This is a genomic window from Klebsiella sp. HMSC09D12 (assembly GCF_001808475.1).
Taxonomy (GTDB): Bacteria; Pseudomonadota; Gammaproteobacteria; order Enterobacterales; family Enterobacteriaceae; genus Klebsiella; species Klebsiella oxytoca.
In genome coordinates, this window is sequence record NZ_KV793483.1 from 10,071 (window position 1) to 66,306 (window position 56,236).

54 protein-coding genes and 3 pseudogenes (1 of these 57 running past the window's edge) are annotated in these 56,236 nt (G+C 55.3%); 32 read left to right on the top strand and 25 right to left on the bottom strand.

Annotated elements, in window-relative coordinates:
- The 6 genes and pseudogenes from HMPREF3178_RS31750 to HMPREF3178_RS15075 all read right to left on the bottom strand — a co-directional run.
- A pseudogene (locus HMPREF3178_RS31750) lies at positions 1–358 on the bottom strand (hypothetical protein); the annotation flags it as partial.
- Positions 351–563, bottom strand: coding sequence for a hypothetical protein (locus HMPREF3178_RS15055; protein WP_017146272.1), 213 nt, complete (start codon positions 561–563; stop codon positions 351–353). The gene HMPREF3178_RS15055 and the pseudogene HMPREF3178_RS31750, both read right to left, overlap by 8 nt.
- Positions 560–853: a hypothetical protein gene (locus HMPREF3178_RS15060; RefSeq protein ID WP_070585290.1), complete on the bottom strand. Its 294-nt coding sequence runs from the start codon at positions 851–853 to the stop codon at positions 560–562. Before HMPREF3178_RS15060 ends, HMPREF3178_RS15055 begins: the two co-directional genes overlap by 4 nt.
- A 12-nt stretch (positions 854–865) precedes the next feature.
- On the bottom strand, positions 866–1,942 hold the full coding sequence (locus HMPREF3178_RS15065; RefSeq protein ID WP_070585291.1) for a hypothetical protein: 1,077 nt from the start codon (positions 1,940–1,942) through the stop codon (positions 866–868).
- 264 nt (positions 1,943–2,206) lie between these two features.
- Complete coding sequence (locus HMPREF3178_RS15070; RefSeq protein ID WP_070585293.1) at positions 2,207–2,632, bottom strand: toxin YdaT family protein; 426 nt, start codon at positions 2,630–2,632, stop codon at positions 2,207–2,209.
- Positions 2,616–2,843: a Cro/CI family transcriptional regulator gene (locus tag HMPREF3178_RS15075; RefSeq protein WP_023158876.1), complete on the bottom strand. Its 228-nt coding sequence runs from the start codon at positions 2,841–2,843 to the stop codon at positions 2,616–2,618. Before HMPREF3178_RS15075 ends, HMPREF3178_RS15070 begins: the two co-directional genes overlap by 17 nt.
- Before the next feature lie 79 nt (positions 2,844–2,922).
- On the opposite strand from HMPREF3178_RS15075, the gene HMPREF3178_RS15080 reads away from it, so the two are divergent.
- The 9 genes from HMPREF3178_RS15080 to HMPREF3178_RS15110 all read left to right on the top strand — a co-directional run bounded on the left by HMPREF3178_RS15080 (position 2,923) and on the right by HMPREF3178_RS15110 (position 7,287).
- Entirely contained in the window at positions 2,923–3,327 is a 405-nt protein-coding gene (locus tag HMPREF3178_RS15080; protein WP_025108070.1) for a helix-turn-helix domain-containing protein, read from the top strand.
- 383 nt (positions 3,328–3,710) lie between these two features.
- Positions 3,711–3,821 carry a hypothetical protein gene (locus HMPREF3178_RS32105; RefSeq protein WP_323807551.1) on the top strand — a complete coding sequence of 37 codons (111 nt, stop codon included), beginning with the start codon at positions 3,711–3,713 and terminating at the stop codon, positions 3,819–3,821.
- Entirely contained in the window at positions 3,814–4,107 is a 294-nt protein-coding gene (locus tag HMPREF3178_RS15085; RefSeq protein ID WP_053064730.1) for a host cell division inhibitory peptide Kil, read from the top strand. The genes HMPREF3178_RS32105 and HMPREF3178_RS15085 overlap by 8 nt, the downstream gene beginning before the upstream one ends.
- Positions 4,108–4,171: 64 nt before the next feature.
- On the top strand, positions 4,172–4,405 hold the full coding sequence (locus tag HMPREF3178_RS30985) for a hypothetical protein (protein ID WP_139146032.1): 234 nt from the start codon (positions 4,172–4,174) through the stop codon (positions 4,403–4,405).
- Between the two features lie 2 nt (positions 4,406–4,407).
- Entirely contained in the window at positions 4,408–4,632 is a 225-nt protein-coding gene (locus HMPREF3178_RS31755; RefSeq protein WP_070585295.1) for a hypothetical protein, read from the top strand.
- Positions 4,629–4,973 (top strand): hypothetical protein, encoded by a 345-nt coding sequence (locus HMPREF3178_RS15095; RefSeq protein WP_070585297.1) that lies wholly within the window; start codon positions 4,629–4,631, stop codon positions 4,971–4,973. Before HMPREF3178_RS31755 ends, HMPREF3178_RS15095 begins: the two co-directional genes overlap by 4 nt.
- Positions 4,974–5,060: 87 nt before the next feature.
- A complete protein-coding gene (gene xisR, locus HMPREF3178_RS15100; RefSeq protein WP_004111685.1) occupies positions 5,061–5,276 on the top strand; it encodes an excisionase family protein in 216 nt (71 codons plus the stop codon).
- Positions 5,276–6,562 carry a site-specific integrase gene (locus HMPREF3178_RS15105; protein ID WP_070585299.1) on the top strand — a complete coding sequence of 429 codons (1,287 nt, stop codon included), beginning with the start codon at positions 5,276–5,278 and terminating at the stop codon, positions 6,560–6,562. The genes xisR and HMPREF3178_RS15105 overlap by 1 nt, the downstream gene beginning before the upstream one ends.
- A 98-nt stretch (positions 6,563–6,660) precedes the next feature.
- The gene (locus HMPREF3178_RS15110; RefSeq protein WP_004100548.1) at positions 6,661–7,287 is read left to right on the top strand and encodes a glutathione S-transferase family protein; all 627 of its coding nucleotides are present in this window, start codon (positions 6,661–6,663) and stop codon (positions 7,285–7,287) included.
- A 2-nt stretch (positions 7,288–7,289) separates the two neighbouring features.
- Here the strand turns inward: HMPREF3178_RS15110 and HMPREF3178_RS15115 are convergent, their stop codons facing one another.
- Positions 7,290–8,402, bottom strand: a complete 1,113-nt coding sequence (locus HMPREF3178_RS15115; RefSeq protein ID WP_017146285.1) for a PQQ-dependent sugar dehydrogenase — start codon at positions 8,400–8,402, stop codon at positions 7,290–7,292.
- Between the two features lie 103 nt (positions 8,403–8,505).
- Entirely contained in the window at positions 8,506–8,889 is a 384-nt protein-coding gene (gene bssR, locus HMPREF3178_RS15120) for a biofilm formation regulator BssR (protein ID WP_017146286.1), read from the bottom strand.
- A gap of 380 nt (positions 8,890–9,269) precedes the next feature.
- Here bssR and HMPREF3178_RS15125 point away from each other — a divergent pair, with 380 nt between their 5' ends.
- The gene (locus HMPREF3178_RS15125; protein ID WP_162098348.1) at positions 9,270–10,511 is read left to right on the top strand and encodes an oligosaccharide MFS transporter; all 1,242 of its coding nucleotides are present in this window, start codon (positions 9,270–9,272) and stop codon (positions 10,509–10,511) included.
- A gap of 34 nt (positions 10,512–10,545) precedes the next feature.
- Here HMPREF3178_RS15125 and HMPREF3178_RS15130 read toward each other — a convergent pair whose 3' ends face one another.
- Positions 10,546–11,025: a hypothetical protein gene (locus tag HMPREF3178_RS15130; protein ID WP_026055890.1), complete on the bottom strand. Its 480-nt coding sequence runs from the start codon at positions 11,023–11,025 to the stop codon at positions 10,546–10,548.
- A gap of 299 nt (positions 11,026–11,324) precedes the next feature.
- Here HMPREF3178_RS15130 and rimO point away from each other — a divergent pair, with 299 nt between their 5' ends.
- Positions 11,325–12,650: a 30S ribosomal protein S12 methylthiotransferase RimO gene (gene rimO, locus HMPREF3178_RS15135; protein ID WP_070585301.1), complete on the top strand. Its 1,326-nt coding sequence runs from the start codon at positions 11,325–11,327 to the stop codon at positions 12,648–12,650.
- A gap of 126 nt (positions 12,651–12,776) precedes the next feature.
- Here rimO and gsiD read toward each other — a convergent pair whose 3' ends face one another.
- From gsiD to iaaA, 5 genes are read right to left on the bottom strand one after another with little or no spacing between them, the layout of a single operon-like run.
- Entirely contained in the window at positions 12,777–13,688 is a 912-nt protein-coding gene (gene gsiD, locus HMPREF3178_RS15140) for a glutathione ABC transporter permease GsiD (RefSeq protein ID WP_017146287.1), read from the bottom strand.
- A gap of 1 nt (position 13,689) precedes the next feature.
- Positions 13,690–14,610, bottom strand: coding sequence for a glutathione ABC transporter permease GsiC (gene gsiC, locus HMPREF3178_RS15145; protein WP_004100533.1), 921 nt, complete (start codon positions 14,608–14,610; stop codon positions 13,690–13,692).
- 52 nt (positions 14,611–14,662) lie between these two features.
- Entirely contained in the window at positions 14,663–16,201 is a 1,539-nt protein-coding gene (gene gsiB / locus HMPREF3178_RS15150; RefSeq protein ID WP_017146288.1) for a glutathione ABC transporter substrate-binding protein GsiB, read from the bottom strand.
- 37 nt (positions 16,202–16,238) lie between these two features.
- Positions 16,239–18,092 carry a glutathione ABC transporter ATP-binding protein GsiA gene (gene gsiA / locus HMPREF3178_RS15155; protein WP_017146289.1) on the bottom strand — a complete coding sequence of 618 codons (1,854 nt, stop codon included), beginning with the start codon at positions 18,090–18,092 and terminating at the stop codon, positions 16,239–16,241.
- A 12-nt stretch (positions 18,093–18,104) separates the two neighbouring features.
- A complete protein-coding gene (iaaA, locus tag HMPREF3178_RS15160; RefSeq protein ID WP_023320623.1) occupies positions 18,105–19,046 on the bottom strand; it encodes a beta-aspartyl-peptidase in 942 nt (313 codons plus the stop codon).
- 448 nt (positions 19,047–19,494) lie between these two features.
- Between iaaA and moeA the strand changes: the two genes are divergently transcribed.
- The 6 genes from moeA to HMPREF3178_RS15190 all read left to right on the top strand — a co-directional run bounded on the left by moeA (position 19,495) and on the right by HMPREF3178_RS15190 (position 27,402).
- Positions 19,495–20,730, top strand: a complete 1,236-nt coding sequence (gene moeA / locus HMPREF3178_RS15165) for a molybdopterin molybdotransferase MoeA (protein ID WP_017146292.1) — start codon at positions 19,495–19,497, stop codon at positions 20,728–20,730.
- Complete coding sequence (moeB, locus tag HMPREF3178_RS15170; protein WP_004100525.1) at positions 20,730–21,485, top strand: molybdopterin-synthase adenylyltransferase MoeB; 756 nt, start codon at positions 20,730–20,732, stop codon at positions 21,483–21,485. Before moeA ends, moeB begins: the two co-directional genes overlap by 1 nt.
- A 153-nt stretch (positions 21,486–21,638) precedes the next feature.
- Entirely contained in the window at positions 21,639–22,538 is a 900-nt protein-coding gene (locus HMPREF3178_RS15175; protein ID WP_004111617.1) for a glycyl-radical enzyme activating protein, read from the top strand.
- A gap of 4 nt (positions 22,539–22,542) precedes the next feature.
- Positions 22,543–24,975 carry a formate C-acetyltransferase/glycerol dehydratase family glycyl radical enzyme gene (locus tag HMPREF3178_RS15180; protein ID WP_004100520.1) on the top strand — a complete coding sequence of 811 codons (2,433 nt, stop codon included), beginning with the start codon at positions 22,543–22,545 and terminating at the stop codon, positions 24,973–24,975.
- Positions 24,976–25,184: 209 nt separating this feature from the next.
- Positions 25,185–26,000: a Cof-type HAD-IIB family hydrolase gene (locus HMPREF3178_RS15185; RefSeq protein WP_016808101.1), complete on the top strand. Its 816-nt coding sequence runs from the start codon at positions 25,185–25,187 to the stop codon at positions 25,998–26,000.
- Positions 26,001–26,136: 136 nt separating this feature from the next.
- On the top strand, positions 26,137–27,402 hold the full coding sequence (locus HMPREF3178_RS15190; protein ID WP_017146293.1) for a DUF1479 domain-containing protein: 1,266 nt from the start codon (positions 26,137–26,139) through the stop codon (positions 27,400–27,402).
- Here the strand turns inward: HMPREF3178_RS15190 and HMPREF3178_RS15195 are convergent.
- Positions 27,399–28,472, bottom strand: coding sequence for a LacI family DNA-binding transcriptional regulator (locus HMPREF3178_RS15195; RefSeq protein ID WP_004100514.1), 1,074 nt, complete (start codon positions 28,470–28,472; stop codon positions 27,399–27,401). The genes HMPREF3178_RS15190 and HMPREF3178_RS15195 overlap by 4 nt on opposite strands.
- A 298-nt stretch (positions 28,473–28,770) precedes the next feature.
- Between HMPREF3178_RS15195 and HMPREF3178_RS15200 the strand changes: the two are divergent.
- Positions 28,771–30,072 (top strand): annotated as a pseudogene (locus HMPREF3178_RS15200) (MFS transporter).
- A gap of 15 nt (positions 30,073–30,087) precedes the next feature.
- Complete coding sequence (locus HMPREF3178_RS15205) at positions 30,088–32,451, top strand: glycoside hydrolase family 31 protein (RefSeq protein WP_017146294.1); 2,364 nt, start codon at positions 30,088–30,090, stop codon at positions 32,449–32,451.
- 166 nt (positions 32,452–32,617) lie between these two features.
- Here HMPREF3178_RS15205 and HMPREF3178_RS15210 read toward each other — a convergent pair whose 3' ends face one another.
- Positions 32,618–34,210 carry an ABC-F family ATPase gene (locus HMPREF3178_RS15210; protein ID WP_016808105.1) on the bottom strand — a complete coding sequence of 531 codons (1,593 nt, stop codon included), beginning with the start codon at positions 34,208–34,210 and terminating at the stop codon, positions 32,618–32,620.
- 178 nt (positions 34,211–34,388) lie between these two features.
- Between HMPREF3178_RS15210 and HMPREF3178_RS15215 the strand changes: the two genes are divergently transcribed.
- Both HMPREF3178_RS15215 and ldtB read left to right on the top strand, forming a co-directional pair.
- Positions 34,389–35,171 carry a tyrosine-protein phosphatase gene (locus tag HMPREF3178_RS15215; RefSeq protein WP_004100507.1) on the top strand — a complete coding sequence of 261 codons (783 nt, stop codon included), beginning with the start codon at positions 34,389–34,391 and terminating at the stop codon, positions 35,169–35,171.
- Positions 35,172–35,361: 190 nt separating this feature from the next.
- Positions 35,362–36,276 (top strand): L,D-transpeptidase, encoded by a 915-nt coding sequence (gene ldtB, locus HMPREF3178_RS15220; RefSeq protein ID WP_004100506.1) that lies wholly within the window; start codon positions 35,362–35,364, stop codon positions 36,274–36,276.
- A gap of 45 nt (positions 36,277–36,321) precedes the next feature.
- Here ldtB and HMPREF3178_RS15225 read toward each other — a convergent pair whose 3' ends face one another.
- From HMPREF3178_RS15225 to mntR, 5 genes and pseudogenes are all read right to left on the bottom strand, one after another.
- A complete protein-coding gene (locus tag HMPREF3178_RS15225) occupies positions 36,322–37,038 on the bottom strand; it encodes a GntR family transcriptional regulator (RefSeq protein ID WP_004100505.1) in 717 nt (238 codons plus the stop codon).
- Between the two features lie 70 nt (positions 37,039–37,108).
- Positions 37,109–38,485: a glycoside hydrolase family 1 protein gene (locus tag HMPREF3178_RS15230; RefSeq protein ID WP_017146295.1), complete on the bottom strand. Its 1,377-nt coding sequence runs from the start codon at positions 38,483–38,485 to the stop codon at positions 37,109–37,111.
- Between the two features lie 152 nt (positions 38,486–38,637).
- Positions 38,638–39,677 (bottom strand): annotated as a pseudogene (locus HMPREF3178_RS15235) (aldo/keto reductase).
- A 110-nt stretch (positions 39,678–39,787) separates the two neighbouring features.
- Positions 39,788–40,894 (bottom strand): anion transporter, encoded by a 1,107-nt coding sequence (locus tag HMPREF3178_RS15240; protein ID WP_004111594.1) that lies wholly within the window; start codon positions 40,892–40,894, stop codon positions 39,788–39,790.
- The gene (gene mntR / locus HMPREF3178_RS15245; protein ID WP_017146296.1) at positions 40,891–41,364 is read right to left on the bottom strand and encodes a manganese-binding transcriptional regulator MntR; all 474 of its coding nucleotides are present in this window, start codon (positions 41,362–41,364) and stop codon (positions 40,891–40,893) included. Before mntR ends, HMPREF3178_RS15240 begins: the two co-directional genes overlap by 4 nt.
- A gap of 182 nt (positions 41,365–41,546) precedes the next feature.
- Here mntR and mntS point away from each other — a divergent pair, with 182 nt between their 5' ends.
- Together mntS and HMPREF3178_RS15255 are read left to right on the top strand one after the other, a co-directional pair.
- Positions 41,547–41,672 carry a manganase accumulation protein MntS gene (gene mntS, locus HMPREF3178_RS15250; RefSeq protein ID WP_004100500.1) on the top strand — a complete coding sequence of 42 codons (126 nt, stop codon included), beginning with the start codon at positions 41,547–41,549 and terminating at the stop codon, positions 41,670–41,672.
- Between the two features lie 267 nt (positions 41,673–41,939).
- Positions 41,940–43,517 carry a phosphoethanolamine transferase gene (locus HMPREF3178_RS15255; RefSeq protein ID WP_004100499.1) on the top strand — a complete coding sequence of 526 codons (1,578 nt, stop codon included), beginning with the start codon at positions 41,940–41,942 and terminating at the stop codon, positions 43,515–43,517.
- Between the two features lie 69 nt (positions 43,518–43,586).
- Here HMPREF3178_RS15255 and ompX read toward each other — a convergent pair whose 3' ends face one another.
- Positions 43,587–44,099, bottom strand: coding sequence for an outer membrane protein OmpX (gene ompX / locus HMPREF3178_RS15260; RefSeq protein WP_004100497.1), 513 nt, complete (start codon positions 44,097–44,099; stop codon positions 43,587–43,589).
- 351 nt (positions 44,100–44,450) lie between these two features.
- Here ompX and rhtA point away from each other — a divergent pair, with 351 nt between their 5' ends.
- The 6 genes from rhtA to ybiO all read left to right on the top strand — a co-directional run bounded on the left by rhtA (position 44,451) and on the right by ybiO (position 51,014).
- The gene (gene rhtA / locus HMPREF3178_RS15265; protein ID WP_004100495.1) at positions 44,451–45,338 is read left to right on the top strand and encodes a threonine/homoserine exporter RhtA; all 888 of its coding nucleotides are present in this window, start codon (positions 44,451–44,453) and stop codon (positions 45,336–45,338) included.
- Positions 45,339–45,554: 216 nt separating this feature from the next.
- A complete protein-coding gene (gene dps / locus HMPREF3178_RS15270) occupies positions 45,555–46,058 on the top strand; it encodes a DNA starvation/stationary phase protection protein Dps (RefSeq protein ID WP_004100493.1) in 504 nt (167 codons plus the stop codon).
- A gap of 375 nt (positions 46,059–46,433) precedes the next feature.
- Positions 46,434–47,180: a glutamine ABC transporter substrate-binding protein GlnH gene (glnH, locus tag HMPREF3178_RS15275; protein ID WP_004100491.1), complete on the top strand. Its 747-nt coding sequence runs from the start codon at positions 46,434–46,436 to the stop codon at positions 47,178–47,180.
- 133 nt (positions 47,181–47,313) lie between these two features.
- Entirely contained in the window at positions 47,314–47,973 is a 660-nt protein-coding gene (gene glnP, locus HMPREF3178_RS15280; protein ID WP_004100490.1) for a glutamine ABC transporter permease GlnP, read from the top strand.
- Positions 47,970–48,692, top strand: a complete 723-nt coding sequence (gene glnQ / locus HMPREF3178_RS15285) for a glutamine ABC transporter ATP-binding protein GlnQ (RefSeq protein ID WP_004111590.1) — start codon at positions 47,970–47,972, stop codon at positions 48,690–48,692. The genes glnP and glnQ overlap by 4 nt, the downstream gene beginning before the upstream one ends.
- Before the next feature lie 111 nt (positions 48,693–48,803).
- Complete coding sequence (ybiO, locus tag HMPREF3178_RS15290) at positions 48,804–51,014, top strand: mechanosensitive channel protein (protein ID WP_016808139.1); 2,211 nt, start codon at positions 48,804–48,806, stop codon at positions 51,012–51,014.
- On the opposite strand, the gene rlmF is transcribed toward ybiO, so the two are convergent.
- Complete coding sequence (gene rlmF, locus HMPREF3178_RS15295; RefSeq protein ID WP_016808140.1) at positions 51,009–51,923, bottom strand: 23S rRNA (adenine(1618)-N(6))-methyltransferase RlmF; 915 nt, start codon at positions 51,921–51,923, stop codon at positions 51,009–51,011. The two genes, ybiO and rlmF, sit on opposite strands and share 6 nt — an antisense overlap.
- 96 nt (positions 51,924–52,019) lie before the next feature.
- Between rlmF and HMPREF3178_RS15300 the strand changes: the two genes are divergently transcribed.
- The 3 genes from HMPREF3178_RS15300 (at position 52,020) to ybiJ (ending at position 53,691) form a co-directional block, all read left to right on the top strand.
- On the top strand, positions 52,020–52,634 hold the full coding sequence (locus tag HMPREF3178_RS15300; protein WP_004100485.1) for a flavin reductase family protein: 615 nt from the start codon (positions 52,020–52,022) through the stop codon (positions 52,632–52,634).
- Positions 52,635–52,878: 244 nt separating this feature from the next.
- Positions 52,879–53,145, top strand: coding sequence for a DksA/TraR family C4-type zinc finger protein (locus tag HMPREF3178_RS15305; protein WP_004100483.1), 267 nt, complete (start codon positions 52,879–52,881; stop codon positions 53,143–53,145).
- Between the two features lie 285 nt (positions 53,146–53,430).
- Positions 53,431–53,691: a DUF1471 family protein YbiJ gene (ybiJ, locus tag HMPREF3178_RS15310; protein WP_017146297.1), complete on the top strand. Its 261-nt coding sequence runs from the start codon at positions 53,431–53,433 to the stop codon at positions 53,689–53,691.
- 132 nt (positions 53,692–53,823) lie between these two features.
- Here the strand turns inward: ybiJ and ybiB are convergent, their stop codons facing one another.
- On the bottom strand, positions 53,824–54,792 hold the full coding sequence (ybiB, locus tag HMPREF3178_RS15315; RefSeq protein ID WP_004100479.1) for a DNA-binding protein YbiB: 969 nt from the start codon (positions 54,790–54,792) through the stop codon (positions 53,824–53,826).
- Positions 54,793–54,834: 42 nt separating this feature from the next.
- Positions 54,835–56,236 carry the 3' portion of an ATP-dependent DNA helicase DinG gene (dinG, locus tag HMPREF3178_RS15320; RefSeq protein WP_016808142.1) on the bottom strand. It continues 743 nt past the right edge of the window, so only the last 1,402 of its 2,145 coding nucleotides appear in the window; its start codon lies beyond the right edge, outside the window; the stop codon is at positions 54,835–54,837.

Below are 56,236 nucleotides of genomic sequence, written 5' to 3' on the forward strand. Positions count from 1 at the left end.
CGCTGACCATGTATTTAGCCATCTGATTTGCTGACCCGCGCTTAACGATTCCTGGAACAAATAGTGGGTCTTTGCCTTCTTTAAGAAGGAGTTTATTTGCCTCAATGGTATGTTTAACGCGCTGGCGGCCTACAACAACGCATGTGAGCCCTGTTTCAGGGTCTTTCCAGACGATAATCGGCTCCAGTACACCCAACTCCTTAATGTTTAGTACCATCCCTTCGTCGATCGGCAGGTGGACCCGCTCATCGTAGAGAGGGTGGGTCTTATCGGTGACCAGGTGCAGATTTTCAGGATCAAACTTCAGAGCATTTGTCTTTCCGCTGGCGCCGTATACGTCGATTGAATTCTTAGCCATTTTTAACCTCGTTTTTATTAACCGCCTCAGCCCATTTTTCTTCCAGCTTTCTTCTGGCTTTATCCTTGCCACCAGCCCAGTAGCTTTGCTGGACTCGGTAATGGTCAAAGGGGCATTTCAGTGCGCCAGAGCAAGAGCCAAACGTATAATCTCTCCAGTGGTACTCAGGTAACGCGCCGCAATCAGGGCATTGCTGTAATTTCATTGGGCGGCCCCGCGACATTCCCTCAGAAGGTTTTCAAACTTCGCCCGAAGCCGGTTCGCGCAGCCAAACGGCATATCGTTGAAGCACCACACTGCCGCGCCATTCCGCATGCCGCTTTGGGTAATCTGACCCGTTCCGTGTAACTGGCGAAGCTGATTACCGACCGACGACATACCACGTCCCAGCGCAGCTGCGATTTCCCTAGTGGTCAAATCAGGATTGGCCTTGAGAAATTCGATCATCGTGATTTCACCGCTGTATTGTGTTTTTTTGGATTTGGTTGTTTTCATTGAAAAAACTCCTCAGCCCCTAAACCCCTTCGGAATATCCGCCTGAACTTTGCCGCTAAACCCGAGATTGCCACCGACAGCAAGGTTTACCGGGCACAGCTTCAGCACCAACTCAGGCCATTTACGGTGTAGCGTCGGCATGTCCTGAACCTTTCCGCACCACCACTGGTCGCGCTGAATGCGTTCAATCATGGTGCGGATTTGGTCGTGGCTGCAGCCGTGCTCCTGGCGCAGTTGACGAACTGCCTGTGCCCAGCGAACAAAATTTGGTTCCTTCGGCTTTGCCAGACAGCCGTCGAATTCTGCGGCGCGTTCGTACATCTCGATGATGGTCGACCAGAACCACATCGCGAGATCGAAATCGTCATCGGTAGCCAGGATTCCGTCTTCGGTAGCATCAGGAATGTTTGCTTCCGGCGTGATTGTTTTCTGAGTCGATTCAGAAAAGTTATCCACAGGAGAAATCTCTCCCGCGTGGTTTTTATGATCTGTATGTAGTGATCTGTTTTTAAGATCTGTATAGAGATAGGATTCGGCTTGAGAGCCGTTTCCAGGATTCGGCTCTTGGGCCGTTTCCATTCGGCTCTTGGGGCGAATGCATTCGGCTTGAGAGCCGTTTCCATTACTTTCAATCACTTGCTTCGATTCGGCTCTTGAGCCGTTTCCATTCGGCTCTTGAGCCGAATCCATATCTTTCAATGGTTTATTTGAATTCCCCCCTTGCGGGAAAATCTTGGCAATTAACGCTTCCTGATCGACGCGATAATGCTTCTTCGGCGTGCCGCTTACCTGCCGAAGTTCTTCCTCAATAACTCCCGCCAGGTACTGCTCTGTAATCTTGAACATTGCTTTTCTGACCACATCGCCGTCTTTAGCGCGGATCTCTTTCGCAAGCGCTGCGTGCTCTTTGTAAAACCAGCCATTTTCCAGACTTGACTTGCCCGACCAGAACACCAGTTGATTGAGAATGGCCGCCAGCAAATGCTGCTGCCTGTCTCCTGCAAAGAAATCCAGATACGGTCCGGGGATCGTTATGCAGTTCCCCTGTCCCGACATGGCCTGAACAATTTCAAACACCTGATTGTTCATTCCGAAACCTCATTGTGTAGCCGTAAAAACTCTCTCAACCCCACCCAGCCAACAGACCCGCAGGCTTTGCGGTAGGAAACATCTTTCTCTGTCGCTGTCAGTACCGTCACCATGTGGCCTTTGTGTCTGTGCTGGAAGCGAGAACCGGCCTTAGGGATGCCAGTGCCTGCACAATCTCCTTCAGACGGCTCATACGCCGGATACGCTCGTTTCAGGCGAGCAATCAATTCAGCAGCAGACTGGTTACGCATGGTTGAACCTCGCTTAGTGAATCAGCGTGTTACCGGAAGAGCCGCCATCAGCAATCCGGTCAGAGATAGCAATCATTGCTCCGAACAGCGCCTCCATTTCGTCGTCGACACGCTGTTTGCGGTGAAGAAGTTCGCGGAAAGTTTCAGAGTAGTAACTACGCACCCGCGCAAGTAGTAACGGCGGCATAGCACGTTCAATCGCGGGGAGAAGCTGCGCAATCTTTTCGATTGATGCAGGTGAATCACTTTCAACCCAGCGGTAAATCTTCTGGATATTGCGGCTAAGTGCGTCAGGGTGGCTGTCGTCGTAAAGCTCTGGGGTTGTCATACCCATGGAGAAGTAAGCGTCGACAATTGCTGATACAGGCGTTTTACGGCCACCTGGATAAAGCGCCCAGGCATTCATGGCCTCGCGAATGCGTTCATGCCTGATTTTCATGATTCACCTCACCAGAACGTTTTGCTTTAGCATGTTGATCGTAAACTTCAGGGTCGTATTGCAGGACCCCCCCAGAAGCCAGTTGCAGCCTCATCGCATTTTTTTCAGGAACGAGTTCACCCCAAACGGAAACTGACGCGGGGGCTACGCCCGCAGCTTTGGCTAATTTCGACTTGCTGCCGAAGTAATTGATTGCATCTTGTTTAAACACAGGCTCATCTCCTTAGGTTTTCCTAAGGATATTTGATCGTAGAGAAACTTAAGTCAAGAAAATTTAGAATTCTCTAATGATGGAAAATAAAACCTTTGGCTCGCGCCTTCTCGAAAGGCGAAAACAGTTAAAACTCTCTCAGTCCGCTCTTGCTAAGCTGGTCAAGGTTTCGCACGTCACAATCTCCCAGTGGGAAAGGGATGAAACCCAGCCAGCTGGTAAGAGGCTGTTTGCTTTGAGCAGTGGTCTGCAATGCAATCCAACGTGGTTACTTTATGGTGATGATGACCAGATCCCAGGTGAGCCTATTCCGCACCAGGAAAAAGAGTTATCGGAGGAACAGCAAGAACTGCTCGGGCTTTTTGATGCCCTTCCTGATTCTGATCGAGAAGGATTTCTCAATGAGTTGCGAGCACGCGTAGAGATGAACAACCAACGATTCGAAGAATTACTAAAAGTCAGAAAGCGCGCCTCGAAAAAGTAGCCTCACTCCAAATTTTAAGTAATCCATTTTAATCAATGGGTTACTTTCTTACGCCCTTAAATTTAAGTTTTTCTACAAAATAAATCTTGATTGAAAACTTAAGTTATTCTAAGTTTATCCCATCCAGACCAATCACCGCGCAGTGACTGGCAAGAAGAAAACGTTCGGTTGGCCGCCTGAAGGCTAAAAATCAACAGGCTTTGCAATGCAGTGAATGCGGCTATGCGCACGCGGCTCAGTTAAGCGGTATCACTCGTTTCTAAAAAGAGTGGGGTGGAAAAGAAGCTGTCGGTACCAGTTGTTAACTGGCTGGTATCACCGGGAGGCACCCGGCACTGCATTGCAAGGTCTGTTTAGAACTCAACACACACGAGGGTAAGGAGATGAGCAGAATCGGTATTCGTTCACTGGTAATTGTTCTGGCTATCTGCCTTGTTGCCTGGTCAGCGACGATCATCAAAATTCTACATGTTACGGGGGTGTTCAATGGCTAATTTTCTGCAAAGCAACCCGATGGTTAAAGCAGCTCAAAGCAAACTCGCTATTGCGCAATTTATTGGTAACAGTGGCATGTGGTCTGATGCCATGGCGTCAATAAAAGATATTCATGAAGCAACAAAGCACGAAGAAGACCGTATGTTTTGCGGTCGTACGGATGCGCTTTCAGGGCTTCAATTTCGTGATGTTGTTTTAAATTATGACCTGTACGGAGATTTAATTTCCGTCGATGCTGACTTGCTTACAGGTCAATACAAAGTAAATACCGAAGTTTCATTTTAATTATCACAAAAATATTTAATGCCTTAAATGGCAGGTACCCACGCACCTGAACAAAGGAATAATTATGGAAGCCGAAAAACTCCATTGCTTTAGCTGCGGCGGCTCCTTTCCACGCGAAGAGTTGCAATATCGCCCTTCTGGCCGAGGAGCTTATCGCAAAGTGGCTTATTACTGCCCTATCTGTAACGAAAAGGAAAAAAAGAAAGACCAATTAAAGGCTACGCAGTCTTTAGTTCGTAAGTCATTACCTTCAAGGCCTGCAAACTTTCAATTACGACCAGCAGCGTGGAATAAATAATTATGAAAATAGAATTTAACGATAAAGTTGTAATCGCAACCGCTATTATAACCAGCACGGTATTCGAATTCCGCCTACACAACCGCGCCGTTGATACCGCCTTATTCCTGGCTCCTTCCGTTCGGTCTAAACGTAGCGGTTTCTTTATAATGAAAACAGTTATTTCCGGGAAAACATCACATGTGCTTCGTGCGTATAAAGCGCTTAAAGCGGAGGTATCACGATGAACAAATCACTAAATGCACGCTGTATCCGTCGCTGGGAAGTGGAATTTAAACCTATCTGCGATTCTAAGGTGAATCCGTTCTGGCGTAAGAGTGACCTCCATGGGTATATCCGCGAAGCAGCGCTGACCACCGCTTACAGCATGGTCGAGAGCATGGCTGAACGTAACGCTAAGGTAGACTATGACGGTGAGCCAAACGGATGGTCGCCAGAATTTTCAGCCTGGTATCGTGAGCGCCGGGAAAAGTACCTCAAAGAGGCGCGTGACCACCTGGACGAAGAAGCTACAAACGACGAAATCGACGAGGAGATCGAAAACGAACTGGAAGCATGGAACGACTGAATTACACAAAAACACAACTGAACTGATTTCCAATAATCAACATTAATCCGGGGAACTGATTATAGTTTCCCGGCCATGAGGTTATTTATGGCCGATATTACTCAAGAAGATGAATGGGTGATGGAAAAGGGAATTGTAGCGAAGATGTATATGACTCCCCGGCAAATTAAATCTTACCGGGAGGGGAGATGGATCGAGGGCATTCATTATAAGAAGCACCCACCAGATCCAAAAGCTTCAGAAGGAAGGGTAACGCTTCTCTACAACTACACCAGGATTAATAGGCTTGTCGGGGAAACATAATGAATATGCCTGCTGGCGTAGAGCTGCATGGGAAAGGAATAAGAATTAGCTTTCTATATCGCGGCATACGTTGCCGCGAAGTTTTGCGAGGCTGGACTGTATCAAATAGCAATATAAAAAAAGCTGGCAATCTCCGTGCTTTAATCATGAGTGAGATTCAGCAAGGTAAATTTGACTATGCAGAGCACTTCCCTGAATCAAAGGCGCTTAAAAAATTCACTACGACGCAAAAAATTAAAACCTTCGGTGAATTGTGCAAAGTTTATCTTAATGCCAAAAAGCTTGAGGTCTCAGCTGCATCATACAGAGGTGCAAAATCACGCATAGCAACACTTTGCGCTATCGTCGGAAGTAATACGCATATTGCGGATATTCAGCATACCGACCTGTTGAATTACAGGAACGCGCTATTAACTGGTAACACCTTTAGCGATCACGCGCCCTGGCTTAAAAGAAAAGGTCGCGCTGTATCCACGGTCAACGGCCTGATGAACAATCTGACTGCATTGCTCAAGCTGGCGAATCTGAGCGGCTTTATCGAGCATACCCCTCACGAAGGTATAAAGATGCTTAAGCGCTCCAGGAGAGACCCGGATCCGCTTCTCCAGAGCGAGTACGAAGGTTTTATAAAAGCGTTATCCCCTCGGTATGCTTTGCTCTGGACTACAGCTATCTTTACCGGCCTTCGGCATGGAGAGCTTACAGCTTTAGCCTGGGAGGATGTGGACCTTGATAAGGGTGAGCTTCACGTCAGACGTAACCAGACGAATGAGGGGCTGTTTGTGCCACCCAAAACCGAAGCGGGGATCAGAACTGTTACCCTACTTGAACCTGCGCTGAATGCTCTGCGCGAACAATTCAAGCTAACTGGCGCATTAAGCAAAACCGAAATCACTTTCCATCACCGCGAACACGGGTTAACTGAACAACAAAAACTGCGGTTCGTGTTTGTCCCGCCAAAAAACTGGCGCGGGGAAACGAAGTATTACGGTTCTCAGTCTCTGGGGTATAGTTGGGAGGCGGGATTAAAGAAAGCGGGGATCAGGAGCAGACGCCCTTACCAGTCGCGCCACACGTTCGCATGCTGGCTTTTAACTGCCGGTGCTAACCCGTCCTTTATCGCCGGACAGATGGGCCACGAGAATGCAAAGATGGTTTATGAGATTTACTCGAAGTGGATCGGAGAGATGGACCGCAACCAGGTGGAAATGCTTAACAGCAGTTTTTCTGACGTTGTGTCCCAAGGGTGCCCCAAACGCAAGGTAGTGGGTATAAAAAGCGTTTAATTTCAGCAGAATAAAATCACTTGCCGGAATATTAACTTTATTCCAACATGAATGCTCACTACGCCGCAATGGCGGCGAAATAAAAAGCAGGAGCGGATATGATTACGCTGTGGGGCAGAAATAACTCAACCAATGTGAAGAAAGTGCGCTGGGTGCTGGAAGAACTCGACCTCCCGTATCAGCAAATTCTGGCAGGCCTGGAGTTCGGTCTGAATCACGATCCGGCCTATCTGGCCATGAACCCCAACGGTCTGGTACCGCTATTGAAAGATGCAACGACCGATGTCGTGCTCTGGGAATCAAACACCATTATCCGCTATCTGGCCGCGCAGTATGGTCAGAATCGCCTGTGGGTGGAGTCGCCCGCCGAGCGCGCCCAGGGAGAAAAATGGATGGACTGGGCCAACGGTTCGCTCTCGCCTGCCCATCGACCCGTTTTAATGGGCCTGGTCAGAACGCCTGTTGAAAAACGCGATCCTGCCGCCATTGAAGCCGGTATTGCCGCCTGCGAGACGCTGTTCGCTATTCTGGACGACGAGCTGTCGCGCCATCAGTGGCTGTCGGGCGATGCCTTCGGCCTCGGCGATATCGCCGTCGCGCCGTTCGTCTACAACCTGCTGGAAACGGTAAAAACCTGGCAGCCGCGCCCGCATCTGCAGCGCTGGTACCAGCAGATCGGCGAACGTCAGGCCTGGCGCAACGTGGTGATGATCCCGGTCACCTGATTTTAACCCGCCGGACTCACCTTCAGCAGCTCACCGTTGGATTCGTCGGTTAACACATACAAATAACCATCGGGTCCAACGCGTACGTCGCGAATGCGTCTACCGCGATCGGTCAGAATGCGCTCCTGCTCCGTGACTTTATTGCCATCAACCTTGAGCACAATGAGCGATTCATCCTTCAGCGCGCCGATAAACAGCCTGTGTTGCCACTGCGGAAAAACCTGCGCGTTGTAAAACGCCATACCGCTCACCGCCGGCGACTTCTCCCAGACAAATAGCGGCGCTTCGGTGCCTTCCGCCTTTTTGCCTTTGGCTTCCGGGATCGGCAGGCCGCTGTAGTTAATGCCGTGCGTCGCCAGCGGCCAGCCGTAGTTTTTACCTTTTTGCACGATGTTGATCTCATCCCCGCCGCGCGGCCCGTGCTCATGTAACCACAGCGTCTCGCTCCACGGGTTTATCGCCAATCCCTGAGGGTTACGAATTCCGTAAGACCAGATTTCAGGCCTGACGCCAGACTGGCCGACAAAAGGATTATCGGCCGGGACTTTGCCATCAGCCGTTAGCCGCACCACTTTTCCCTGCAGCTTATCGAGATCCTGAGCGGTTGAACGCTGGTTATTCTCTCCGAGACCGATAAACAGATGACCGCGACCGTCGAACGCCAGCCGTCCGCCAAAATGATTGCCGGTAGAGAGCTTCGGCTGCTGGCGGAACACCACCTGGAAGTTTTCCAGACGCTGGAGATCCTCGCTCAATCGGCCATAGCCCACCGCGGTCCCGGCTTTATCCTCATCCCCGCCCTCGGCATAGCTCAGCCAGACCCGGCGCGACTGGGCAAAGTCCGGTGCCAGCGCCACGTCCAGCAAACCGCCCTGCCCGTTAGCCCAGACCTGCGGTACGCCCGGGATCGCCGACGAGAGGCCTTTGTCGCGCTGCCAGAGCTTGAGTTCGCCGCCGCGCAGGGTAATCAAAATACCGCGATCGTCCGGCAGGAAGGCCAGCGCCCACGGGTGTTCGAGCTGGTTCTGCAACACCTCCACGCGCTCCCGGGCGGCAAGGACGGCAGTGGGTAACAGCAGCGCGGTAAGCGCTATCAGGGTGACGGTCTGGCGCATGGCATACTCCTTTTGTCAGCAATGCTGATAAGGGTAGCCAGCGTGGGGAAGCGGGAAGGGATTTTTACATAACATTAATCAGGGGGAGCAGGCTCCCCCTGTCTCAGGCGTGGGTAATGGGGGCAAAATCATTCAATTTATGAATGTTTAGCCGCAATACCGCCAGGCAGCTTTCCAGTTTATCTACGTTGACCGCAATGTAGGACGGGCAATCATGAAGTCCGCTTAGCAGGCATACCGCCGCGGAAGCGACGGCTTCGCCCGCAAGGCGCAGGGCTTCCTTTTCCTCCGGCGCAACGGCGTGCTGCAGGCGCGGCGCGTATTCACGCATTTCATGGCACAGTTCAAACAAGTTATCACGTAGATGGTCGTTTTCGCTGACTGACATATAGCCTTTTGCTTTACGCAACTGTAAATAAGCATCAAGATCAATGGAGGCATTAATCAGTTTATTCATCAGGTTACGATACAGTCTGTCAACGTTCATCTCAGTTCCTCCTCTATCGTCCTTCACCATAATTATAATATGGTTATTTTTTGTACAAAACGCTGTGTGAGATCAATAATTCTCAGGTCATTAACATTATTTACAATGTTACAACTAAGATTATAATCCTCGCCTGCTCAACCTGCGCCCTTCAAGCAAAAATGTTATACGCTCTCAATCAAGATCAATTCTTTTCCATGTGATGAAAAATTATTTTTTTGCCGCAATGATCACAAATTAGCGCCATTCACATTGCCTGAAAATGTCGCCGGGTGTCATATCACCTCACAAATATGTAATACGTATAACAAAACAGGTCGCAGCAGGTTGCTCTATCTTGCTTGTAACCTTTGACGCTATCGCTTGAAGGAACAGAAATGATTAATCCCGGCAGAAGAAACTATATCTTGTTGAGTCTTTTCGACTTCCTCTACCTCTTCGCCTGGTCCTCGACCATGGCATTCTTTGTTATCTGGACGACCCAGCATCTCGGGATTAGCGCCACGAAAACCGGCCTGCTCTACTCGGTTAACGCCTTTATTGCCCTGCTGATGCAGCCCTTCTTTGGCTTTATTTCCGATAAATTCGGCCTGAAAAAACGACTCATCTGGTTTCTCGTCGCCATGCTGCTACCGGTGGGTCCGTTCTTTATTTATTTATATGCACCGCTGCTGGTGCACAGCTTCTGGCTGGGCGCGCTGCTCGGCGGGGTATACCTGGGGATTATTTTTAACTCCGGCTGCGGGGTGATCGATTCGTATATCGATAAAATTTCGCGGCGCTACCAGTTCGAATATGGCCGCGTAAGGATGTGGGGATCGTTAGGCTGGGCCGCCGCGGCGTGGATCGTCGGTAAGTATATCGACAGCAATCCGAACCTTGCTTTCTGGCTGGCCAGCATCGCCATTGTGATTGCCGCGATCTGTTTTATGCTGACCAAAATCGAACTGAGCGAAGCGGAGATGCAGAAAACCAGCGCCCTGAAAGTTTCCCATGCCCTTGAGCTGGCGAAGAACGGGCAGTTCTGGATGCTGCTGGTCTTCACCCTTTTCGTCACGCAAATCTACGATACCTACGATCAGCAGTTTGCCCAGTACTTTTCCCTGCAGTTCCCGACGCCCGAGGAGGGGAATCGCTGGTACGGAATTCTGGCCTCCATTCAGGTGTGCGGGGAGACGCTGTTTTTATGCCTGATGCCGTGGTTTGTAAACCGCACCGGCGCGAAGTGGGCGCTGATCATCGCCGGACTGATCATGTCGGTCCGTATCGTAGGCTCCGCGATCCCGCTGGGTCCGGTGTGGATCGGCGCAGTCAAAATGATGCATGCGCTGGAAAAACCGCTGATCCTGGTGTCGGTATTTAAATTCATTGCCGCCAACTTCGACAACAAGCTGTCATCGACGGTTTACCTGCTGGTGCTGTTTGTCGCCTCCATCGCCACCGCCGTTTACTCGCCGCTGGCGGGGTATTTGTATGACACTATCGGCTTCGCGCAGACGTATTATATCCTGGGCGGTGTTGCCGGGGTATTTACGTTAATTTCGGTATTTACGCTTCGCGATAATAGAGAACCGACCGCGCCGGGGTCTGCGCCAGGCGCTGGCGTTGCGCAAAGCCATTAATCATCAATTCGCCCGGAAGCGGCTTTCGGGCGAATCAACGAAAACTCCACTGCACGCTCACCACAAATATCGCCGGGATAATAATCCCGGTTTCTACGCCGAAATAAGGGGTAAAATTGTACTGCAGGCCATGATAAATATAGGGAGAGAAACCGACGCCGGTCAGTTTCTTCGCCGTTCGATAGGTACCTGAATCGCCGCAATCGCTAAAAGCTTTAAAGAAGAACTCCCCGGTGTAGGCATAGACGCCCTTAAACGTCCAGCCATTTGTCCCCGCATACCAGTCTCTCCTTGCCCCCAGAGAGAGGCAGCGATCGTCAAAACTATTTTTCATGGTCCCGACTAACAGGCTGTACTTCGAATCTGCCGACAGCTTGCGCTCAACGGAAAAAAATTGATTATTGAATTTTTCGTTATATTGGCCGTGATTGCCGGTCATATGATAGACAAATGAACCGGTATTCACTGAATATAACGCCAGCTCGTCGGCATAAACTGGCGCTGTGCCAATCATTACCAGCGCGCACGCTGAACCACCCAACTTTTTAAACATCGGAAACCTGATAAAAAATGAAAATCCAAAGCAGTGACTATTTTACTGTTTCTGGCTTAAACCTGATTTAAACCACCCTGCGCTGGCTCCGGCGGTAAAAGATGAATAACGGCGTTATTTTCCTCAACAATACGGATAATCAACGCCGTAAAAAGAGATGCTGCTGTCTGCGGGCTAACAAGAAAAGGAGTATAAACTTTCCGCCGATCTCTGTAGAATCCCTGCCCTGACCATCCCAATAATTGAACACTTTTTAAGCTATGAGCAATGTCACCCCTCAGCCGAAGATCGGCTTTGTCTCTCTGGGCTGCCCGAAAAATCTGGTGGACTCAGAACGTATCCTGACTGAACTGCGTACCGAAGGGTATGATGTGGTTCCCTCCTACGATAACGCTGATATGGTTATCGTTAACACCTGCGGCTTTATCGATAGCGCCGTGCAGGAGTCGCTGGAAGCGATTGGCGAAGCGTTGAAAGAAAACGGCAAAGTGATCGTCACCGGCTGCCTGGGCGCAAAAGAAGATCAGATCCGCGAAGTGCATCCGAAGGTGCTGGAAATTACCGGCCCGCACAGCTATGAACAGGTGCTTGAGCACGTCCACCACTACGCGCCGAAGCCTAAACATAATCCGTTCCTGAGCCTGGTGCCGGAACAGGGCGTGAAGCTGACGCCGCGTCATTACGCTTACTTAAAAATTTCTGAAGGCTGCAACCATCGCTGCACCTTCTGCATCATCCCGTCCATGCGCGGCGATCTCGTCAGCCGTCCGATTGGTGAAGTGCTGGCAGAAGCCAAACGCCTGGCCGACGCGGGGGTAAAAGAGCTGCTGGTGATTTCTCAGGACACCTCCGCCTACGGCGTCGATGTTAAACATCGCAGCGGCTTCCACAACGGTATGCCGGTTAAAACCAGCATGGTTAGCCTGTGCGAAGAACTGGCTAAGCTTGGCATCTGGGTGCGCCTGCACTACGTCTATCCCTATCCGCACGTTGATGATGTGATCCCGCTGATGGCGGAAGGCAAAATTCTGCCCTACCTCGATATCCCGCTGCAGCACGCCAGCCCGCGCATTCTCAAGATGATGAAGCGTCCCGGCTCCGCCGACCGTCAGCTGGCGCGTATCAAGCAGTGGCGCGAAGTCTGCCCGGAACTCACCCTGCGCTCGACCTTTATCGTCGGCTTCCCGGGCGAGACGGAAGAAGATTTCCAGATGCTGCTGGACTTCCTGAAGGAAGCCCGCCTCGACCGAGTCGGCTGCTTCAAGTACAGCCCGGTGGAAGGCGTGACCGCCAACGAACTGGCGGATCAGGTACCGGAAGACGTTAAAGAAGAGCGCTGGAACCGCTTTATGCAGCTTCAGCAGCAGATCTCCGCCGAGCGTCTGCAGGAGAAAGTTGGCCGCGAAATTATGGTGCTGATCGACGAAGTCGATGAAGAAGGAGCCATTGGCCGCAGCATGGCCGATGCGCCAGAAATCGACGGCGCGGTGTACCTCAACGGCGAAAGTAAAGTCAAACCGGGCGACGTTGTGCGAGTGAAAGTCGAACACGCCGACGAATACGATCTGTGGGGCAGCCGGGTTTAATTCCGCCCGCTGAACCTGTCCCGGATAGCGGCGCTCATGCGCCCTATCCGGGCGACAAAACCGCACAGGATTAGCGTGCGGTGTGCTTTCCCGGACACCTGTCCGGGCTGCACAATCCTCGAACGCCTAACCTTTTATCTTCGGATCCAGCGCATCGCGCAGGCCATCACCCAGCAGGTTAAACGCCAGCACCGTCAGAAAAATGGCAATTGCCGGGAACAGCGCCACGTGCGGCGCCATCACCATATCCGCCCGCGCCTCGTTCAGCATTGCCCCCCACTCCGGCGTCGGCGGCTGCGCGCCAAGGCCCAGAAATGACAGGCTGGCGGCAGAGATAATCGACACTCCGATGCGCATCGTAAAGTAGACCACAATCGATGATACCGTTCCGGGCAAAATGTGGTTAAACAGAATGTTAGCGTCGCTGGCGCCAATGCTGCGCGCCGACTCGATAAAAGTCTGCTGCTTAAGCACCAGCGTATTGCCGCGCACCAGACGCGCAAATGCCGGGATCGAAAAGATCGCCACCGCGATGATGACGTTCGACATTCCGCTGCCCATCACCGCCACGACGGCAATCGCCAGAAGAATGCCAGGGAAAGCAAACAGCACATCGCAGATGCGCATAATGATGCGATCCCACCAGCCTTCGTAATACCCGGCCAGTAGCCCAAGAACGGTGCCGATAGCCGCGCCGATCAATACCGCCAGAACCCCGGCGGCCAGCGAAATCTGCGCGCCGACCAGCACCCGGCTAAAAATATCGCGCCCCAGCGAATCAACGCCGAACCAGTGCATCATCGACGGTCCATCGTTGAGCCGATCGTAGTCAAAATAGTTTTCCGCATCGAACGGCGCGATCCACGGCGCCACGATCGCCACCGCAATCAGCAGCAGCACAAATATCCCCGCGCCCATCGCCACCGGCTGGCCGCGAAACCGCCGCCAGAACTCGTGCCACGGGGTACGTATCTGCCCGGGTTTAACCCCCGGCATCGCGTTGATAACCGCTTGTCTTCTCCAGTTGAGCAATCGCACCTTACTTATACCTGATAGCGGGATTAATGGCGGCATACAGTACGTCCACCACTAAATTAATAAGAATAAACTCCAGCGAAAACAGGAGCACTTCCGCCTGAATCACCGGGTAATCGCGCATCTCCACCGAGTCCACCAGCAGACGTCCGAGACCAGGCCAGTTAAAGACCTTTTCCACCACGATTGAACCGCCGAGCAAAAAGCCGAACTGTAGCCCCATCATAGTGACGACCGGGATCATCGCGTTGCGCAGGCCGTGCTTGAGCACCACCAGCGTTTCGCTGACGCCTTTCGCCCGCGCGGTGCGCATATAGTCTTCATGCAGAACATCGACGAACGAGGCGCGGGTAAAACGCGCCATCACCGCCGCCACCGCCGCGCCCAGGGTGAGCGAAGGCAGAATATAGTGCCGCCAGCTGTCGGCGCCCACCGTCGGCAGCCAGCCCAGTTCAACGGAAAAGATCTGCATCAAAAGCATACCGAGCGCAAAGGCCGGGAACGAGATGCCGGTGACCGCCAGCGCCATGCCTATACGATCCGGCCAGCGATTGCGCCACACGGCCGCCACGATCCCTGCCGCCATCCCGAAGATGACCGCCCAGCCCATACTGGCAATCGTCAGCCAGAAAGTGGGCATAAAACGGCTGGCGATTTCGCTGCTCACCGGGCGGCGGGAAGCCATCGAGGTGCCAAAGTCGCCCTGCAAAATGTTGCTGATATAGTGCCAGAACTGCACGTGCAGCGGGCGATCGAGCCCAAGCTGCTGGCGCACCATTCCCACCACCTGGGCATCGGCTTCCGGCCCGGCAATCAGCCGAGCCGGATCCCCGGGCAGCATATGCACGAACAGAAACACCAGCACCGCTACAATCAGCAGCGTGGGGATCAGCCCCAGCAGGCGTTTAATCACATAATTGAGCATGCTTCTCCTTGCGCAAATTCCCCGCAGCCTGCGCCCGGGGACCCACAACTCTCTACTTAAGATCCGCCTGTTCAAAGCTAAATCCGGTATCCGGCTGGATGTAGAACCCGGTCAGATTTTTACTGTGCGCCGAGACCAGCTTTTCTACGACCAGCGGCACCCACGGCGACTCTTTCCAGATAGTATCCTGCGCGTCTTTATACAGCCGCGTTTTTTCCTGCGCATCGGTGGTTTTCAGCGCGTCATTGAGATCTTTATCGACCTGCGGATTGCTGTAGAAAGCCGTATTAAACAGGGTCGGCGGCCAGTTTTGCGACGCAAACAGCGGCGAAAGCGCCCAGTCGGCTTCCCCGGTCGACGCCGTCCAGCCGGTGTAGAACATGCGTACGCCGCTCTCTTTCTGTCCCTTACCTTCAACTTCCGCCGCGCGCTGGCCCGCATCCATCGCCGTCAGCTGCGCCTTAATGCCCACCTGCGCCAGCTGCTGCTGGGTAAACTGCAGTACTTTCTGCGCCGTGCTGTGGTTGTGCGATGACCATAGCGTCGTGGTAAAGCCATTCGGATAACCCGCCTCTTTCAGCAGCTCACGAGCTTTAGCCGGATCGTACGGCCAGGCGCTGTAGCTTTCAGCATAGGCGATAGACGGCGGCACCACGCCGGTCGCCGGTGTGGCGTAGCCGGCAAAAGCGACTTTTACCAGCGCCTGACGGTTGATAGCGTAGTTAATCGCTTCGCGCACTTTGGGATTATCGAACGGCTTCTGCGTCACGTTCATGCTGATATAGCGCTGCATAATTGACGGGCTGGCCACCAGCTCTAGCTTGCTGTTTTTCTCCAGCAGCGGCGCTTGCTCGTAGGGGATCGGGAATGCAAACTGCGCTTCGCCGGTCTGCAGCATCGCCGCGCGGGTATTATTATCCACGACCGGGCGCCAGGTGATGGAGTCCAGCTTCGGCAGCCCTGGCTGCCAGTAACCGGCGAATTTTTTCACTTTCACAAAATCGGTCTGGTTCCAGGTATCGAGCTGATAAGGCCCGGTGCCAACCGGATGGAAGCCAATCTCTTTACCATATTTCTTCAGCGCCGCCGGAGAAATCATCGCCGTCGCCGGATGGGCCAGAATGTTAATGAACGCCGAGAAAGGCTGTTTGAGGGTAATTTTCACCGTGGTCGGGTCTACCGCTTCGGTGCTGGCGATATTTTTATACAGGTTATAACGCTTGAGATGGTTTTCCGGGTTGCTGGCGCGATCGAGGTTCGCCTTAACCGCTTCGGCATTAAACTCGGTACCGTCCTGGAACTTCACCCCCGGATGTAGCTTAATGGTATACACCAGGCCGTCCGGGGAAACGGTATAGCTTTCCGCCAGCACGTTCTGTAGCTTCATCTCTTTATCGAGGCCGAACAGCCCTTGATAGAAGGACTTGGCGACGGCCTGCGACAGCGTGTCGTTAGCATCATACGGGTCGAGGGTCGTAAGATTAGAACCGACCGCCACCACCACATCTTTTGCGGCCAGAGCCGGAGCGGCTGTCAGCGCCGAGGCGACGCCCAGCGCCAACAGCCATTTGCCTGATACGCGTTGAGTCATGTTGTTCTCCTGAAATGCTGCATTATTGGTGTCGTTGTTAGCGCGCCAGCACGTCGGCGGCGGACTCTCTGGCGACAAAGTGCCCCGGCCCCACCTGCTGTAACGGTGTACTGATCCCCTCTTCGCCCCGCTTGAAGATGTTACCCGGCAGCTCGTCGGAGAGCAGCACGCGCTGCGGACGGCGATGCGCAGGGCCAGCCACCGGAACGGCGGCCATCAGTTTACGGGTATAGGGGTGCTGCGGGTTTTCAAACACGGCGCGGCGCGGGCCAATCTCGACAATACGCCCGCGATACATCACCGCCACGCGGTGGCTGATGCGCTCAACCACCGCCATGTCATGGGAGATAAACAGAAATGCGATGCCCATCTCACGCTGTAGATCGAGCATCAGATTGATAATTTGCGCGCGAATCGACACGTCCAGCGCCGATACCGACTCATCGGCAATCACCACTTTCGGATTGAGCGCCAGCGCGCGGGCAATACAGATGCGCTGCCGCTGGCCGCCGGAAAACTCGTGCGGGTAGCGCCACGCATGTTCCGGCTCCAGCCCGACGCGTTCCAGTAGCCAGCTGACCCGTTCACGGGCGGCATCGCCCTCCAGCAGCCGATGCACCCGCAGCGGCTCCATAATCGAATAGCCCACCGTTTGCCGTGGGTCGAGGGAAGCGTACGGGTCCTGAAAAATAAACTGAATATCGCGGCGCAGCGCCTGAAGCTTACTGCCCGTTAGCATATCAATTCGCTGGCCGTTGAAGATAATGCTGCCACCCTGGGTCTCTACCAGCCGCAGCAGCGCCCGGCCGGTCGTCGATTTACCGCACCCGGACTCGCCCACCAGGCTCAGGGTTTCGCCGGGCCATAAATCAAAGCTGACCTTTTCGACCGCATGCACCTCACGGGTTACGCGGTTGAGAATTCCGCTACGCAGCGGGAAGCGCGCCACCAGATCGCGAACTTTAAGGATCGGTTCTCCGGCCACAACGGTGTTCTGCCCCTCCGACGACGGGCTCTGGTTTAACAGCGGGAAGCGACGCGGCAGCGAAGTGCCGCGCATCGCGCCAAGCCGCGGCACCGCGGCCAGCAGCGCCTGGGTATACGGGTGCTTCGGCGCGCGAAAAATCTCTTCCACGCTGCCGGTTTCCACCGCTTCGCCGCGATACATCACCAGCACGCGGTCGGCGATATCGGCGACCACCCCCATATCGTGGGTAATAAAGATAACGCCCATCGCCATCTCTTTTTGCAGGACGGCAATCAGCTGTAAGATCTGCGCCTGGATAGTGACGTCCAGCGCGGTCGTCGGTTCATCGGCAATCAGCACCGCCGGACGACAGGAGAGCGCCATGGCGATCATCACCCGCTGACGCATCCCGCCGGAAAGCTGGTGCGGATAGCGTGAGAGCATGGCTTCCGCTTCCGGAATGCGCACCTGATCGAGCATTTTTTTCGCTTCGCGCAGGGCCTCATCATGCTTCAGGCCCTGATGTAAGCGGATAGATTCGGCAATCTGCTCGCCGATGGTGAAGACCGGATTGAGCGAGGTCATCGGCTCCTGGAAGATCATCGCCATATCCGCGCCGCGCACGCCGCGCATTTCAGCGTCAGACTGTTCGCTCAGCTCAATCACCTGCCGACTGCGACGGCGCAGAAGTAGCGCATCGCTGCGCACTTCGCTGACCGCCCGATCGAGCAGGCGCATCAGGGCCAGCGAGGTCACCGATTTTCCCGAGCCCGACTCGCCGACAATCGCCAGCGTTTCGCCGCGCCGCAGGGTAAACGACAGGTCGCGGACGGCGGAAAAAGCCTGCTGTTGCTGATTAAACACGACGTTCAGGCCGCGCACCTGCAGAACATCATCGGCATCGATTTCTTGACTATGCGGCAACGCCCTTTCCTCTTATTCGCGATAAATACCAATCGTGGGCGTATCGCCCGCATAACACCAGGCACGGTACATGCCTTCGCTGTTAAACGGCAGCGCCACGTTGCCTTCTCTGTCGATGGCGATCAGGCCGCCGCTACCGCCCAGCGCCGGAAGCTTCTCCATCACTACCCTTTCGCAGGCCTCCTGCAGGCTGAGCTGGCTATACTCCATCAGCGCCGAAATATCGTAGGCCGCCAGGGTCCGCATAAACACTTCCCCGGTACCGGTACAGGACACGGCGACGCTGGCGTTATTGGCGTAGCAGCCCGCTCCCGGCAGCGGGCTGTCGCCGACGCGTCCCGGTAGCTTATTGGTCATCCCGCCGGTTGAGGTCGCCGCCGCGAGGTTGCCCGTCAGATCCATGGCTACCGCGCCGACGGTCCCCATTTTGTGCCGCTCATCCAGCGGCGCGGCGTGGTGATCGAGCACGATATCGTCGCCTTCCTGCGCCTGACGCAGCTGCAGTAAACGCTCAGGGGTAGAAAACAGGCTGTTATCGACGCGCGCCATACCGCGGGAAGCGGCAAACGCTTCCGCCCCTTCGCCAATCAGCAGCACGTGCGGACTTTGCTCCAGCACCAGCCGCGCCGCCAGCACCGGATTGCGTAAATGCTGAACGCCGGCCACGGCTCCCGCCTGTAGGCTGTAACCATCCATGACGCAGGCATCGAGTTCATGGCGACTATCGCGGGTAAACACGGAGCCAATACCAGCATTAAATAGCGGGCACTCTTCCAGCAGCCGAACTGCTTCGGTTACCGTATCCAGCGCGCTGGCCCCGGCCGCCAGCATTTTTTGTCCACTATCGACAATCGCCGACAGCGCTGCCACGTACTCCCGCTCGCGCTCCGGCGTCATCTGCGCGCGGCTAATCGCCCCGGCTCCGCCGTGAATTGCTATAACCGCCTTACCCATCGCGCCATTCCTTAACGATAAAGTGTATAAATATCATTATCGTGCTGACTGTCCTATACAATTTTTGAATATAGAAAGAGCGGAGGGTGATGTAAAGCTTGTACCCAGGTGGGTTATAGCCCGTCTCTCTTTTCTGCCATATACCCGTCATACTTCAAGTTGCATGTGCGTTGGCTTCGTTACTCGGCTCATCCATGAGCCTCGCCCTGACGGGCCGCCGTTACACGGCGTTCAAATCTGTTCCGTACAGATTTGTCGCTCACCCCAGTCACTTACTGAAGTAAGCTCCCGGGGATGTAATGAGGGACATCCTTGTCCCTCACCAGAGGCAGCCTTCAGCTGTTCAAATTCGTTCCCGACGAATTTGTCCCTACGTCGCCGCCTGCCTGCAACGCGAATTATTTAAGGTATAATAGGCGTTTTCGATGTTTGCCCGCAGGAGAAACCCATGGATTTTACCGCCGGACTGATGCCGCTCGACACAGCCCTGACCCAGATGCTCAATCGTATTACGCCGCTGAATGCGACGGAAACCGTACCGCTGTTGCAGGCCTTTTCGCGCGTGACCGCCCATGATCTCGTTTCACCGCTCAACGTGCCTGGTTTTGATAACTCGGCAATGGACGGCTATGCGGTACGCCTGGCGGATCTCACCGACGGCGCAGCGCTGCCGGTCACCGGCAAGGCCTTAGCCGGTCAACCTTTTAACGGTGACTGGCCGGCGGGCACCTGTATCCGCATTATGACCGGCGCACCGGTGCCGGAAGGCTGCGACGCGGTGGTGATGCAGGAGCAGACGGAACAAACCGATGGGGGCATCCGCTTCCTCGCGCCGGTGAAAAGCGGACAGAATATCCGTCGTCTCGGCGAAGATATCGCCCACGGTGCGGTCGTTTTCCCTGCTGGCACCCGCCTGACCGTTGCCGAGCTGCCGGTTCTGGCCTCGCTGGGGATTGCCGACGTCGAGGTGATACGCAAAGTGCGCGTGGCGGTTTTCTCTACTGGCGATGAACTCCAGCTGCCGGGCCAGCCCCTCGCCGACGGGCAAATTTACGATACTAATCGCCTGGCGGTACACCTGATGCTGCAGGAGCTGGGCTGCGAGGTCATTAACCTCGGCATTATTCCCGACGATCCGGCTAAGCTGCGGGAAGTCTTTATCGAGGCCGATCGACAGGCAGACGTGGTGATTAGCTCCGGCGGCGTCTCCGTCGGCGAAGCAGACTACACCAAAGCGATTCTCGAAGAACTGGGTGAAATCGGCTTCTGGAAGCTGGCGATTAAACCGGGTAAACCTTTCGCTTTCGGCAAGCTCAACCACAGCTGGTTTTGCGGTCTGCCGGGTAACCCGGTTTCCGCAACGCTAACCTTTTACCAGCTGGTCCAGCCGCTGCTGGCGAAGCTCTCCGGCAACGGTGGGCAGGCTCAGCCGATGCGTCTGCGCGTGCGCGCCGCAACCCATCTGAAAAAATCGCCCGGACGACTCGATTTTCAACGCGGCGTGCTGCAGCGCGGTCCGGACGGCGAACTGACGGTTAACAGCACCGGTCACCAGGGATCGCATATCTTCAGCTCATTCAGCCTCGGCAACTGTTTTATCGTGCTGGAGCGCGAGCGCGGCAACGTGGAAGCGGGCGAATGGGTGGACGTTGAGCCCTTTAATCATCTGTTCGGAGGGCTGTAATGAGCGTGGAGCTGAGCGATGCGGAGATGCTGCGCTATAACCGGCAGATTATTCTGCGCGATTTCGATTTTGACGGTCAGGAGCAGCTGAAAGCCTCCCGCGTGCTGGTTGTCGGCCTCGGCGGGCTGGGCTGCGCCGCCGCGCAGTATCTGGCGGCGGCAGGCGTCGGCCTGCTTACCCTGCTCGATTTCGACACCGTTTCGCTCTCCAACCTTCAGCGCCAGACTCTGCACAGTGACGCCACCATCGGCCAGCCGAAGGTCGACTCCGCCCGCGCCGCACTGGCGCGGATTAATCCCCACGTTCAGCTCACGGCGCTCAACGCGCGGCTGGAAGACGAGGCGCTGGCGGCGCAAATCGCCGCCCACGATCTGGTGCTCGACTGTACCGACAACGTCGCGATCCGTAACCAGCTCAACGCCGGATGTTTTCGTCATAAAACACCGCTGGTCTCCGGCGCGGCAATTCGCATGGAAGGGCAAATCAGCGTTTTTACCTGGCAGGAAGATGAACCCTGCTACCGCTGCCTGAGCCGTCTGTTTGGCGAAAACGCCCTCACCTGCGTAGAAGCCGGGGTGATGGCGCCGCTGGTCGGCACCATTGGTTCGCTACAGGCGATGGAAGCGATAAAGTTGCTGACCCGCTACGGCAGCCCGGCGACGGGAAAAATCGTCATGTACGACGCCATGCGCTGCCAGTTCCGCGAAATGAAATTGATGCGTAACCCTCAGTGTGAGGTGTGTGGCACGCCTTAGCCCTTTTCCGGCGACTGCCGTCGCCGGATGATTTGTGACCCGCAGTGGCTTTTTAGCCTCCATTTTCCTCCCTCCTTCTGCTTGTTGATTTATATCAATACAACTTTCATTCGAAAGTAATTTAATCTTCATATGCAAACAAGAGGGTGAATCATGATCTTCAACATTCAGCGTTACTCAACCCATGACGGCCCGGGGATCCGCACTGTCGTATTCCTCAAAGGCTGTTCGCTGGGCTGCCGCTGGTGCCAGAACCCGGAAAGCCGCGCCCGCACGGCGGATTTGCTGTATGACGCCCGCCTTTGCCTGGACGGCTGCGACCTCTGCCAGCAGGCTGCGCCGGAAGTGATTACCCGTAAGCTGGACGGTCTGATTATCCATCGCGAAAAGCTCACCGATGCGCATATCGGCAAATTGCGCGACTGCTGCCCGACGACGGCGTTAACGGTGTGCGGCGAAGAGAAAAGCGTCGAAGAGATTATGGCCACGGTGCTGCGCGACAAACCGTTTTACGACCGCAGCGGCGGCGGCGTCACGCTTTCCGGCGGCGAGCCGTTTATGAATCCCGAGCTGGCCCGACAGCTGTTTGAGGCCAGCCACCGCGCGGGGATCCACACCGCGGTCGAAACCTGCCTGCACGTGCCGTGGAAATACGTCGAACCCGCTTTGCCGTTTATCGATCTGTTTCTCGCCGATCTCAAGCACGTCAACGAAGCGATTTTCCAGCAGTGGACGGACGGCAGCGCCCGTCGGGTACTGGATAACCTGCAGCGCGTCGCGCAGGCCGGAAAGAAAATCATCATTCGCGTACCGCTGATCCAGGGCTTTAACGCCAACGAAAGCGATATCGCCGCCATTACCGATTTTGCCGCTGACCGTTTAAAGGTTGGCGAGATCCACTTTCTGCCTTACCACACGTTAGGCATGAATAAATACCAATTACTCAGTCAGCCCTATACCGCTCCGGATAAACCGCTTGCTGCACCCGAGCTGCTCGCCTTCGCGCAGCACTATGCTCAGAGCAAAGGTTTAACGGCGACTCTACGAGGATAACCTTATGACAACGTTGAAACTGGATACTCTGAGCCCGCGCATACAGGCGCATAAAATGGCGCTGGTGCATATCGTCAAGCCGCCGGTCTGTACCGAACGCGCCCTGCACTATACCCAAGCCTATCAGCAGCATCTGGATAAGCCGATCCCGGTACGCCGCGCGCTGGCGCTGGCCCACCACCTGGCGGAACGCACAATCTGGATCAAGCACGATGAACTGATCGTCGGCAACCAGGCCAGCGAAGTTCGCGCGGCGCCAATCTTCCCGGAATACACCGTTAGCTGGATCGAAAAAGAGATCGACGACCTCGCCGATCGCCCCGGCGCCGGTTTTGCCGTTAGCGAAGAAAACAAACGCGTGCTGCACGAAGTGTGTCCGTGGTGGCGCGGTCAAACGGTACAGGACCGCTGCTACGGCATGTTCACCGATGAGCAAAAAGCGCTGCTGGCCACCGGCATTATCAAAGCGGAAGGCAATATGACCTCCGGCGATGCTCACCTTGCAGTCAACTATCCGCTGCTGCTGGAAAAAGGCCTCGACGGCATGCGCGCGAAAGTCGCCGAGCGCCGTTCGCGCATTAACCTGACCGTACTGGAAGATCTGCACGGCGAGCAGTTCCTGAAAGCCATTGATATCGTGCTGGAAGCGGTGAGCGAACACTGTAAGCGCTATGCCGGGCTGGCGCGCAGCATGGCCGCGACGGAAAGCCGTGAATCCCGCCGCGACGAGCTGCTGGCGATTGCCGAAAACTGCGACATCATCGCCCATGAGCCGCCGAAAACTTTCTGGCAGGCGCTGCAGCTGTGCTATTTCATCCAGCTGATTCTGCAGATCGAGTCCAACGGTCACTCGGTCTCTTTCGGCCGTATGGACCAGTATCTCTACCCTTACTACCGCCGCGACGTTGAGCTGGCACACTCTCTGGATCGCGAACACGCCATTGAGCTACTGCACTGCTGCTGGCTTAAACTGCTGGAGGTGAACAAAATTCGCTCCGGCTCGCACTCTAAGGCTTCCGCCGGGAGCCCGTTGTATCAGAACGTCACCATCGGCGGCCAGAATCTGGTGGACGGTAAAGCGCAGGATGCGGTGAACCCGCTCTCCTACGCCATCCTGGAATCCTGCGGTCGGCTGCGTTCGACTCAGCCTAACCTCAGCGTGCGCTATCACGCGGGCATGAGCAACGACTTCCTCGACGCCTGCGTGCAGGTGATCCGCTGCGGCTTCGGCATGCCGGCGTTCAACAACGATGAAATCGTCATCCCGGAATTTATCAAGCTGGGGATCGAGCCGCAGGATGCCTACGACTATGCCGCTATCGGCTGCATTGAAACCGCCGTCGGCGGTAAATGGGGCTATCGCTGCACCGGGATGAGCTTTATCAACTTCGCCCGCGTCATGCTGGCAACCCTGGAAGGCGGCCGCGACGCCACCAGCGGCCAGGTTTTCCTGCCGCAGGAACATGCGCTGTCAAAAGGCAACTTCGACAACTTTGAACAGGTCCTGGCCGACTGGGATACGCAGATCCGCTACTACACGCGCAAATCTATCGAGATTGAGTACGTGGTCGATACCATGCTGGAAGAGAACGTGCACGATATCCTCTGCTCGGCGCTGGTCGATGACTGCATTGAGCGTGCGAAGAGCATCAAGCAGGGCGGCGCGAAATATGACTGGGTATCCGGTCTGCAGGTCGGTATCGCTAACCTCGGCAACAGCCTGGCGGCGGTGAAGAAACTGGTGTTCGACCAGGGCGTCATTGGTCAACAAGAGCTGGCCAAAGCGCTGGCTGAAGACTTCGAAGGCCTGACCCACGAGCAGCTGCGCCAGCGCTTAATCAACGGCGCGCCGAAATACGGTAACGATGAAGATAGCGTCGATATTCTGCTGGCTCGCGCCTACCAGACCTATATTGATGAGCTGAAGCTGTATCATAACCCGCGCTATGGCCGCGGCCCGATCGGCGGTAACTACTACGCCGGCACCTCGTCCATCTCCGCCAACGTGCCGTTTGGCGCTCAAACGATGGCGACGCCGGATGGCCGTAAAGCGCACTCGCCGCTGGCGGAAGGGGCAAGTCCGGCTTCCGGTACCGACCACCTGGGGCCGACCGCAGTGATCAGCTCGGTAGGTAAACTGCCAACCGGCTCAATTCTTGGCGGCGTACTGCTTAACCAGAAGCTGAACCCGGCCACGCTGGAGAATGAGTCGGATAAGCAGAAACTGATGGTGCTGCTGCGCACCTTCTTCGAGGTGCACAAAGGCTGGCATATTCAGTACAACATCGTGTCGCGCGAAACGCTGCTGGAAGCGAAGAAACATCCTGACCAGTATCGTGATTTAGTGGTCCGCGTGGCCGGATACTCGGCGTTCTTTACCGCCCTGTCGCCGGATGCTCAGGACGATATTATCGCCCGTACCGAGCATACGCTGTAAGCCACATCCCCCGGCTTGCGCTGCGCTTAGCCGGGCTACAGGTTCGAAGCCGTTTGCGGGCCGGTAGTCCGGGTAAGGCGTTTACGCCGCAATCCGGGATTTTATGCTGCACAAGGGTGAACACAAACTTTCATTCGAAATAAATTTGTGCTCCCCATCACATTGTAATTAGAATGTTACTGGTCGAAGTTAAGCCAGGAGCATGTGTTATGACCGTTAAAGTTATCGTCACCGATATGGACGGAACTTTTCTCAATGACGCCAAGCAGTACGATCGCTCGCGTTTTCTTGCGCAGTTCGCGCAACTCCAGCAGCAGGGTATTGAATTTGTGGTCGCCAGCGGCAACCAGTACTATCAGCTGATCTCTTTTTTCCCGGAAATCCGCGACCAAATCTCCTTTGTTGCCGAGAACGGCGCGCTGGTTTTCGAACACGGTCAACAGCTGTTCCACGGTGAACTTACCCGCCATGAATCCCAGGTGGTGATTGGCGAACTGCTCAAAGACCCGCAGCTCAACTTTGTCGCCTGCGGCCTCGAGAGCGCTTACGTCAGCGATCGCGCGCCCGACGCCTTTGTCGCGCTGATGTCAAAGCACTACCATCGTCTGCAGCGTATTGGCAGCTACCATGACATCGACGATAAGCTGTTTAAGTTTTCCCTTAACCTGCCGGATAGCGAAATTCCGCAGCTTATCGACAAACTGCACGTCTCGCTGGACGGCATTATGAAGCCGGTCACCAGCGGTTTTGGCTTCGTCGATTTGATCATCCCCGGCCTGCATAAAGCCAACGGTATCAGCCGCTTGCTTAAGCGCTGGAACATTTCGCCGCAGGCGTGCGTAGCCATCGGCGACAGCGCGAACGACACGGAAATGCTGAAGCTGGTGAGATACTCTTTCGCAATGGCCAATGCCGCCGAAAGCATTAAAGCGGTATCGCGTTATGCTACCGATGACAACAACCACGACGGCGCGCTGAAGGTGATTCAGGCCGTCCTCGACCACGCCACCCCGTTCGACGAGTAGCGCCTCTCCGGGGCTTACCGCCCCGATTTTCCATTTTGTGCATCTCCGCATAATTTTAAACTTGCATTAACTTAATTTTAACTTAAATTATCGTATGTAAGATTTAATACTTTCGAATGAAAGATGAGAGGTCATTATGGCTATTACCTGTACCTGTGAAACTTTACCTGCCGACCCAAAAGCGGCCATCCGCCAGATCAAGCAAGAGCTGCGGGCGCAAATTGGCGACGTGCAGGCGGTGTTCGATCGGCTGACGGCGCGAATCGCTGCGCGTGTGGAAGAGATTGATGCCCTTAAAACCAGCGGACAGGACGTCTGGCCGACGATCCCGTTCGCCGATATTGCCCGGGATCGGGTTACGCAAGCCCAGCGCGAGCTCATCAAGCGTCGCGGCTGCGTGGTGATCAAGAGCCATTTTCCCCGCGAACAGGCGCTGGGATGGGATAACTCGATGCTCGCGTATCTGGACCGCAACCATTTCGATGAGGTCTACAAAGGCCCCGGCGATACTTTTTTCGGTTCACTGGAAGCGTCGCGCCCGGAAATCTATCCGATTTACTGGTCCCAGGCGCAGATGCAGGCGCGCCAGAGCGATGAAATGGCCGCCGCACAGTCATTTCTTAACCGCTTGTGGACGTTTAACCACGACGGCAAGCAGTGGTTTAACCCGGATATCAGCGTTATTTACCCGGACCGCATTCGCCGCCGCCCGCCGGGAACCACCTCGAAAGGTCTGGGCGCGCATACCGATTCCGGTGCCCTGGAACGTTGGCTGCTACCGGCCTATCAGAAAGTGTTTGCCGACGTGTTTAACGGCAATATTGATGCTTACGACCCGTGGGACGCGGCGCACCGTACTGACGTCGAAGAGTACACGGTCGACAATACCACCAAATGCTCGGTATTCCGTACCTTCCAGGGCTGGACCGCGCTCTCCGATATGATCCCCGATCAGGGCCTGCTGCACGTCGTGCCGATCCCGGAAGCTATGGCTTACGTGCTGCTGCGTCCGCTGCTCGACGATGTGCCGGAGGATGAACTGTGCGGCGTCGCGCCGGGCAAGGTATTGCCGATTTCGGAAAAATGGCACCCGCTGCTGATCAAAGCCTTAAGCTCTATTCCGGCGCTCAATGCGGGCGATTCGGTATGGTGGCACTGCGACGTCATCCACTCAGTCGCGCCGGTGGAAAATCAGCAAGGCTGGGGCAACGTCATGTATATTCCCGCCGCGCCGATGTGTGAGAAAAACCTCGCCTACGCGCAGAAGGTTAAAGCCGCGCTGGCGCGCGGCGCTTCGCCGGGAGATTTCCCGCGTGAAGATTATGAAACCGACTGGGAAGGCCGCTTCACGCTGGAGGATTTAAATGTCCACGGCAAGCGGGCGCTGGGGATGGCGGATTAATCGTCGTATAACCCCTTAGGCTCAACGGCGGTGCGGCGGTTACCGGCACGTATCCGCCGCACCGAATCACGTACCGCCAGCGTACCATGCAATAATAGTGAGCCGTGCGGTGCATCGGGACGAATCAGCCTCTGCTGCAACAAATGTACTGCTTCAACGCCTAATTCATCGCGCGGGACGTGGACAGCGGTTAACGGCACATCCTGAATCGCCGCCAGGTTAAAGCCGTCGATACTCATGATAGAAATATCCTGCGGCACGCGTAATCCGCGCTTCTGCAGAGCAGCGATCGTCCCTGCCGCCATAAAATCACCGCCTACCAGAAACGCCGTTGGCAGCGGGCCATCACCGCGCTGATCCAGCCACTCGCCCACTTTTGTCTCAGTATCCCGGGCGCTGAAATTGGCGACGTCGATTAAATCCATGCTATCGACGAAGCGCAGATTCCGCGCACGCCACGCCTGCTTAATCCCCAGTAAACGCAGTTCCATGGTATAGCGGCGCAGGCACATCACGTTCATGATCGCCTGGTGCCCCATCTCAAACAGATAGCGGGCGGCGAATTGACCGATCAGTCGATGATCCGGCGCGACGGAAGGGAGGCGCATTCCGGCGTCGTGGCAGTTAATCATCACGCAGGGTTTAGCCAGGTCCGCCGCCAGATCGTGAATATGCGGATCGTCGATTCCCAGTAAGATGGCGGCCTGGGTCGATGTTTCATGCATACGCTGCAAAAACAAATTGGCATCGCTGTCATTCTCCTCCAGCGCGCAGTAGCGCAGATGCACCTCATGGGGCACCAACGCCGAATTGATGCTCTGAATAACGCGATAGTAGTAAATATCTGTACGCTCATCGAACGCCCGCTGAGGGGCAAAGACCACCAGATTATTGAGCAGCATTCTCCCGGCGGCGATACCGTCCATGACGCCCAGCTCGCGAGCGCACTCCAGAACCCTCTGGCGGGCTCTGGCGCTGGTATTCGCTTTCCCTGCCAGCACTCGCGATACCGTACTGACAGAGAGCCCCGTGCGGCCCGCTATTTCGCTCACTTTTAGCTTTTTATCCATTTTGTGATCGCGCTCTAATTTGCTGATGAAAAAATTTTCATATTCAGAATATGAATATTTTTAAGGGAATTGCCCGCTTCTTACTGCGATCGCGATCGGCTCATGAAAAAATTTGCAGAATTGCCGCTAGGGTCCACCTCTTTTCTCCCTTAGCCTGAATTGGTCCACCACAAATCAAATAAGTCAACCAATCGTGGCGGAACAGCAGCATTATCGAACAACGAAACAGAAAATTTTAGCGACCACTCAGGAATCAGGCTGGTCAATTTTCCCTACTACATGTCTCGTGGAGAGTTCTATGAGCCAAGGTCTCAATAATGATATGGCGGTGAGTAAATCAGGCCGCATAGTAAAAAATCTGCGCTGGTAGATACTGGTGCTGTTTTTGCTGGGCGTGACCGTGAACTACATTACGCGCAACTCGCTGGGGATTATCGCCCCGGAATTAAAAACCTCGTTGGGTATTACCACCGAACAGTATTCATGGATAGTCGGCGCATTTCAGCTGGCCTATACCATTTTCCAGCCGCTCTGCGGCTGGCTCATCGACGTAATCGGCCTCAAGCTCGGCTTTATGATTTGCGCCACGCTGTGGGCCGTCGCCTGCATTGCCCATGCCGGTGCGGGAAGCTGGCTGCACCTGGCGATCCTGCGCTTTTTTATGGGCGGCGCTGAGGCTGCGGCGACGCCAGCCAACGCCAAAACGCTGGGTGAGTGGTTTCCAAAATCCGAGCGGCCGATAGCGGCTGGCTGGGCTGGCGTCGGTTTCTCGGTCGGCGCCATGCTGGCGCCGCCGATTATCTACTTTGCGCATGCCTCGTTCGGCTGGCAGGGCGCATTCATGTTCACCGGCGCGCTGGCGCTCTTGTGGGTCGTGCTGTGGTGGGCGTTTTATCATAATCCGGAGAAGCACCCTAACCTCGGGAAAGCTGAGCTGGCGCTGATCCAGCAGGATAATGAAGCACCGCCGGTCAAACTGCCCTTCTTTACCGCGCTGAAAACCGTATCAAAAAACAAGCGCTTCTACGGTATCGCCATTCCGGCCTTTATGGCGGAACCCGCCTGGGCGGTGCTGAGCTTCTGGGTACCGCTCTATCTGGCAAAAGAGCACGGAATGGATTTAAAGCAAATCGCTATGTTCGCCTGGCTACCGTTTCTGGCGGCCGACCTCGGCAGCGTCGCCAGCGGCTATCTGACCAAACTGTATACCCGCTGGTTCGGCTGTTCACGGGTGAACTCGGTGGTCGCCAGCTCCGTGACCGGCGCCTTCCTGATGATTTCGCTCGCCACCGTGGCGATCACCCGCGATCCCTATATCACCATCGTACTGATTTCAATAGGCGGCTTCGGTCACCAGATTATCTCCTGCATGCTCAGCGCGCTGGTGGTGGAGTCGTTCGATAAAGGACAGATGGCGACCGTGAACGGCATGCGCGGATCCGCCGCGTGGATCGCCAGCTTTCTGTTCTCACTGTTAATTGGGGTCACCGCCGACAAAATCGGCTTCAACCCGCTGTTTATCGCCATGGGGTTCTTTGACCTGATTGGCGCGGTATTCCTGGTGGCATTTATTGCTGAACGTCGCGCAAAACGCGCCTGAGAGTGGATGTAAAAAATGAAGACTTTGAAAAACTGGACTTTACGCCAACGGCTGGAGCACCACGTTGAGCTGACCGTCGACGGCCAACACACCCTGTGTCTGTACGTTCTGGAAGAGAATATGTTCCGCGTGCTGCTGAAACGGCACGGTCAGCTGGCGGTGGATCGCACCTGGAGTATCGCTCCCGGACAGGATGTGCCGTGGGAAGGCCGTCCGCGCGAAGAGCTAAGCGGCTTTAGCCTCCCCGCCTGGCAGCTCACGGAACAGGAAGGCACCCTCTGTATCGTCACCGAACAGCTGCGCGTTATCGTCCACCAGCCGCTGTGGCTGGAATGGAGCTATCGCGATGAAGCCGGCGAGTGGCAGCCGCTGGCGAACGACCGCCCGACCAGCGCCTATCTGGCGAATGCGCACGGCGACGGCGTTGCCCACTACCTGAGCCGACGTAAAGATGAGCGCTTCTACGGTCTGGGTGAGAAGGCGGGCGATCTGCAGCGTACCGGCAAACGCTATGAGATGCGTAACCTCGACGCGATGGGGTATAACGCGGTGAGCACCGACCCGCTGTATAAACATATTCCATTTACCATCGCGCAGCGTAGCGATGTCAGCTACGGCCTGTTTTACGACAACCTGAGCAGCTGCTGGCTGGATCTCGGTAACGAAATCGATAATTACCATACCGCCTATCGCCGCTGGCAGGCGGAAGCTGGCGACATCGATTACTATCTGTTCACCGGCAAGCGCGTACTGGATATCACTAAAGCCTTCGTTCGCCTGACCGGTAAAACGCTGTTTGGGCCAAAATGGAGCCTCGGCTATAGCGGTTCGACGATGCATTACACCGACGCGCCGGATGCGCAAAACCAGCTGATGAACTTTATCCGTCTGTGCGATGAACACGCCATTCCGTGCGATTCGTTTCAGCTCTCATCCGGCTATACCTCGATTAATGGCAAACGCTATGTCTTTAACTGGAACTACGATAAAGTGCCGCAGCCGCAGGTGATGAGCCAGGCCTTCCACGATGCCGGGCTGAAGCTCGCCGCCAATATTAAGCCCTGCCTGCTGCAGGACCATCCGCGCTATAACGAAGTGGCGGAACGCGGGCTATTTATTCGTGATTCACAGGCCGATGCCCCCGAGCGCTCCAGCTTCTGGGACGACGAAGGGTCGCACCTCGACTTTACCAACCCGCAGACCGTCGCCTGGTGGCAGGAAGGCGTGACAACCCAGCTGCTGGAGATGGGTATCGACGCCACGTGGAACGATAATAACGAGTATGAAGTGTGGGACGGCGAAGCCCGCTGTTATGGGTTTGGCCAGGAGATTGCCATTAAACATATTCGCCCGGTCATGCCGCTGCTGATGATGCGCGCGTCGCTGGAGGCTCAGCAGCGCTTTGCGCCGCACAAACGTCCGTATCTTATCTCTCGTTCCGGCTGCGCCGGGATGCAGCGCTATGTTCAGACCTGGAGCGGTGATAACCGTACTAACTGGGATACGCTGCGCTACAACACCCGGATGGGGCTGGGAATGAGCCTCTCCGGACTGTTCAACGTCGGCCACGATGTTGGCGGCTTCTCTGGCGATAAACCGGACCCGGAACTGTTCGTTCGCTGGGTGCAAAACGGCGTTATGCATCCGCGCTTTACCATTCACTCATGGAATGACGACCAGACGGTTAATGAAGCGTGGATGTATCCGGAAATCACGCCGGCCATCCGTGAGGCCATTGAGCTGCGCTATCGTCTGCTGCCGTACCTCTATACCCTGCTCTGGCAGGCTCACGCCGACGATGAACCGATGCTGCGCCCGACCTTCCTCGATCACGAGCACGATCCGCAGACGTTTGCCGAATGCGACGACTTCCTGTTGGGTCGCGATCTGCTGGTCGCCAGCGTCGTCGAGCCCGGTGAGCGTCAGCGCCGCGTCTGGCTGCCGGCTAATCAGGACGGCTGGTACGACTTTGATAGCCACCAGTGGTTCGCCGGCGGGCAGTGGATCGTCCTTGATGCGCCGCTGGAAAAGCTGCCGCTGCTGGTTCGTGCCGGAGCAGGCCTGCCGCTCAGCGAACGCATCCGTCACGTCGATGCGCAAAAAGACGATCGTCGTGAGCTGAAACTGTTCCCGCTGAAAGGCGTGGGGACCCGCCGCGGCCTGCTGTTTGAGGATGATGGCGAAAGCTGGGGTTACCAGAATGGCCATGCGCTGTGGGTAGAGTGGGAAATGGTTTGCGATAGCGCCAGCATCAATCTGAAGGTCAACGCGCGCGGCGATTATCGACCGGCGTGGAAAGCGTTGAAGGTGTCGTTACCGGCAGGGGAAACCCGCAGGCTGCTGGTGAATGGTGAAGAAAAGAGCGAGTGGCGGGTGTAGTGCGGATAAGGCGCAGCAGCGCCTCCGGGGCATTCAACCACTCTGCGAACAGATCCCGGGGGCGGCGCTTAACGCGCCTTGCCCGGGCTACAGGTTCATCGCCGTCTGTGGGAGGTATCCGGATAAGGCGCAGCAGCGCCGCAATCCGGGACAAACAACAGGAAAATTATTCGATACCTTTGCTGCGCAGATAATCTTCGTAGTTACCGGTGAAGTCCACAACGCGCTCCGGCGTAATTTCAATCACTCGGGTCGCCAGCGAGCTTACAAACTCACGGTCGTGGGAAACGAAAATCAGCGTGCCCTGATACATCTCCAGCGCCATGTTCAGCGATTCGATCGATTCCATATCCAGGTGGTTGGTGGGTTCATCCATCACCAGAATATTCGGTTTTTGCATCATCAGCTTACCGAAAAGCATACGGCCTTTTTCGCCCCCGGAGAGTACTTTCGCCGGCTTTTTGATATCGTCCTGGCTGAACAGCAGTCGCCCAAGGATGCTGCGCACCGCCTGCTCATCGTCGCTTTCCTGTTTCCACTGGCTCATCCACTCAAATACCGTCAGATCGTTTTCAAATTCATATTCATGATCCTGCGCGTAGTAGCCAATCTGCGCATTCTCAGACCATTTAACGGTACCGTTGTCCGGCGCCAGATCGCCGACCAGGGTTTTCAGCATCGTGGATTTACCCACGCCGTTGGCGCCCAGAATGGCAACCTTTTCTCCCACTTCCAGCAGCAGGTTGAAGTTTTTAAACAGCGGGCCGTTATCAAAACCTTTAGCCAGCGCTTCCACTTCCAGGGCGTTACGGAACAGCTTCTTATCCTGCTCAAAGCGAATGAACGGGTTCTGGCGGCTGGAGGCTTTCACTTCGTCCAGCTTGATTTTGTCAATCTGACGGGCGCGCGAGGTCGCCTGGCGAGATTTAGAGGCGTTAGCGCTAAAACGGCTGACGAAAGATTGCAGGTCGGCGATCTGCGCTTTTTTCTTGGCGTTGTCAGCCAGCAGACGTTCGCGCGCCTGGGTCGCCGCGGTCATGTATTCATCGTAGTTGCCAGGATAAACGCGCAGTTCGCCGTAATCCAGATCCGCCATGTGGGTACAGACCATATTCAGGAAGTGACGGTCGTGCGAAATGATGATCATGGTGCTATCGCGGTCGTTGAGCGTCTGCTCCAGCCAGCGGATGGTGTCGATGTCCAGGTTGTTCGTCGGTTCGTCGAGCAGCAGAATGTCCGGATTAGAGAACAGCGCCTGCGCCAGCAGCACGCGCAGCTTCCAGCCGGGAGCGACTTCGCTCATCGGACCGTAATGCTGTTCAACCGGGATCCCCACGCCGAGCAGCAGCTCGCCGGCGCGCGCCTCAGCGGAATAGCCGTCCATCTCGCCATATAGCACTTCAAGGTCAGCCACTTTGTAGCCGTCCTCTTCGCTCATCTCCGCCAGTGAGTAGATGCGATCGCGCTCCTGCTTTACTTCCCACAGCTCGCCGTGGCCCATAATCACCGTATCCAGCACGCTGAACTCTTCAAACGCAAACTGATCCTGGCGCAGCTTACCGATACGCTCGTTCGGATCGAGGGAGACGTTGCCCAGCGTCGGCTCAAGATCGCCGCCGAGGATCTTCATAAAGGTCGATTTGCCGCTACCGTTGGCGCCAATCAGGCCGTAACGGTTGCCGCCGCCAAATTTGACGGAAATGTTTTCGAACAGCGGCTTACTGCCGAACTGCATGGTGACGTTGCTGGATACTAGCACGGGGTTATCCTGAAAATAGAGAATGAGAAGTGTGATGAACCAGACATTATGCCAGCAATTGCTTCACTTTTCACGGGCCGTTATAAAATCATCACTGCCGCCTGTGTTAGGGTCGTTGTCACCTTGCGCGGTTATACTACTCAGTGCGTAATTTTTTACCCTAATCTGGAAGGAACCTATGACCACAATCTCCCGCCATCCGGCCTTCTTATCGCTGCAGGGCGGTATCAACTTTCGTGACCTGGGCGGCCAGCGTACCGCCGACGGCCGCCGCGTGCGGTCGGGGAAGCTTTTCCGCTCCGGCTCGCTGCATATGATGACGACCGCTGACTTAACCCACCTGGACGCTATCCCGCTCAGCCGGGTGATAGATTATCGCGATCCGGGAGAAGTGCATCGCAGCCCCGATAAGCTGAACGAAACGGCCCACTATCTCAACGCCCCGGCGAATCCGCACGTTCGCGACGTCAACGCTAAAGTCACCGAGCTCAGCGCCGCCACGCTCAACGCCCTTAACGGCGAGCAGTTTATGCTGGAGCTCTATCGCCAGCTGCCGTTCAACAACGCCGCTTATCGCCAGCTGGCCGGTTGGCTGATGGAACCCTTCGACGGCGCGCTGCTGCAGCACTGCGCGGTGGGCAAAGACCGCACCGGCGTTGGCTGCGCATTGACGCTGTTCGCCCTCGGCTGCGATCGCCATACGGTGATGGAAGAGTATCTGCTGACCCAGGGCATGCTGACTGAGGTCGAGAATTTCATGCTCGATTCCCTCGGCGATGAACTGACCGCTCGCGGCCGGCAGAACCTGGCGGAAATCATGACGGTTCATGAGTCTTATCTTGCTGCCGCGCTTTCTCAAATCGACGACCGCTACGCCAGCGTCGATGCCTGGCTGGAGAAAGAGTATCAGCTTACGCCGCAGGCGCGTGAAGCGCTCCAGTCGCGGCTTCTGGAGGGGTAATCCCCTCCCGTTTTCAGGCGGCAGGGCCAGCGTTGACGGGCTACACTCTCGGTCACAGGAAAAAAATGTGATTTCGTACACATCTCATTTACCTGTTTGGCGGAAAGCACATATAATGCGCTCCCATCGACTCCCTGTTTAAACTGACAAAGGCCTGTGCGGCATTAACATCGCCCACGACATAAAGATTATGAAATTATCAACACTCTTCGCGGCAGCCTTCGCCATCGTGGGCTTTTGCAACACAGCTTCTGCTGTAACTTATCCTCTGCCCACCGACGGCAGCCGTCTGATTGGTCAGAACCAGGTGATCACCATTCCGGAAGGCAACAAGCAGCCGCTGGAATACTTCGCCGCCGAATACCAGATGGGTTTATCCAACATGCTGGAAGCCAACCCGGGCGTGGACACCTTCCTGCCGAAAGGCGGCACCGTGCTAAACATCCCGCAGCAGCTGATCCTGCCGGACACCGTGCATGAAGGTATCGTCATCAACAGCGCGGAAATGCGCCTCTACTACTACCCGAAAGGCACCAACACCGTTATCGTGTTGCCGATCGGTATCGGCCAGTTAGGTAAAGACACGCCGGTCAACTGGGTCACCAAAGTTGAGCGTAAGAAAGCCGGTCCGACCTGGACCCCTACCGCCAAAATGCATGCGGAATACCGCGCGGCTGGCGAACCGCTGCCAGCGGTTGTTCCGGCCGGTCCTGATAACCCGATGGGCCTGTACGCCCTGTATATCGGCCGCCTGTACGCCATTCACGGCACCAACGCCAACTTTGGTATCGGCCTGCGCGTCAGCCACGGCTGCGTGCGTCTGCGTAACGACGACATCAAATTCCTGTTCGAAAACGTGCCGGTCGGCACCCGCGTTGAGTTTATCGATGAGCCGGTAAAAGCGACGACTGAGCCAGACGGCAGCCGCTTCATTGAAGTTCACAACCCGCTGTCCACGACCGAAGAGCAGTTCCAGGGCGGTGAAATCGTGCCGATTAATCTGACCAAATCAGTGCAGGCGATTACCAGCCAGACTGACGTAGACCAGAGCGTGCTCGATCAGGCGATTCAGAACCGTTCCGGTATGCCGGTGCGTCTGAACTAAACGCGCATAATGCAGAGAGTGGCGGGCCCGGTGCCCGCCATTTTTTTAACCGTTATTGACCAGAATGATTCCGCCGTGATCGTAGCGATAGTGGCAATGGGCATACTCCAGCGGCGTACCATCCTCCAGATAGATCACCTGTTCGACCTCCAGCACCGGGTCGGTCGCTTCGCAGTTGAGATGTTCTCTGTCCAGCGCCTGCGGTTTCATCGCCCGCACTACCCGATACGAGCCCATCATTTTAAGCCCCAGCGTCTCCTGTACGTAGCGAAACACCGAGCTTTGCAGAATCGTTTTATTCAGGCCGGGCACCAGCGCAACGGGCATCACGGTGAGATCCAGCGACACGGGCTCCTCATTGAGCAACCGCAGACGGACAAAATCATAGACCGGGGCATCGGCGTCAATCAGCAACGAGCTTTGCTCTTTTTCCGTGGGGAAACGCAGCTCGAAGCGAATCACCCGGCTGGTGACTTCCCCTAAATGTTCCCAGGTTTTGGTGGCGCCAAAATAGTCGCTGCCGGGTAGCTCCCACTGCGAAAGCTGGAGGAAATTTTTGCGCACGAAGGTCCCCTGCCCCTTACGGGTGTAGATAAGGCCTTCGACAATCAGCTGGCGCATCGCCTGTTGAATGGTCATCCTGCTGGTGCTGAACTCTGCCGCCAGGGCGAACTGATCGGGTAACGGCGCGCTGGCGGGATACTGGCGGCTGATAATACGTTTTTTGATTTCCCGCGCGATACTCAGATATTTGGCCGTCATTCCCCGATCCTTTTACGTGACTGATTGTGGCTGGCGGGCAGAATATACCATCTGCCCGCGCGAGGCGCCGCTACATCTCTGCGCCATGACTATGGATGACCCGTTTCAGCCAGGCATAGCTTTTCTTCGGTACGCGCTTAAGGTCCTTGAGGTCGTGGTTTTCCCGGTTCACGTAGACAACTCCGTAGCGTTTACGCATATCGCCCTGCGAACTGAGGATATCGATCAACCCCCAGCCCAGGTAGCCAATCACCTGCGCGCCATCGTCAAATATCGCCTCTTTCATGGCGTTGATATGGTCGCGATGATAGGCAATGCGGTAGTCGTCAGCCACCTGGTTTACGCCGTCCCAGGACTCAATCACCCCAATGCCGTTTTCTATCGGGAACACCGGCAGACGCCAGTCGTTGTAGTAGCGGGTAATAATGGTGCGAAAGCCCAGCGGATCAATCTGCCAGCCCCACTCGGTGGCCTCCAGATAGTCATTCTTTTTATCGCCAAACTGCATGTAATAGTTGACCGGCGTGCCCGGAGGGATCGGGTCGCTATCCAGCGCTTTGCTGGCATAGTAGCTAAAGGCCAGATAGTCGATTTTAACCTGCGCCATCAGCGTCAGATCCTCTGCTCGGTAGATATCCTCCAGGCCTTCGCGGGCGACCACGTGCATGACCTCAGGGCTGTAGCCCTCCCCGGCAAAGGCGCGCAGCAGGTTCTGGTTTAAAAACTCGTCCAGCTGCTGGGCGCAAAGAATATCGCGCGGTTTGCAGGTGGCGGGATAGACCAGCGCATGGGCCAGCATCCCGCCCATCAAACACTGCGGCTTAGCCTGGTGCAGATACTGCGTCAGATGAACGTGGGCCATCATCACGTTATGCTGGATCTGATACAGCTCGCGCAGGGTCTTCTCGCCGCGCATATAGCCTGAAATCAGAAACGCGTCCGGCATATGGTAAAGATTCTGCTCATTAAAGGTCAGCCACCACTTCACCTTGTCGCCAAAGCAGTCAATCATTTTCTGCCCGTAACGAATAAAGGCCTCCATTACCCGACGGTCGGTAAAACCATTAAAGCGTTCAGCCAGCGACAGCGGCATATCGAAGTGATACAGGCAAATCATCGGCTCAATGCCACGGGCAATTAACTCGTCGATAAACTGGTGATAGAAAGCAATACCTTCTTCATTGAACTCACCGTCGCCTTCCGGGCAAACGCGGCTCCAGGCAATCTGGAAGCGGTAACAGTTCATGCCCAAATCCTGCATCAGGTCGAAATCTTCCCGATAGCGATGGTAGGAGTCGGTCGCCACCTTCCAGTCGGAAGCAAATTCCGCCGGCTGACGAATATCGTAAACCGACATCCCTTTTCCGCCCTCATTCCACGCCCCTTCGGTTTGCATACTGGAAACCGAGTTACCCCATAAAAAATCTGCCGGCAGTGTTCTGTTCATCTCTCGCCCCTATGACTAGTCATATAATTTTCATGACTAGTCATATAAACGAATTTTCATTAGCAGGCAAAGTCGAGGATCGTTTTTTGTGAGCGCCACGGATAAAAAAAGCCGGATCACGACGCGGGCGATCCGGCTTAGAGGAAAAGAAATTACTGCTGTGCGAGCTGATTACGGCGATATTCGCCCTGACGCTCCAGCATCCAGCCCGGATATTCCCGCGGCAGCGCGCTGACCGCATCAAGCCGCGACAGTTCATCATCGTTCAGGGCAATGCGGGTCGCCGCCAGATTATCGGTAAGCTGTTCGACCCGCTTCGCGCCAATAATCACGCTGCTCACCGCCGGCTGGTGCAGCAGCCAGGCCAGCGCGATTTGCGCCACCGAAACGCCCTTCGCCTCGGCAATCTCGCGCATCACATCAATACAGTCAAAAGCCCGCGCTCTGTTCACCGGCGGGAAATCAAACTCCTGACGACGGCCGCCGCTCGCCGACTGCCCATCGCGATCGTACTTACCGCTGAGCAGACCTCCCGCCAGCGGGCTCCAGACCATCAGGCCCAGCCCTTCGCTCTGCATCATCGGCACCAGCTCGCGCTCCAGATCGCGCCCGGCAAGCGTGTAGTAAGCCTGCAAAGAGGCAAAGCGCGCCAGCCCAAGGCGTTCGGAAATGCCCAGCGCTTTCACTATTTGCCATGCCGCCCAGTTCGACACCCCGATATAGCGGACGTGGCCGTGCTGCACCAGATTATCCAGCGCATACAGCGTCTCTTCGATCGAAGTCGCAGGATCGAAACCATGAAGCTGATAGAGATCGATATGATCGAGCTGCAGACGACGCAGGCTCTCTTTGACGCTGCTGATAATGTGATAGCGCGAACTGCCGCGCGAGTTCACGCCTGCAGTGCCGGTTTCGCCAAAGACTTTAGTCGCCACCACCACGTTTTCACGCGGCACTTTCAGATTCTTTAGCGCCTGGCCGGTAATCTCTTCCGAGCGTCCTTCTGAATAGACATCAGCGGTGTCGATGAAGTTAATGCCCGCATCCAGCGCGTTGCCCACCAACTGCTCTGCCTCCGCCTGGCGCAGCTGCCCCACTTTCCCCCACAGGCCCCTTCACCACCGAAGGTCATGGTGCCCAGGCACAGCTCAGAGACAAAAAGGCCGGTATGACCCAATTTTTGATAACGCATAGGACTCTCCTTCAATCAGGGTGATTCACTGCCGTGAAGAGAGTTATACCCCGGAAAAGGAGAACGCGAATGTGGCGTTTCTGTCCGTTTCTTGCCCAATTCTCTGAATATCAGAGCTGCAGCAGGCCGTATCCCACCAGCGCCGCCCACAGCAGCATGGGGAGCGAATAGAGATGGAAGCGCCACCAGATGCGACGATCGCCAGCCATGCGCAGCGCAATCAGGTTTGCCAGGGAGCCCGGCAGCAGGCCAAATCCGCCGACGTTAACCGCCCAGGCCAGCAGCGCCGATGGTGGAACGTAGTTGAGCAGTAAAATAGTTGCCGGAACGTTGCTGATGAACTGCGACAGACCAATCGTGGTCAGCCACAACCCTCCCGCCGAGAGCTGGCCAACGCCGTTGAGCGCATGCTGTAGAACGGGGAGCTGGGTCAAGAGGTGAACATCGATAAACATCGCCATAAACACCAGCAGCAGCGTCCAGTCGACGTTAACGATCACCGCCCGCGCGAGCAGCAGGAAACCCAGCGCGATCAGCGCCAGTCCCCACAGCTCCTGTTTTAGCTCCAGGGCGGTCAAAAAGACGACATAGAACGCCAGGCAGCTCCAGACCAGCTTTGGCCGCCAGGAGGGCGCCCTGTCGCTGCTCTGATAATTGAGATGCCTGGGGGGGAAACAGAACCAGCACAGCGCCAGCAGTGTCATCATCATCGCTGCTGCCAGCGGCAGCATCTGGCCGATAAAGGCCGGGAATGAGAGGCCGGAGCGCCCCCATAGCAGGATATTTTGCGGATTACCGATAGGGGTTAACAACGACCCGGCGTTCACCGCCAGCGCTTCGAAAATGATTAACCGGCTGGTCGGAATAGCGCACCATTTTTTCAGGGTCAGCGTGAGCGGCACAACGATAAACAGCGCCACATCGTTGGTTAAGAAGGTGGATAGCAGCGCGGCCGCCAGCACCATAAATATAGCCAGCTGGCGCTCGGTGACGAAGCGGCGCGCCATTTTGCGCCCTATTACGTCAAAATAGCCGCTCAGTTCAATGCCTTTGGTCAGTAGCATCAGCCCGCTAAGGGTGATAATCGTATGCCAGTCAATGGCGTGTAGCCAGCCTGCAGGGGCAAACGGTACAAAGAAGCTTAAAACAACGCCGACAACCAGCAGCAGGTGTAGAAAGCGGTCGCGGATCAGCGACTGAACAAAGACGAGGTTCATTCTCCCGAGGGCCCCTGCTTGAGGGTAAACTGTTTAAACATCGCCAGCGTCTCTTCGCTGACGTGGTGCTCCATACCTTCGGCGTCGCGACGCGCAATCTCCGGGCTAACGCCAATCACCAGTAAAAAGTTTTCAACGATCTGGTGACGTTCGCGGCTTTCATGCGCCAGCTTCTCGCCTTCAGGCGTTAAAAAGATCCCCCGCCAGGGGATCTGTTCGATCAGCCCAACGCTGGCCAGTCTTTTTAACATTTTGGCAACTGTTGGCTGCGACACCCCAAGCCGCGCGGCCATATCCACCTGGCGGGCTTCGCCCACTTCCATTATCAGATCGGAAATCAGCTCCACGTAGTCATCAATCAACTCCCGACGATGCGCCTCGCGTACCTGACGAAATCCCTCAACGTGTTCTTCGACATTCACTAGCTGCGTCACTTTTTTTGTTATTGGCTTACCTGCGCGACGGTTCATTGTGCTTCCTCATTCCTGTGACGCATCAAGCATCATATAAAAGGATCCCCATTGTAATGGATCGCGCACAGAGAACAAAAAATTAACGTTTTAGCCATAGCTATAAAATATAGCCTGTGCTATATCTGTATGTAATACACACATCCTTCAAGGAGCGAAGGACGAAGTTACAGGAGGTCGATATGAATGAATTCAAGAGGTGCTTAAACGTGTTTACCCATTCTCCTTTTAAAGTGCGGTTAATGCTTGTCGGGATGCTGTGCGATCTGATCAACGGCAAACCGCAGCAGGATAAACCCAACAACTAATGCGGCGTCGCGGTACGCCGCTTCATTTTTCTGCCACAAATTCCTGCCACACTGGCTGATTACTCAGCGCTTCAGCGACTTTTTTCAAGTTTTGTAAGCTTTCTCCCAAAACAATCCGTTATGGACTGTTGACCTTACCATTTGCAAGCCCTATCTTTTGTCAGCCCTGCCACTACTGCGGCTCGCAGAGACCCTCTTCACGCACTGTCCAGCAGGTTTTACCCCTTGATGCCAGGGGATACACATGGCTCTTTTTGATTGTTTACTATGAATGTCACGCTGAAAGAAACGCTGGTCGCCCGCAGGCCGGTACTGAACCCATGGACAGGATTCTACTTTTTACAATCGCTGTTTATTAACCTGGCGCTGGGCTATGAGTTTAGTCTGCTCTATACCGTTGCTTTTACTTGCGTGCTGCATCTGCTGTGGCGGAGCTTTCCGCGCGCGCAAAAAGTAGTCGTTGGCGTCTATTCACTGCTGGCGGCCATGTACTATCCGTTTGGCCAGGCCTACGGCGCGCCGAATTTCAACACGCTGCTGGCGCTGCACGCCACGAACATCGAAGAGTCCACCGAAATCCTCACCATTTTCCCGTGGTACAGCTATCTGCTGGCCGTGTTTATCTTTGCGCTCGGGGTGATTGCCGTGCGCCGCAAACCGGAAGCGCCGGCGCGCTGGGGGAAAACAGATACGCTGGGACTGCTGTTCTGCATCGCTATTTTCTTTCTGCAACCGGTGCAAAACCTTGCCTGGGGCGGCGTCTTTAAGGTCATCGATACCGGCTACCCTGCCGTCCGCTTCGTTAAAGATGTGGTCGTGAATAATAGTGAAGTACTAGATGAGCAGGCGCGGATGGCGCAGCTGGCGAATATGAAAGACAGCTGGCACGTGCTGGCGGTAAAGCCAAAGTATCATCTGTACGTGGTGGTTATCGGAGAGAGCGCGCGCCGTGATGCGCTCGGCGCCTTTGGCGGCCACTGGGACAATACGCCGTTCGCCAGCTCGGTCAAAGGCTATTTATTCAACGACTATATCGCCGCCAGCGGTTCAACGCAGAAATCCCTCGGTTTGACCCTGAACCGGGTGGTCGACGACAAACCGCAGTTTCAGGATAACTTTGTCACCCTCGCCAACCGTGCCGGTTTTCAAACCTGGTGGTTCTCAAATCAGGGGCAAATTGGTGAATATGATACGGCGATTGCCAGTATCGCCAAACGCGCAGACGAAGTTCAGTTCCTTAAAAACGGCGATTTTGAGGCCAACAAAAACACTCAGGATGAGCAGCTATTAAAGCTGACCGCGCAGGTGCTTGCCACCCGCCGTACCCAGCCGCAGCTAATCGTCCTGCATTTGATGGGCTCACACCCGCAGGCCTGCGATCGCACCAAAGGCAAATACGCCGTTTTCGTGCAGTCGAAAGAGACCTCCTGCTATCTCTACACCATGACGCAAACCGATACGCTGTTGAGCAATCTTTATACTCAGCTACAAAATTCGGGGGAAACCTTCTCGATGACCTATTTTTCCGATCACGGTCTGGCCTTTAAGGAGCGCGGGAAAGAGGTGCAGTATCTGGCACACGACGATAAGTACCAGCAGAATTTCCAGGTGCCGTTTATGGTGATCTCCAGCGATGATAAAGCGCATAAGATCATTAAAGCGCGACGTTCCGCCAACGACTTTCTCAGCTTCTTTTCGCAGTGGACCGGTATCAGCGCTCAGGAGATCACCCCGCGCTATCGCTTTATCTCAGAGCAGAAGGCTGGCCCTATCTACATCACCAACTTCCAGCTGAAGAAGGTCGACTACACCCATCTGGGGACCGACGCGTTCACCGTCAATTAACACGGTTGCGTGAACCGCAGGCAAAAAAAATCCGCCCCTTGAGGCGGATTTTTTATATCACCGAAGTGATTAGAAGCGGTAACCTACGCCAGCGATCCAGGTGCCAACGTCAACGTTACGAATGCGAGACTGCTCGTAGGAGAAGTCCAGAGCAACGTTTTCGATCGGGTTGAACTGCAGGCCAGCACCGTAAGAGAAACCGTAGTCGCTCATGTCAGTTTTGTTCGGGTAGCTGTTGTTCTGGAATTTACCGTAACCAACACCTACTACGCCGTAGATGCTTGCCCAGTCATTCAGACGGTAAGCCGGACCTGCGGTGATGCCGTAGTACTGGCCTTTTTTGTAAACGCCAGACTCAGAACGATCTTTCTCGGTGTAGGTGAAAGAACCGATAACACCCAGCGGGTTGTTGTCTTGCTCGTAGCGGTACTTCAGGTTGAAACCGCCTGCTTTGTTAGCTTCGCCCTGCATGTCGCTCTGAGCGTAACCACCGGTAACGGTAGAAGTCGCAGCGAAAGCAGTGGTGCCTACGGATGCAGCCAGAACAACGGCCAGTGCTGAAAAACGTGCAATTTTATTCATAACCACCTCAAATGTGTTTCTAATAAGTCCTAAGTCTTAAATATAACAAAAACTTTTGGGAAACTCTTTTCACTTTACATTGTCTAACGTACTTTTTCATGTAACTAAAGGTTTCTACGTTTCTATAACAAACTGGAAAACAAACCTTTTTTACAAATATAGACCTATTAAGGCCTATAAAGCACCCGACGTGTATCCAGATTATTCCTAATCTTCTGGTGAATTTATCTTCGCCCCCGCGCTATTGTACTGCTTTCACTCCCCTTTTTTTCAACAATAGCTCAACCGGCGCGGGGTAATTCATTTACACTGGAACCTTTACCGCATTTGACAAAATTGACAGGAGAAAGGATGCCCGGCTCGTCCCGTAAAGTACCGGCATGGTTGCCGATACTGGTTATTTTAATCGCCATGATTTCCATTCAGAGTGGCGCATCGCTGGCCAAATCACTGTTTCCGCTCGTCGGCGCGCCCGGCGTTACCGCCCTGCGCCTGGCTCTCGGTACCTTCATCCTGGTGGTTATTTTCAAACCCTGGCGTCTTCGCTTTGCGCCGGAGCAGCGTCTGCCGCTACTCTTCTATGGCCTGTCGCTGGGCGCGATGAACTACCTGTTCTATTTATCAATTCAGCGCATTCCGCTAGGCGTTGCCGTCGCGCTGGAATTTACCGGCCCCCTGGCGGTGGCGCTCTTTGGCTCCCGCCGCCCGCTGGATTTCGTCTGGGTAGCGCTGGCGGTGCTTGGACTCTGGTTTCTGCTGCCGCTGGGGCAAAGCGTTGCCCAGATCGATCCCATCGGCGCGCTGCTGGCGCTTGGCGCCGGCGCCTGCTGGGCGGTCTACATTCTCACCGGCCAGCGCGCCGGGGAAGAGCATGGTCCTGCCACGGTCGCCATGGGATCGCTGATTGCTGCGGTGGTCTTCGTGCCGATGGGGATGATTCAGGCCAGCGATACGCTATTTCAGTGGGGGCTATTGTTACCAGGCCTTGGGATCGCCATTTTATCCACTGCTCTGCCCTATTCTCTGGAGATGGTGGCCCTCACCCGCATGCCCAGCAAGACCTTTGGCACCCTGATGAGCATGGAGCCCGCTTTGGCCGCGCTTTCCGGCATGGTGTTTCTTGGTGAAACGCTAACTGCAACCCAGACCCTGGCGCTCGGGGCGATCATTCTGGCATCAATGGGCTCGACGCTGACAATGCGCCGGGAGACAAAAATTCAGAAAGTCGACATCAGTTAAAGAACAGGCCCTGAGCAAGAAAACCAGTCAGGGCCTTTGATTCATAAAGATTTTTGCCAATCCAACAGCCCTGCGCTATCAGACCGATAGAGACTACCGCCGCTGCAAAGCTCAAATCCGTTGCTATACTTAATTCCGCAAGTTATTGGGATGAGACGCTCCGAATAATTCGAATTTGAAGTATGACGAGTACAAATATCAAGAGGATATGACATTATGAGTACCGCAAAACTGGTTAAAACTAAAGCAACGAATCTGCTCTATACCCGTAACGACGTCGCAGATAGCGCGAAGAAAGCGACCGTTGAGCTGTTGAATCGCCAGGTGATCCAGTTCATTGACCTGTCTCTGATTACTAAACAGGCTCACTGGAATATGCGCGGTGCAAACTTCATTGCCGTTCATGAGATGCTGGACGGCTTCCGCACCGCGCTCGTCAACCACCTTGATACCATGGCTGAACGTGCCGTCCAGCTTGGCGGCGTGGCGCTGGGTACCACTCAGGTCATCAACAGCAAGAGCCCGCTGAAAAGCTATCCGCTGGATATCCATAGCGTCCAGGACCACCTGAAAGAGCTGGCCGACCGCTATGCCATCGTCGCCAACGATGTGCGTAAAGCCATCGACGAAGCAAAAGATGAAGATACCGCTGATATCTTTACCGCCGCTTCCCGCGACCTGGATCAGTTCCTGTGGTTCATCGAAGCGAATATCGAGTAAGCCAACTGCCGTCAGCCACGCTGGCGGCTTTTTTATTTCTTTTCCCCACGCCCCGCTTCGCACCACATTAGTGCATGAGATTGGTCAAAATACGCGCCAAAGTAAATCAATTGTAATAATCACCTCACACAATCGTTACATCAAGATTGTTTTAACATCAGGGTTTGCGTTAAAAATGCTCTTGTTATGCGATGCGCTTATGACGCACCAAAATAGCGCCCCATATCGGTGCGTTTAACGTTATCCCTTATCAAAATCGTGCAGCAGGAATTATCCTGGTTGTTATAAAACAACAGGTTGTAAAACTGGCATGATTTTTTCATAAGGCAACTCGTTCTCGCAGGGGATCGTCCCGTGGATATAAAAGGAAATGCTATGAAGTCTGTATTTAAAGTTTCACTGGCTGCACTGACCCTGGCTTTTGCGGTTTCTTCTCACGCCGCTGATAAAAAACTGGTTGTCGCTACCGACACGGCGTTTGTTCCGTTCGAATTTAAACAGGGCGATAAGTACGTCGGTTTCGACGTTGACCTGTGGGCTGCCATCGCAAAAGAGCTGAAGCTTGACTACACCCTGAAGCCAATGGACTTCAGCGGTATTATTCCGGCGCTGCAAACGAAAAACATCGACCTCGCGCTGGCGGGGATCACTATCACTGACGAGCGTAAAAAAGCCATCGACTTCTCTGACGGCTACTACAAAAGCGGTCTTCTGGTGATGGTGAACGCAAATAATAACGAAATTAAGGATGTCAAAGACCTGAACGGTAAAGTGGTTGCCGTGAAGGGCGGTACCGGCTCGGTAGATTACGCGAAAGCCAATATCAAAACCAAAGATCTGCGCCAGTTCCCGAACATCGATAATGCCTATATGGAACTCGGTACCGGGCGCGCCGATGCGGTTCTGCACGATACGCCAAACATCCTTTACTTCATCAAAACCGCAGGTAACGGTAAGTTCAAAGCGGTAGGCGACTCGCTGGAAGCGCAAAACTACGGTATCGCTTTTCCGAAAGGTAGCGACGAGCTGCGTGAAAAAGTGAACGGCGCGCTGAAAACTCTGCGTGAAAACGGCACTTATAACGAAATTTATAAAAAATGGTTCGGTACTGAACCTAAATAATAATTAGCGATGCTCTCTTCCAGGCCTGCTGTGGTCTGGTAGACCTGGAGCTTTCCGGGCTACCCGTCAGCAGGCCTGAATAGTTTTCTCAGAGGAATTTCCTCTGTTTTCGACACGGTAACAGGAACATATTATGCAGTTTGACTGGAGTGCCATCTGGCCCGCCATCCCCATTTTGCTGGAAGGCGCCAAAATGACGCTGTGGATTTCGGTTCTCGGCCTGGTCGGCGGTCTGATAATCGGTTTGGTAGCCGGTTTCGCCCGCTGTTTCGGCGGCTGGATTGCCAACCACATTGCGCTGGTCTTTATTGAAATCATCCGCGGCACCCCGATTGTGGTGCAGGTCATGTTCATCTACTTCGCTCTGCCGATGGCCTTTAGCGATTTACGTATCGACCCGTTCTCCGCGGCGGTAGTCACCATTATGATCAACTCGGGCGCCTATATTGCGGAAATTACCCGCGGCGCGGTGCTGTCGATTCACAAAGGCTTCCGGGAAGCCGGCCTCGCCCTGGGTCTTTCTCGTCGCGAAACTATTCGCTACGTAATCCTGCCGCTGGCGCTGCGCCGTATGCTGCCGCCGCTGGGCAACCAGTGGATTATCAGCATTAAAGACACCTCGCTGTTTATTGTCATCGGCGTAGCCGAGCTGACCCGCCAGGGCCAGGAAATTATTGCCGGTAACTTCCGCGCGCTGGAGATCTGGAGCGCCGTTGCGGTTATCTATCTGATCATCACCCTGGTGCTGAGCTTTGTTCTGCGTCGTCTTGAAAGAAGGATGAAAATCCTGTGATTGAATTTAAAAACGTTTCCAAGCACTTTGGCCCAACCAAAGTGCTGCATGATATCGATCTGAAGATCAACCAGGGCGAAGTCGTGGTGATTATCGGGCCGTCCGGCTCCGGTAAATCGACCTTGCTGCGCTGTATTAACAAACTCGAAGAGATTACCAGCGGCGAGCTGATCGTCGATGGTCTGAAGGTCAACGACCCGAAGGTTGATGAGCGGCTGATTCGCCAGGAAGCCGGGATGGTGTTCCAGCAGTTTTATCTGTTCCCGCACCTGACCGCGCTGGAAAACGTGATGTTTGGCCCGCTGCGCGTACGCGGCGCCAATAAAGCGGCGGCGGAAAAACTGGCGAAGGATCTGCTGGCGAAAGTGGGCCTCGCGGAACGCGCGCACCACTACCCTTCCGAGCTTTCAGGCGGCCAGCAGCAGCGCGTAGCTATTGCCCGGGCGCTGGCGGTTAAACCTAAAATGATGCTTTTTGATGAGCCAACTTCCGCGCTCGATCCCGAACTGCGTCATGAAGTACTGAAAGTGATGCAGGATCTGGCTGAAGAAGGCATGACCATGGTCATCGTCACCCACGAAATCGGCTTCGCCGAAAAAGTGGCTTCCCGCCTGATCTTTATCGATAAAGGGCGCATTGCCGAAGATGGCGATCCGCAGGTGCTGGTCAACAACCCGCCAAGCCCGCGTCTGCGGGAGTTTTTACAGCACGTCGCCTGACCCCAGCCCGGCTCTCCCTTCGCGGGAGAGCCGCTTTCCAGAATCATCCCAACCTCGCGCTCCGGATCTCGTCTTCTATACTTAACGGTTTGAGATGCAATGGAGGTGCCTGTGCCGCGGATTTTGTTCCTGCTCGCTTTACTCTTCACCGCTCCGCTATGGGCCGCGACGCTGCCCGGCGTTCCGGCAACCACAACGGACCACTCCAGCAGTAGCGAACCCGATCTGGCGCAGAAAAAAGCGGCCTACGGCGCGCTGGCCGACGTGCTTGAAAACGCCGATGCCCGCCAGGAGCTTATCGATCAGCTGCGTAAAGCCGCCGCCACGCCGCCGCCGGACAGTACCCCGACGCTGACGCCGCCGGAAATTAAAGACGAAACGACGGTGCTGGAAAACGTCACTCAGATCAGTCGTGAATATGGCGAACAGCTTTCGTCGCGCTTCTCTCAGCTATGGCGCAACATCACCGGCTCTCCGCACAAACCATTTAATTCGCAATCGTTCATCAGCGCCGCCTGGCATTTCCTGCTGCTTGGTGGTCTGGTCTTTGCATTCTGGTGGCTGGTACGCCTGGCTGCCCTGCCGCTGTATCGCAAAATGGGGCACTGGGGACGACATAAAAACCGCGACCGCAGCAACTGGCTACAGCTGCCGGCCACGATTGCCGGCGCATTTATTTTCGACCTGCTTCTGCTGGCCCTGACGCTGTTTGTTGGCCAGCTATTAAGCGATCGCCTGAACGGTAATAATCCCACTATCGCCTTCCAGCAAAGTCTGTTTCTCAATGCCTTTGCGCTGATCGAGTTTTTCAAAGCCATTCTGCGGCTGATTTTCTGCCCACGCATCCCGGAGCTACGCCCGTTTAACCTTAGCGATGAAGCGGCAAAATACTGGAATCTGCGCCTCAGCGCGCTCAGCAGCCTGATTGGCTACGGGCTGATCGTTGCGGTGCCAATTATCTCCAACCAGGTCAACGTGCAGTTCGGGGCGCTGGCCAATGTGGTCATTATGCTGTGCATTACGCTCTGGGCCCTGTATCTGATATTCCACAATAAGCAGTTAATTACCCAAGGGCTTATCCATCTTGCCGACCGATCGCTGGCCTTCTTTAGCCTGTTTATCCGCGCCTTTGCTCTGGTGTGGCACTGGCTGGCCTGCGCCTATTTCATCGTGCTGTTTTTCTTCTCGCTGTTCGACCCCGGTAACAGCCTGAAATTTATGATGGGCGCGACCCTACGCAGCCTGGCCATCGTCGGCGCCGCCGCGCTGGTCTCCGGTATTCTGTCGCGCTGGATTGCGAAAACCATCACCTTGTCGCCGGAAACCCAGCGTAACTATCCTGAACTGCAAAAACGACTTAACGGCTGGATCTCCGCATCGCTGAAGGCCGCGCGCATCCTGACGGTCTGCGTGGCGATTATGCTGCTGCTCAGCGCATGGGGGCTGTTCGATTTCTGGCAGTGGATGCATAACGGCAGCGGGCAAAAAGCGGTTGATGTGCTGATTCGTATCGCGCTGATCCTGTTCTTCTCGGCGATTGGCTGGACGCTGCTCGCCAGCCTGATTGAAAACCGGCTGGCATCGGACATTCACGGTCGCCCGCTGCCCAGCGCCCGCGCCCGAACGCTGCTGACGCTGTTTCGCAACGCGCTGGCGGTGGTGATCAGCACTATTACCATTATGATCCTGCTTTCGGAAGTGGGGGTGAATATCGCCCCGCTGCTGGCTGGCGCGGGCGCGCTGGGCCTGGCAATTTCATTTGGCGCGCAGACCCTGGTCAAAGATATTATTACCGGCATTTTTATTCAGTTCGAGAACGGTATGAATACCGGCGACCTGGTGACGATAGGGCCGCTCACCGGGACGGTGGAGCGCATGTCGATTCGCTCCGTCGGCGTCCGTCAGGATACCGGCGCTTACCATATTATTCCGTGGTCTTCGATAACCACCTTCGCCAACTTCGTTCGCGGTATCGGCTCGGTGGTGGCCAACTATGACGTTGACCGGCATGAAGATCTGGATAAGGCTAACCAGGCGCTGAAGGATGCGGTCGCGGAAGTGATGGCGCAGGAAGAGATTCGCGGGCTGATCATTGGCGAGCCATCCTTCACCGGCGTGGTAGGCTTAAGCAATACCGCCTTCACCCTGCGCGTCACCTTTACCACCCTGCCGCTCAAGCAGTGGACGGTCAGATTCGCCCTCGATACGCAGGTGAAAAGGCATTTTGACCTCGCAGGCGTGCGGGCGCCGGTACAAACTTATCAGGTTCTGCCGATGCCCGCACCCGCAGGACCGCCTGCCCCCGCCGAGCCCACGTTATAGCGTGCGGCGACGTTTGGCCTCATCCATAAAGGTCCAGGCGATAAAGCGACTTTGCTTATTCCCCTGGGCCATCTCTTTCTTCACCACTTTCACCGCGCCGACGTCGGTCAGCGCGCGATATAGCGGCGGCAGGTTGTCGCCGCGAGAAACCAGCGAAGTAAACCATTTAACCTGACGAGCAAAGGGCTTGCTCTCTTCAATCATCTGCGTAATAAAGGCCACCTCGCCGCCTTCGCACCACAGCTCCTGCTGCTGACCGCCAAAGTTCAGCACGCTCTGTTCGCCCAGCCCAAGATTGCGACGTTTACGCTCGCCGCCCGCCTGCGCGCTGGCAGCGGAATCATGAAACGGCGGGTTACAGAGGGTCGCATCGTAGTGTTCATTTTTATGAATAATGCCGTTCAGAATCGCGTTGGCATCTTTTTGACGGCGCAGGCGGATCTGGCGAGTGAGCCCCGGATTGCCGTTGATGATAGCCTGGGCACTGGCGAATGCCTCGGCGTTCACTTCGCTACCCGTAAAGCGCCAGCCGTACTCGTGCGCGCCAATGAGCGGATAGATGCAGTTTGCGCCCACGCCGATATCAAGAATGCTGGCGTTAGCCGGGATCGTCCCGCTATCCAGCGCCAGCAAATCGGCGAGGTGATGGATGTAGTCCGCCCTGCCCGGCACCGGCGGACAGAGAAAGCCGTCGGGAATATCCCAGTGTTTCACCGCGTAAAAATGCGCCAGCAGCGCTTTATTCAGCGCCTTCACCGCCAGCGGGTTGGCAAAGTCGATGGTCTGCTCACCCACCGGATTAAGGGTGATGAAGGCCTGCAGCTCAGGATGGGCCTGGCACAGCGCGGGCAGATCGTAGCGTTGATGGTGACGGTTACGCGGGTGTAACCCCGGTTTCTGGGCTTTCATGGCATTCTCCTTTGAACAGCCGCGTAAGATACCCGTTGACGGCGGCGCGGTAAATAAGTGAGTCTGGATATCTTCTTTATTTGTCACGAGTGTCGTATGTACTTCTACCAACCTTCGCAAGGACACGGGCTGCCGCACGACCCGCTTAACGCGATTATCGGACCACGGCCTATCGGCTGGATAGCTTCCGTGGATAATAGCGGCCAGCATAATCTTGCGCCGTATAGTTTTTTCAACTGCTTTAACTATCGGCCGCCGATTATTGGCTTCGCCAGCAGCGGCTGGAAAGATAGCGTGCAGAATATCGTTGAGACCAAAGAGTTCGTCTGGAACCTCGCCACCCGCCCCCTGGCGGTCGCGATGAACGAAACCTCTGCCAGTATCCCGCGTCACGAAGATGAATTTGTCCGCGCCGGGCTCACTCCCGCCGCCAGCCGCCTCGTCAGCGCCCCCCGGGTAGCCGAAAGTCCGGTCAATTTTGAGTGTCGCCTGTCGCAATGCATCCAGTTAACCACCGCCGAAGGGCTGGCGGTTGATACCTGGCTGGTGCTGGGCGAAGTTGTGGCAGTGCATATTGATGAGTCGCTGCTGGAGGACGGGATTTACCAGACCGCCAGGGCTCAGCCGATTCTGCGCGCGGGCGGTCCCAGCGCCTATTACGCCATTGATGAAAGCCTGCGCTTTGACCTTGTGCGTCCGGACGCCCGCTAGACGTTTATTCCGACTCCCCCGACCGGCAAGCTCCCCGCCGGGCTGGTCGGGAAGCAGCTTTTTATCCGCCTGTTATCATCCCTTTAACCTCCCCTGCGGAGGCCTGCGCGCAAACGCCCTTCAGTATCCCTCTCTCCACTGCCTCACCCCTGGATTTTCTCTGCAGTGAACATGACTCCTTGTCTGGTCATTTTTTGCCCCCATATTTCCTATACTAAAGAAAGACGAGATAGCGAGGTGGACTATGGCTTCAGGCTGGGCAAATGACGACGCGGTGCAGGAACAAATCGATAGCACTATCAATGACGCGATTGCACGGGCGCGAAATGAGCTGTCATCGGGTGAGAGCAACAAATTTTGTGAAGAATGCGGAGAACCGATCCCCGAAGCGCGTCAGCGCGCGGTCGCGGGCGTGAAATACTGCATAAAATGCCAGCAGGAGAAAGATTTACATAACAATACATTTTCAGGATATAATCGTAGAGGTTCCAAAGATAGCCAGCTTCGTTGACCGATATTTACCGTTCATTACCGCATATCGCGTTATCTTTTCGCGCACGTTTTTTGGCAAGCGGCGTGGCAATATGTGCCCTTAAAGCCCTCTGAACTTCATCCTCACGGGTTTTGCTTTTCCCGGCCAAAATAATTTATTAATATTCAATAAATTAATACTTATTCAAAAAATTAGATGGACACTGTTAATTTCCTTCGATTTTATCTCCCGTAAAAAACCGTGATACTTATCACATCGACGCAACATCGTCCCCTGAACAGAACAACCTGCGAGAGATTAACTATGAAAAACATGAAATTTGCTGCCGCTGCCATCGCCCTTTCCGCTTTCTCTTTTGGCGCATTCGCCGCCCAGCCGGTGACCTCGGCTCAGGCAGAAAGCATGAATAAAATTGGTGTAGTTTCCGCTGAAGGCGCGACGACGCTGGATGGACTGGAAGCTAAACTGGCTGAAAAAGCAGAGGCTGCCGGCGCGACCGGTTATAGCATTACCTCAGCTAACAGCAACAACAAACTTAGCGGTACCGCGGTTATCTACAAATAATCGCCGCGACTTGCCGCTATTTCCTGTAGCCACATCCTGTAATGCCACTGTTTTAACCCTGTAAGATCCTTTAATACCCTTGCCTTGCCCGTCCACGCCACTGGACGGGCTTTTTTTTGCCTGCCGCTACGGTTACCAGCGCTCAGCCACCTTTGCCAGGCCCTGTTCAAGAGACGGAACGGCGCCGGTGGCCACAAGACAGCAGGCCAACTGAATTCGCAATGATTGCGGTAGCGGTGCGCTCCCGACGATGCAGCGCTCAATCCAGCGGGCGGTGACTTCAGGATCTTTTGACTCCGGCAGGGCGAGTGCCTGCGCGGCTACGCTATCCTGTCGTTCATTTACCACCCGCATACCAGATGCATCAATCAGGCTAATCTGCGGACAGCGCTGCGGGTTGGCGTAAACCTCCCCTTCGGTACCGTGCATCAGCAGCGCCCGCCCGCCGATTTCGGCAAAGAATTTCGCTACCCGGCCGACGTATTCCGGGTGTGAAACGCTCGACAGGCGCAGCGCCGCCTCTTCCGCAAAGGGTGTCGCCAGCTTGGCCAGCGTGTGGGCGCTGTTGCGCACGCCCATGCGCCAGCGCATCGCCAGCTGTTTTTCCAGCGGTGGGCAAAATGCGCCGACCGGAACGTAAACCGGCTGATGGCTATCCAATCGCGCCTGGGCCTGACCCGCGTGAAGCGTCGCCGGGATACCCATCAGTTCAAAAATCGTTTCCGTCACCACGCGGGTCGGATCGTGGCTCACGCCGTGGACGATGACCGGGAAGCCGAGCTTATGCAGCAGGACGGCGAGCAGAGGGGTCAGGTTTGCCTGTTTACGCGCGCCGTTATAGCTGGGGATCACAATGGGCATCGGTTTGGCGACCGGCGGAGTCAGCTTAATCGTATGCGCCTGCATCGCTTCATAGAAGCCCTTCATCTCCGCTTCGCCTTCGCCTTTAATGCGCAGAGCGATAAGAATGCCGCCGAGCTCAAGCTCAGGCACCTCGCCGTTAAGCATCCGCGAGTAGAGCGCGCGGGCTGTCTCCACATCCAGGTCGCGGGCGTGGTTCTTTCCGCGCCCGACTTCTTTAATAATCTTGCTGTAGTCCATTGCAGGCTCCTCTGAGCTTCTCACATCGTCGACATTGCACCACTATCGCCGCTTGCGACGCGTCGGTTTTGCTTTCGTTTTTACTATAACCTCAGGGACGGCAGGCTGCTCTATCGGAAATACGGGTAATGCGTTCAACAGGCGCTTACCGTAATTTTTGGTTAACAGACGTTTATCATAAATCACCACCTCTCCCCAGCAGCTATGACTGCGGATCAGGCGCCCCACCTGCTGAATCAGGTTGAATGACGCGCTGGGCAGGCTCTGGACTTCGAACGGATAGCGGTTGAGGCTTTTGAGCCATTCACCTTCGGTGATCACCACCGGGCTGTCTATCGGCGGGAAAGCTATCTTATGGATATGCACCTGGCTTAACAGCTCACCTTTTAAGTCCAGACCTTCCGCAAAGGATTGCAGCCCAACCAGTACGCTGCGCTCGCCGCCTTCAACGCGTTTGCGGTGCAGCTCCACCAGTCGGTAGCGGGGCTTATCGCCCTGAACCAGCAGCAGCAGGCGCAGATCGGTCACGTGCTCGAGAAAACGCTGCATCGCTCGTCCGCTGGCGAACAGCACCAGCATGCCGAGATGCTTTTTGCTCTCGACCTGTTCACGGAAATAGGCGGCCATTTCGGCAATATGCTGCTCTTCGTTATCGATAAGCGGTTCATAATGCATCTGCGGAATGACGATTTTACCCTGTTCGACGTGGTTGAAGGGCGAATCCAGCGCCACAAAGCGATCTCCGGCTTTCTCTTTCAGCCCGCTCATCTCCTGCAGGCGAGAGAAGCTGTTCAGCGAACGCAGCGTCGCAGAGGTGACGACGATATGCGGGACGCTGCGCCAGAGCAGCCTTTCCAGCTGATCGCTGACGCGGATCCCCACGCAGTGGAACCAGATATGCATCTGACCATCGCGCAGATCGCGGGTGACCCATTTAGTCACCGGTGCGCCGGAGGACTGCGCCAGCGACGCCAGCCGCCACAGTTTACTTTGGCTTTCAAACATCCCCAGCGCGCGGTTCATCTGCAGCAGAACCCGGTGCAGACGCACCACATCGTGCGTGCCGGTTTTTTCGCCCAGATCGTTAAGGAACAGCTCCGCCAGGCCGCGCAGCGTTTCGGTGAGTTTCGCCATCCGCTGGCAGATCTCCATGACTTCCTGCGGCAGTTCCCCCATCGGAAAGCGATGCTCCGCCTCCTGGCCGGCCGGCATGTAGAGATTGAGAATATTATTCAGCGAGGAGATTAGCTCGAACAGCTCCTCGCAGTGTCCAGTCAGACGTTCGGGATTCGCCAGCGGCGGCGTGGTCTTAGGGCGAAACTGCTCCATGCAGGTCGCAACCAGCTTAGTGAACAAATCCAGCTGCAGGCGATACCACGGGGCGGTAATTTCAGCGCTCATTTCCAGCGCATCGCGGGCGACCTCCGGCAGATGGTGGCCTTCA

Bases quoted from the DNA above. Each gene is read 5' to 3' on its own strand.
- HMPREF3178_RS15055 (WP_017146272.1), bottom strand. From the start codon at position 563: ATGAAATTACAGCAATGCCCTGATTGCGGCGCGTTACCTGAGTACCAC.
- HMPREF3178_RS15060 (WP_070585290.1), bottom strand. From the start codon at position 853: ATGAAAACAACCAAATCCAAAAAAACACAATACAGCGGTGAAATCACG.
- HMPREF3178_RS15065 (WP_070585291.1), bottom strand. From the start codon at position 1,942: ATGAACAATCAGGTGTTTGAAATTGTTCAGGCCATGTCGGGACAGGGG.
- HMPREF3178_RS15070 (WP_070585293.1), bottom strand. From the start codon at position 2,632: ATGAAAATCAGGCATGAACGCATTCGCGAGGCCATGAATGCCTGGGCG.
- HMPREF3178_RS15080 (WP_025108070.1), top strand. From the start codon at position 2,923: ATGGAAAATAAAACCTTTGGCTCGCGCCTTCTCGAAAGGCGAAAACAG.
- HMPREF3178_RS32105 (WP_323807551.1), top strand. From the start codon at position 3,711: ATGAGCAGAATCGGTATTCGTTCACTGGTAATTGTTCTGGCTATCTGC.
- HMPREF3178_RS15085 (WP_053064730.1), top strand. From the start codon at position 3,814: ATGGCTAATTTTCTGCAAAGCAACCCGATGGTTAAAGCAGCTCAAAGC.
- HMPREF3178_RS30985 (WP_139146032.1), top strand. From the start codon at position 4,172: ATGGAAGCCGAAAAACTCCATTGCTTTAGCTGCGGCGGCTCCTTTCCA.
- HMPREF3178_RS31755 (WP_070585295.1), top strand. From the start codon at position 4,408: ATGAAAATAGAATTTAACGATAAAGTTGTAATCGCAACCGCTATTATA.
- HMPREF3178_RS15095 (WP_070585297.1), top strand. From the start codon at position 4,629: ATGAACAAATCACTAAATGCACGCTGTATCCGTCGCTGGGAAGTGGAA.
- xisR (WP_004111685.1), top strand. From the start codon at position 5,061: ATGGCCGATATTACTCAAGAAGATGAATGGGTGATGGAAAAGGGAATT.
- HMPREF3178_RS15105 (WP_070585299.1), top strand. From the start codon at position 5,276: ATGAATATGCCTGCTGGCGTAGAGCTGCATGGGAAAGGAATAAGAATT.
- HMPREF3178_RS15110 (WP_004100548.1), top strand. From the start codon at position 6,661: ATGATTACGCTGTGGGGCAGAAATAACTCAACCAATGTGAAGAAAGTG.
- HMPREF3178_RS15115 (WP_017146285.1), bottom strand. From the start codon at position 8,402: ATGCGCCAGACCGTCACCCTGATAGCGCTTACCGCGCTGCTGTTACCC.
- bssR (WP_017146286.1), bottom strand. From the start codon at position 8,889: ATGAACGTTGACAGACTGTATCGTAACCTGATGAATAAACTGATTAAT.
- HMPREF3178_RS15130 (WP_026055890.1), bottom strand. From the start codon at position 11,025: ATGATTGGCACAGCGCCAGTTTATGCCGACGAGCTGGCGTTATATTCA.
- rimO (WP_070585301.1), top strand. From the start codon at position 11,325: ATGAGCAATGTCACCCCTCAGCCGAAGATCGGCTTTGTCTCTCTGGGC.
- gsiC (WP_004100533.1), bottom strand. From the start codon at position 14,610: ATGCTCAATTATGTGATTAAACGCCTGCTGGGGCTGATCCCCACGCTG.
- gsiB (WP_017146288.1), bottom strand. From the start codon at position 16,201: ATGACTCAACGCGTATCAGGCAAATGGCTGTTGGCGCTGGGCGTCGCC.
- iaaA (WP_023320623.1), bottom strand. From the start codon at position 19,046: ATGGGTAAGGCGGTTATAGCAATTCACGGCGGAGCCGGGGCGATTAGC.
- moeA (WP_017146292.1), top strand. From the start codon at position 19,495: ATGGATTTTACCGCCGGACTGATGCCGCTCGACACAGCCCTGACCCAG.
- moeB (WP_004100525.1), top strand. From the start codon at position 20,730: ATGAGCGTGGAGCTGAGCGATGCGGAGATGCTGCGCTATAACCGGCAG.
- HMPREF3178_RS15175 (WP_004111617.1), top strand. From the start codon at position 21,639: ATGATCTTCAACATTCAGCGTTACTCAACCCATGACGGCCCGGGGATC.
- HMPREF3178_RS15180 (WP_004100520.1), top strand. From the start codon at position 22,543: ATGACAACGTTGAAACTGGATACTCTGAGCCCGCGCATACAGGCGCAT.
- HMPREF3178_RS15185 (WP_016808101.1), top strand. From the start codon at position 25,185: ATGACCGTTAAAGTTATCGTCACCGATATGGACGGAACTTTTCTCAAT.
- HMPREF3178_RS15190 (WP_017146293.1), top strand. From the start codon at position 26,137: ATGGCTATTACCTGTACCTGTGAAACTTTACCTGCCGACCCAAAAGCG.
- HMPREF3178_RS15195 (WP_004100514.1), bottom strand. From the start codon at position 28,472: ATGGATAAAAAGCTAAAAGTGAGCGAAATAGCGGGCCGCACGGGGCTC.
- HMPREF3178_RS15205 (WP_017146294.1), top strand. From the start codon at position 30,088: ATGAAGACTTTGAAAAACTGGACTTTACGCCAACGGCTGGAGCACCAC.
- HMPREF3178_RS15215 (WP_004100507.1), top strand. From the start codon at position 34,389: ATGACCACAATCTCCCGCCATCCGGCCTTCTTATCGCTGCAGGGCGGT.
- ldtB (WP_004100506.1), top strand. From the start codon at position 35,362: ATGAAATTATCAACACTCTTCGCGGCAGCCTTCGCCATCGTGGGCTTT.
- HMPREF3178_RS15225 (WP_004100505.1), bottom strand. From the start codon at position 37,038: ATGACGGCCAAATATCTGAGTATCGCGCGGGAAATCAAAAAACGTATT.
- HMPREF3178_RS15230 (WP_017146295.1), bottom strand. From the start codon at position 38,485: ATGAACAGAACACTGCCGGCAGATTTTTTATGGGGTAACTCGGTTTCC.
- HMPREF3178_RS15240 (WP_004111594.1), bottom strand. From the start codon at position 40,894: ATGAACCTCGTCTTTGTTCAGTCGCTGATCCGCGACCGCTTTCTACAC.
- mntR (WP_017146296.1), bottom strand. From the start codon at position 41,364: ATGAACCGTCGCGCAGGTAAGCCAATAACAAAAAAAGTGACGCAGCTA.
- mntS (WP_004100500.1), top strand. From the start codon at position 41,547: ATGAATGAATTCAAGAGGTGCTTAAACGTGTTTACCCATTCTCCTTTT.
- HMPREF3178_RS15255 (WP_004100499.1), top strand. From the start codon at position 41,940: ATGAATGTCACGCTGAAAGAAACGCTGGTCGCCCGCAGGCCGGTACTG.
- ompX (WP_004100497.1), bottom strand. From the start codon at position 44,099: ATGAATAAAATTGCACGTTTTTCAGCACTGGCCGTTGTTCTGGCTGCA.
- rhtA (WP_004100495.1), top strand. From the start codon at position 44,451: ATGCCCGGCTCGTCCCGTAAAGTACCGGCATGGTTGCCGATACTGGTT.
- dps (WP_004100493.1), top strand. From the start codon at position 45,555: ATGAGTACCGCAAAACTGGTTAAAACTAAAGCAACGAATCTGCTCTAT.
- glnH (WP_004100491.1), top strand. From the start codon at position 46,434: ATGAAGTCTGTATTTAAAGTTTCACTGGCTGCACTGACCCTGGCTTTT.
- glnP (WP_004100490.1), top strand. From the start codon at position 47,314: ATGCAGTTTGACTGGAGTGCCATCTGGCCCGCCATCCCCATTTTGCTG.
- rlmF (WP_016808140.1), bottom strand. From the start codon at position 51,923: ATGAAAGCCCAGAAACCGGGGTTACACCCGCGTAACCGTCACCATCAA.
- HMPREF3178_RS15300 (WP_004100485.1), top strand. From the start codon at position 52,020: ATGTACTTCTACCAACCTTCGCAAGGACACGGGCTGCCGCACGACCCG.
- HMPREF3178_RS15305 (WP_004100483.1), top strand. From the start codon at position 52,879: ATGGCTTCAGGCTGGGCAAATGACGACGCGGTGCAGGAACAAATCGAT.
- ybiJ (WP_017146297.1), top strand. From the start codon at position 53,431: ATGAAAAACATGAAATTTGCTGCCGCTGCCATCGCCCTTTCCGCTTTC.
- ybiB (WP_004100479.1), bottom strand. From the start codon at position 54,792: ATGGACTACAGCAAGATTATTAAAGAAGTCGGGCGCGGAAAGAACCAC.